Annotated in this window: 46 protein-coding genes, 6 rRNA genes and 1 pseudogene (2 of these 53 cut by a window edge); 15 read left to right on the top strand and 38 right to left on the bottom strand. The window is 63.2% G+C overall.

The window, feature by feature from the left end; translation table 11 throughout:
• On the bottom strand, window positions 1-1,112 hold the 5' portion of the coding sequence (gene lysS, locus ACNAOU_RS00810) for a lysine--tRNA ligase (RefSeq protein WP_039239172.1). The gene continues 418 nt to the left of window position 1, outside the view; 1,112 of the gene's 1,530 nt are visible here — the first part of the coding sequence; the start codon lies at window positions 1,110-1,112; its stop codon lies off the left edge, out of view.
• 76 nt (window positions 1,113-1,188) lie between these two features.
• On the opposite strand from lysS, the gene ACNAOU_RS00805 reads away from it, so the two are divergent.
• The 3 genes from ACNAOU_RS00805 (at window position 1,189) to ACNAOU_RS00795 (ending at window position 3,847) form a co-directional block, all read left to right on the top strand.
• Entirely contained in the window at window positions 1,189-2,085 is an 897-nt protein-coding gene (locus ACNAOU_RS00805; protein ID WP_422757809.1) for an alpha/beta fold hydrolase, read from the top strand.
• 9 nt (window positions 2,086-2,094) lie between these two features.
• Window positions 2,095-2,949 carry an alpha/beta fold hydrolase gene (locus ACNAOU_RS00800; RefSeq protein WP_039239168.1) on the top strand — a complete coding sequence of 285 codons (855 nt, stop codon included), beginning with the start codon at window positions 2,095-2,097 and terminating at the stop codon, window positions 2,947-2,949.
• A 64-nt stretch (window positions 2,950-3,013) separates the two neighbouring features.
• Complete coding sequence (locus ACNAOU_RS00795) at window positions 3,014-3,847, top strand: alpha/beta fold hydrolase (protein WP_018780095.1); 834 nt, start codon at window positions 3,014-3,016, stop codon at window positions 3,845-3,847.
• A gap of 95 nt (window positions 3,848-3,942) precedes the next feature.
• Here the strand turns inward: ACNAOU_RS00795 and rrf (ACNAOU_RS00790) are convergent.
• The 3 genes from rrf (ACNAOU_RS00790) to ACNAOU_RS00780 form a co-directional block, all read right to left on the bottom strand.
• Window positions 3,943-4,058: ribosomal RNA gene (rrf, locus tag ACNAOU_RS00790) — 5S ribosomal RNA — on the bottom strand.
• Between the two features lie 143 nt (window positions 4,059-4,201).
• Window positions 4,202-7,328 (bottom strand): 23S ribosomal RNA (locus ACNAOU_RS00785).
• A 541-nt stretch (window positions 7,329-7,869) separates the two neighbouring features.
• A 16S ribosomal RNA gene (locus ACNAOU_RS00780) occupies window positions 7,870-9,377 on the bottom strand.
• Between the two features lie 463 nt (window positions 9,378-9,840).
• Between ACNAOU_RS00780 and ACNAOU_RS00775 the strand changes: the two are divergent.
• Window positions 9,841-10,433, top strand: a pseudogene (locus tag ACNAOU_RS00775) (HhH-GPD-type base excision DNA repair protein).
• A 203-nt stretch (window positions 10,434-10,636) separates the two neighbouring features.
• Here the strand turns inward: ACNAOU_RS00775 and rrf (ACNAOU_RS00770) are convergent.
• The 19 genes from rrf (ACNAOU_RS00770) to dacB all read right to left on the bottom strand — a co-directional run bounded on the left by rrf (ACNAOU_RS00770) (window position 10,637) and on the right by dacB (window position 32,922).
• Window positions 10,637-10,752, bottom strand: a 5S ribosomal RNA gene (gene rrf, locus ACNAOU_RS00770).
• Window positions 10,753-10,909: 157 nt separating this feature from the next.
• A 23S ribosomal RNA gene (locus ACNAOU_RS00765) occupies window positions 10,910-14,039 on the bottom strand.
• Between the two features lie 542 nt (window positions 14,040-14,581).
• Window positions 14,582-16,094: ribosomal RNA gene (locus ACNAOU_RS00760) — 16S ribosomal RNA — on the bottom strand.
• Together the 16S, 23S and 5S rRNA genes form the textbook arrangement of a ribosomal RNA operon.
• Window positions 16,095-16,825: 731 nt before the next feature.
• On the bottom strand, window positions 16,826-18,313 hold the full coding sequence (locus ACNAOU_RS00755) for a DHA2 family efflux MFS transporter permease subunit (RefSeq protein WP_018778333.1): 1,488 nt from the start codon (window positions 18,311-18,313) through the stop codon (window positions 16,826-16,828).
• Window positions 18,314-18,418: 105 nt separating this feature from the next.
• Window positions 18,419-19,321 carry a pantoate--beta-alanine ligase gene (gene panC, locus ACNAOU_RS00750; protein ID WP_422757808.1) on the bottom strand — a complete coding sequence of 301 codons (903 nt, stop codon included), beginning with the start codon at window positions 19,319-19,321 and terminating at the stop codon, window positions 18,419-18,421.
• Between the two features lie 6 nt (window positions 19,322-19,327).
• On the bottom strand, window positions 19,328-20,236 hold the full coding sequence (locus ACNAOU_RS00745) for a Rossmann-like and DUF2520 domain-containing protein (protein ID WP_422757807.1): 909 nt from the start codon (window positions 20,234-20,236) through the stop codon (window positions 19,328-19,330).
• Entirely contained in the window at window positions 20,229-21,773 is a 1,545-nt protein-coding gene (locus ACNAOU_RS00740; RefSeq protein WP_227453627.1) for a PH domain-containing protein, read from the bottom strand. The genes ACNAOU_RS00745 and ACNAOU_RS00740 overlap by 8 nt, the downstream gene beginning before the upstream one ends.
• Window positions 21,770-22,282, bottom strand: coding sequence for a PH domain-containing protein (locus ACNAOU_RS00735; protein WP_413304442.1), 513 nt, complete (start codon window positions 22,280-22,282; stop codon window positions 21,770-21,772). Before ACNAOU_RS00735 ends, ACNAOU_RS00740 begins: the two co-directional genes overlap by 4 nt.
• Window positions 22,263-22,784 carry a DUF3180 domain-containing protein gene (locus tag ACNAOU_RS00730; RefSeq protein WP_018778338.1) on the bottom strand — a complete coding sequence of 174 codons (522 nt, stop codon included), beginning with the start codon at window positions 22,782-22,784 and terminating at the stop codon, window positions 22,263-22,265. The genes ACNAOU_RS00735 and ACNAOU_RS00730 overlap by 20 nt, the downstream gene beginning before the upstream one ends.
• Complete coding sequence (gene folK / locus ACNAOU_RS00725) at window positions 22,781-23,326, bottom strand: 2-amino-4-hydroxy-6-hydroxymethyldihydropteridine diphosphokinase (RefSeq protein WP_422757806.1); 546 nt, start codon at window positions 23,324-23,326, stop codon at window positions 22,781-22,783. Before folK ends, ACNAOU_RS00730 begins: the two co-directional genes overlap by 4 nt.
• A complete protein-coding gene (gene folB, locus ACNAOU_RS00720; protein WP_018778340.1) occupies window positions 23,323-23,682 on the bottom strand; it encodes a dihydroneopterin aldolase in 360 nt (119 codons plus the stop codon). Before folB ends, folK begins: the two co-directional genes overlap by 4 nt.
• A 12-nt stretch (window positions 23,683-23,694) precedes the next feature.
• Window positions 23,695-24,600, bottom strand: coding sequence for a dihydropteroate synthase (gene folP / locus ACNAOU_RS00715; RefSeq protein ID WP_018778341.1), 906 nt, complete (start codon window positions 24,598-24,600; stop codon window positions 23,695-23,697).
• 6 nt (window positions 24,601-24,606) lie between these two features.
• Window positions 24,607-25,239 carry a GTP cyclohydrolase I FolE gene (gene folE / locus ACNAOU_RS00710; protein WP_018778342.1) on the bottom strand — a complete coding sequence of 211 codons (633 nt, stop codon included), beginning with the start codon at window positions 25,237-25,239 and terminating at the stop codon, window positions 24,607-24,609.
• Window positions 25,240-25,249: 10 nt separating this feature from the next.
• Complete coding sequence (gene ftsH, locus ACNAOU_RS00705; RefSeq protein ID WP_018778343.1) at window positions 25,250-27,319, bottom strand: ATP-dependent zinc metalloprotease FtsH; 2,070 nt, start codon at window positions 27,317-27,319, stop codon at window positions 25,250-25,252.
• Window positions 27,320-27,512: 193 nt separating this feature from the next.
• Window positions 27,513-28,358, bottom strand: a complete 846-nt coding sequence (locus ACNAOU_RS00700) for a hypothetical protein (protein ID WP_422757805.1) — start codon at window positions 28,356-28,358, stop codon at window positions 27,513-27,515.
• A 171-nt stretch (window positions 28,359-28,529) separates the two neighbouring features.
• The gene (gene hpt / locus ACNAOU_RS00695) at window positions 28,530-29,081 is read right to left on the bottom strand and encodes a hypoxanthine phosphoribosyltransferase (protein WP_011772910.1); all 552 of its coding nucleotides are present in this window, start codon (window positions 29,079-29,081) and stop codon (window positions 28,530-28,532) included.
• A gap of 31 nt (window positions 29,082-29,112) precedes the next feature.
• A complete protein-coding gene (tilS, locus tag ACNAOU_RS00690) occupies window positions 29,113-30,183 on the bottom strand; it encodes a tRNA lysidine(34) synthetase TilS (protein WP_422758708.1) in 1,071 nt (356 codons plus the stop codon).
• Window positions 30,184-30,293: 110 nt separating this feature from the next.
• Entirely contained in the window at window positions 30,294-31,415 is a 1,122-nt protein-coding gene (locus ACNAOU_RS00685) for a zinc-dependent metalloprotease (protein WP_018778346.1), read from the bottom strand.
• A gap of 61 nt (window positions 31,416-31,476) precedes the next feature.
• Entirely contained in the window at window positions 31,477-32,922 is a 1,446-nt protein-coding gene (dacB, locus tag ACNAOU_RS00680; RefSeq protein WP_422758707.1) for a D-alanyl-D-alanine carboxypeptidase/D-alanyl-D-alanine endopeptidase, read from the bottom strand.
• A 212-nt stretch (window positions 32,923-33,134) separates the two neighbouring features.
• On the opposite strand from dacB, the gene ACNAOU_RS00675 reads away from it, so the two are divergent.
• From ACNAOU_RS00675 to ACNAOU_RS00650, 6 genes are all read left to right on the top strand, one after another.
• A complete protein-coding gene (locus ACNAOU_RS00675) occupies window positions 33,135-33,626 on the top strand; it encodes an inorganic diphosphatase (protein ID WP_039239147.1) in 492 nt (163 codons plus the stop codon).
• Between the two features lie 220 nt (window positions 33,627-33,846).
• Complete coding sequence (locus ACNAOU_RS00670) at window positions 33,847-34,860, top strand: hypothetical protein (RefSeq protein ID WP_110504882.1); 1,014 nt, start codon at window positions 33,847-33,849, stop codon at window positions 34,858-34,860.
• The gene (locus ACNAOU_RS00665; protein WP_018778350.1) at window positions 34,857-35,663 is read left to right on the top strand and encodes a hypothetical protein; all 807 of its coding nucleotides are present in this window, start codon (window positions 34,857-34,859) and stop codon (window positions 35,661-35,663) included. The genes ACNAOU_RS00670 and ACNAOU_RS00665 overlap by 4 nt, the downstream gene beginning before the upstream one ends.
• A gap of 46 nt (window positions 35,664-35,709) precedes the next feature.
• Window positions 35,710-36,345, top strand: a complete 636-nt coding sequence (locus ACNAOU_RS00660; protein ID WP_422757803.1) for a hypothetical protein — start codon at window positions 35,710-35,712, stop codon at window positions 36,343-36,345.
• Window positions 36,317-36,967, top strand: a complete 651-nt coding sequence (locus ACNAOU_RS00655) for a hypothetical protein (protein ID WP_422757802.1) — start codon at window positions 36,317-36,319, stop codon at window positions 36,965-36,967. The genes ACNAOU_RS00660 and ACNAOU_RS00655 overlap by 29 nt, the downstream gene beginning before the upstream one ends.
• A 93-nt stretch (window positions 36,968-37,060) precedes the next feature.
• A complete protein-coding gene (locus tag ACNAOU_RS00650) occupies window positions 37,061-37,660 on the top strand; it encodes a hypothetical protein (protein WP_018778353.1) in 600 nt (199 codons plus the stop codon).
• Between the two features lie 81 nt (window positions 37,661-37,741).
• Here ACNAOU_RS00650 and ACNAOU_RS00645 read toward each other — a convergent pair whose 3' ends face one another.
• Genes ACNAOU_RS00645 through ACNAOU_RS00635 form a run of 3 tightly spaced genes read right to left on the bottom strand, consistent with a single transcriptional unit; the run spans window position 37,742 to window position 39,677 of the window.
• Entirely contained in the window at window positions 37,742-38,317 is a 576-nt protein-coding gene (locus tag ACNAOU_RS00645; RefSeq protein ID WP_422757801.1) for a DUF3618 domain-containing protein, read from the bottom strand.
• Window positions 38,314-38,745, bottom strand: coding sequence for a phage holin family protein (locus tag ACNAOU_RS00640; protein WP_018778355.1), 432 nt, complete (start codon window positions 38,743-38,745; stop codon window positions 38,314-38,316). Before ACNAOU_RS00640 ends, ACNAOU_RS00645 begins: the two co-directional genes overlap by 4 nt.
• Window positions 38,742-39,677 (bottom strand): hypothetical protein, encoded by a 936-nt coding sequence (locus ACNAOU_RS00635; protein ID WP_179128415.1) that lies wholly within the window; start codon window positions 39,675-39,677, stop codon window positions 38,742-38,744. Before ACNAOU_RS00635 ends, ACNAOU_RS00640 begins: the two co-directional genes overlap by 4 nt.
• A gap of 183 nt (window positions 39,678-39,860) precedes the next feature.
• Between ACNAOU_RS00635 and ACNAOU_RS00630 the strand changes: the two genes are divergently transcribed.
• Window positions 39,861-40,943, top strand: a complete 1,083-nt coding sequence (locus tag ACNAOU_RS00630) for an FUSC family protein (protein ID WP_227453624.1) — start codon at window positions 39,861-39,863, stop codon at window positions 40,941-40,943.
• 13 nt (window positions 40,944-40,956) lie between these two features.
• Here ACNAOU_RS00630 and ACNAOU_RS00625 read toward each other — a convergent pair whose 3' ends face one another.
• Window positions 40,957-41,991, bottom strand: a complete 1,035-nt coding sequence (locus tag ACNAOU_RS00625) for an NAD-dependent epimerase/dehydratase family protein (protein WP_422757800.1) — start codon at window positions 41,989-41,991, stop codon at window positions 40,957-40,959.
• A 10-nt stretch (window positions 41,992-42,001) separates the two neighbouring features.
• Window positions 42,002-43,543, bottom strand: coding sequence for a D-glycero-beta-D-manno-heptose 1-phosphate adenylyltransferase (rfaE2, locus tag ACNAOU_RS00620; RefSeq protein ID WP_018778359.1), 1,542 nt, complete (start codon window positions 43,541-43,543; stop codon window positions 42,002-42,004).
• Between the two features lie 110 nt (window positions 43,544-43,653).
• Between rfaE2 and ACNAOU_RS00615 the strand changes: the two genes are divergently transcribed.
• Window positions 43,654-44,820, top strand: coding sequence for a glycosyltransferase family 9 protein (locus ACNAOU_RS00615; protein WP_026267257.1), 1,167 nt, complete (start codon window positions 43,654-43,656; stop codon window positions 44,818-44,820).
• Here the strand turns inward: ACNAOU_RS00615 and ACNAOU_RS00610 are convergent.
• The 7 genes from ACNAOU_RS00610 to ACNAOU_RS00580 are packed head-to-tail and all read right to left on the bottom strand — an operon-like array spanning window position 44,786 to window position 51,565.
• Complete coding sequence (locus ACNAOU_RS00610; protein WP_018778361.1) at window positions 44,786-45,481, bottom strand: SDR family oxidoreductase; 696 nt, start codon at window positions 45,479-45,481, stop codon at window positions 44,786-44,788. The two genes, ACNAOU_RS00615 and ACNAOU_RS00610, sit on opposite strands and share 35 nt — an antisense overlap.
• A 29-nt stretch (window positions 45,482-45,510) precedes the next feature.
• Window positions 45,511-46,938: a PfkB family carbohydrate kinase gene (locus ACNAOU_RS00605; RefSeq protein ID WP_422757798.1), complete on the bottom strand. Its 1,428-nt coding sequence runs from the start codon at window positions 46,936-46,938 to the stop codon at window positions 45,511-45,513.
• A complete protein-coding gene (locus tag ACNAOU_RS00600; RefSeq protein WP_422758706.1) occupies window positions 46,935-47,567 on the bottom strand; it encodes a D-sedoheptulose-7-phosphate isomerase in 633 nt (210 codons plus the stop codon). The genes ACNAOU_RS00605 and ACNAOU_RS00600 overlap by 4 nt, the downstream gene beginning before the upstream one ends.
• Before the next feature lie 56 nt (window positions 47,568-47,623).
• Window positions 47,624-48,892 carry a glycosyltransferase gene (locus ACNAOU_RS00595; RefSeq protein ID WP_079581986.1) on the bottom strand — a complete coding sequence of 423 codons (1,269 nt, stop codon included), beginning with the start codon at window positions 48,890-48,892 and terminating at the stop codon, window positions 47,624-47,626.
• Complete coding sequence (locus tag ACNAOU_RS00590) at window positions 48,889-49,929, bottom strand: glycosyltransferase (protein WP_416428116.1); 1,041 nt, start codon at window positions 49,927-49,929, stop codon at window positions 48,889-48,891. The genes ACNAOU_RS00595 and ACNAOU_RS00590 overlap by 4 nt, the downstream gene beginning before the upstream one ends.
• On the bottom strand, window positions 49,926-51,014 hold the full coding sequence (locus tag ACNAOU_RS00585) for a glycosyltransferase family 9 protein (RefSeq protein WP_275777258.1): 1,089 nt from the start codon (window positions 51,012-51,014) through the stop codon (window positions 49,926-49,928). The genes ACNAOU_RS00590 and ACNAOU_RS00585 overlap by 4 nt, the downstream gene beginning before the upstream one ends.
• Window positions 51,011-51,565 carry a D-glycero-alpha-D-manno-heptose-1,7-bisphosphate 7-phosphatase gene (locus ACNAOU_RS00580; protein ID WP_018778367.1) on the bottom strand — a complete coding sequence of 185 codons (555 nt, stop codon included), beginning with the start codon at window positions 51,563-51,565 and terminating at the stop codon, window positions 51,011-51,013. The genes ACNAOU_RS00585 and ACNAOU_RS00580 overlap by 4 nt, the downstream gene beginning before the upstream one ends.
• An 86-nt stretch (window positions 51,566-51,651) precedes the next feature.
• Between ACNAOU_RS00580 and ACNAOU_RS00575 the strand changes: the two genes are divergently transcribed.
• The gene (locus ACNAOU_RS00575) at window positions 51,652-52,614 is read left to right on the top strand and encodes a glycosyltransferase family 9 protein (protein WP_193590369.1); all 963 of its coding nucleotides are present in this window, start codon (window positions 51,652-51,654) and stop codon (window positions 52,612-52,614) included.
• Window positions 52,615-52,627: 13 nt separating this feature from the next.
• Here the strand turns inward: ACNAOU_RS00575 and ACNAOU_RS00570 are convergent, their stop codons facing one another.
• Window positions 52,628-53,404, bottom strand: a complete 777-nt coding sequence (locus tag ACNAOU_RS00570; protein WP_018778369.1) for a sigma-70 family RNA polymerase sigma factor — start codon at window positions 53,402-53,404, stop codon at window positions 52,628-52,630.
• Window positions 53,405-53,538: 134 nt separating this feature from the next.
• Between ACNAOU_RS00570 and ACNAOU_RS00565 the strand changes: the two genes are divergently transcribed.
• Complete coding sequence (locus tag ACNAOU_RS00565) at window positions 53,539-54,279, top strand: GAF and ANTAR domain-containing protein (protein ID WP_079581991.1); 741 nt, start codon at window positions 53,539-53,541, stop codon at window positions 54,277-54,279.
• Between the two features lie 10 nt (window positions 54,280-54,289).
• Here ACNAOU_RS00565 and ACNAOU_RS00560 read toward each other — a convergent pair whose 3' ends face one another.
• The gene (locus tag ACNAOU_RS00560) at window positions 54,290-55,135 is read right to left on the bottom strand and encodes an HAD family hydrolase (RefSeq protein WP_275777252.1); all 846 of its coding nucleotides are present in this window, start codon (window positions 55,133-55,135) and stop codon (window positions 54,290-54,292) included.
• Between the two features lie 81 nt (window positions 55,136-55,216).
• Window positions 55,217-57,400 (bottom strand): RNA polymerase recycling motor ATPase HelR, encoded by a 2,184-nt coding sequence (gene helR / locus ACNAOU_RS00555; protein ID WP_422757797.1) that lies wholly within the window; start codon window positions 57,398-57,400, stop codon window positions 55,217-55,219.
• Window positions 57,401-57,586: 186 nt separating this feature from the next.
• On the opposite strand from helR, the gene ACNAOU_RS00550 reads away from it, so the two are divergent.
• Window positions 57,587-57,671, top strand: partial view of a class I SAM-dependent methyltransferase gene (locus ACNAOU_RS00550; protein ID WP_422757796.1) — the 5' portion only. 656 nt of this gene lie beyond the right edge of the window; 85 of the gene's 741 nt are visible here — the first part of the coding sequence; its start codon is at window positions 57,587-57,589; the stop codon falls past the right edge of the window.

Below are 57,671 nucleotides of genomic sequence, written 5' to 3'. Positions count from 1 at the left end.
TCCCATTTCGGGTCCACCTTGACGTCGTGCTTGGCGGCAATCGCCAACAACTCCTCCACAGTGGTATCCGGCGTAATTTCCACGCCCACTGCTTCGGAAATACCGGGGTATACCGCAAGCCAGGCCCACTCGCCGTCGAGGTTTATTTCCCCGGCTTCGGTCTGGATGGTGCGGGTACCCACAACATCTGCCACATTCAGGATGATTTCCTTCATGCGATCTGCCATGACGAACTGGTCAGCCCATGCCTCGTAGCATTCAAGCGTGGTGAATTCCGGACTGTGGGTGGAGTCCACGCCCTCGTTGCGGAAGACCCTGCCCATGTCGTAAACACGATCAATTCCGCCCACCACTGCGCGCTTAAGGAAAAGCTCCGTGGCAATGCGGAGGGTCATTTTCTGGTCGAATGCATTCATGTGCGTTTCGAACGGACGGGCCGTGGCGCCGCCGTGGACCAGCTGCAGGATGGGGGTTTCCACCTCCACGTATCCGTGGCGGTCAAGGGTGTCGCGGACCGAACGGGTGATGGCGGCACGCTTGTAAACCATCTCGCGGGCTTCGTCACGGACCATGAGGTCCACGTAGCGCTGGCGGACGCGGGTTTCTTCGTTCAACTCTGCGTGCAGCACGGGAAGCGGGCGCAGGGCCTTGGAAGCCATGGACCAGGAATCTGCCATCACGGACAGCTCGCCGCGACGGGAGGAGATGACCTCTCCCTTGATGAATACGTGGTCGCCGAGGTCGACCAGGGCCTTCCAATCGGCCAGTGCTTCTTCGCCTACGTTCGCGAGGCTCAGCATGGCCTGCACGCGCACGCCCTTGCCGTCCACGCCGCCTTCCTGGAGGGTGGCGAAGCAGAGCTTGCCGGTGTTGCGCACAAAGACCACGCGGCCGGTGATGCCTACGACGTCTCCGGTGGTCTCGTCGGCCTGGAGGTGCCCGTATTTCTCGCGGATTTCGCCGAGGGAATGGGTCCGTTCGACACCCACCGGATAAGCCTCTGTGCCCCGCTCGATCAGCTTGGCGCGCTTCTCCATGCGGATGCGCATTTGCTCGCTGGCGTCGACGGGCTCTGCGGAGGTGTTCAGGGCTGGGGTGTTTGCGGAAGTCACAGTCCTTAAGTTTACCGGTGATTGCGGACCTTCATTTCCGGACTTCGCCCGACGGTGAAAAGCATAGACTCGGACGGTGGAGACATGGACAGTTGAAACGAACGACGGCGGCGGGCGCCTTGAGGTGCACAGCTTCAGGCCCGCGTCGGCTGCCACAATCCCCGGTTCCAAAGCGCCCGCGGAAACGGCCGGCGTCGTGCTTGTCCACGGCACCCTGGTGACTGATGCCCTGTACTGGCCGTTCGCGCGTACCCTCAGCGTGATGCTGGGCCGCCCGGTCCACAGCTACAACCGCCGCGGCCGTGGCCATTCGGCACCGCAGCCCCCGGGCTATTCCGTCGACACTGAGATCGCGGACCTCCAGTCAGTCATGGAAAAGAGCGGATCCACCGACGTCGTAGCGCACAGCTACGGTGGGTTCGTGGCGCTCCAGGCCGCACGGCGGACCACCATCAACCGGCTGGTCACCTACGACGCCGCGGTGTCGTTGTCCGGCAACCTGAGCAGCCGGTGGCGGCCGGAGCTGGAGGAAGCAGTCACCGCGGGCCAGTTGGACCAGGCCTGGGCGCACCTTGTACAGGGGTTGGGAACGGCTGGCCCGATTTCCTATCTTCCGATGCGGGCCCTGCGGACTTTGAGCGTGCTGTCCGCCCAAACCAGGCTGGGACTGGAGATGCGTTCCCTGCTGCCCACCGCCGTCGTGGAAATGCGGGCGGTCCTTGACGCTGACGCGCACATTGGGGACTTCACAAAAATCTCCACTCCAACCCTCATGCTCAGCGGCGGCTGGAGTCCGTCATACTTCGCCGAAACGGCCCGGGCGCTGGCCGGCGCGGTGCCCGCGATCGCGTTCGCGCAGGTACCGCTGCAATTCCACGAAGGCCCGCTGCGCCCGGGACGGCGGCTTGCCGCACGGGTGGCCCGGTTCCTCTCGGGGAACCACCTCCCCGTAGGACAGGCAGAAGCCACCTAAGATGTTCCGGTGAAGGAACGCGGGATCAGGACACACGACGGCGGCAGGCTCGCCTTGTACAGCTACGGCGCCGAAGAGGCGCCCGGGGAGCGCAGGGTGGTGCTGATCGGGGGTGCGTTTCTGACGGCCCTCATCTACCGGCCGTTCTCCATCGCTTTGGCCAAGGGCCTGGGTGACGGCTGGGCCGTGGACGTCTACGACCGTCGTGGCCGGGGAAAGTCCACAGGGCAGCCGGACAACTACTCCATGGCGACGGAAGTAGAGGATGTCCGCACCGTTATGGACGCCACCGGTGCACGGAACATCCTTGGCCACAGCCTGGGCGGATCCGTCGCGCTGAATGCCGCACAGGACTTCGCCGGGACCGGCCACGAACCCGGCAAACTCGCTGTCTACGATGCCGCCGTCAACATCGACGGAAGCATGGACCTGGATTGGCTGCCCGGCTTCGCGGACGCTGTGGACAAGGGCGACATCAACCGCGCGATGGCACGGATGCGGCGTGGAATGGAGCCCGGAACAGCCTTGGCCCGAGTACCCGAGCCCATCCTGGCAGGACTCATGGCAGTGGTTTCACGTACCAAGGTGAACAAGGTCTTCCGGGAACTCCTGCCCTCGGGTGTCGGCGAGCTGAAGGCCGCCTTCGAGGACGCCGACACGCCCCGGGACTTCGCTGTGCTGCCGTCGAACACCCATTTCATGGTGGGCAAGAAAAGCCCGCAGTTCTACAAAGTCGCCGCAGCCAGGTTGAACAGGGCCGTCCCCGGGAGCACGTTGGAAGTCTCCCCCAAAGGCTTCCATGGCTCAGTCCCCGCGGCAGTGAATGAACTGGTTTCGGATATCTCGGAGTACTTCAAGAGCTGATTCGGTATCCACATACGGGGTTGCCATGCGGCCGGCTGTCGGGTGGCTCGGCTAGGCTCAAGACATGACGCGCGACATCATCATGACCCACGACGGCGGACACCTCGAACTCCTCACCACAGGTGGTGACCTGGCAGCGGCAGGCTCCGGCGTAGTCGTCGTTCCTGCCTCCATGGTGACCGCCTCCGATTACACGCGTTTCGCCCAGAAGCTCAGTGAGGCGCTCGGCCGGCCGGTCCACACGTTCAATCGGCGAGGCAGGGGCGACTCATCGCCCCAAGCCGAGGACTACACGTTGGAAGCCGATATCCGGGACCTTCAAACGGTTATGGAGCACACGTCCAGCACCGACGTGTTCGGCCATAGCTTCGGCGGTGCGGTGGCGCTGCATGCAGCACGCACGCTCCCGGTGGAGCGGCTGGCCGTCTATGATCCCGCCGTGTCGGTCAACCACAGCGTCAAAGCCGACTGGACGCCCGATTATGAACGCGCGACGGCGGCAGGAGACTACGACCGCGCCCTCGCCGTCCTCATCAAGGGAGTTGAGACAGGCGGCGCTTTCGCGCGAATGCCGCTCTCGATGCTGACGCTGGCCAACAAGCTGGCCGCCGGCACACCTGTCGGCAAGCAGATGCGGGAGCTCATGACCTGTGGCGTCCGCGAAATCAAGGCCGTCATTGCGGCCGACATGCCCGCCGAGCCGTTCCTGGCACTGCCGCTGGAGACCTTGATCGTGGTAGGTGAAAAGAGCCCCGCCTACTTCGGTGTTGCCTGCGGACAGATCCACGATGTCCTGTCCGGGTCCAGCTACACCATCCTTCCCGGCTTCGGGCACGACGGCCCCAACAAAGCCCCGGACAAGCTGATCTCAGAATTGTCCGAGTTCTTCTCCGGCTAGTTTCAGCGGGCGATCCGGCTGCAGCCCCGTTGGGGCCTGGCTGGTGTGTTAAATGGAAGAGCCCCAACCGTGGTTGGGGCTCTTCGTTAATGGTTGTCCGGCGGTGTCCTACTCTCCCACACCCTCCCGGGTGCAGTACCATCGGCGCTGTGGGTCTTAGCTTCCGGGTTCGGAATGGGACCGGGCGTTTCCCCACGCTATGACCGCCGTAACTCTGTTACCCGTCCCAACCCCTGGTGTGGGGGTGGGTGGGAAGCTTTGTGGTTACAACTGTGGTGTTATGTAGTTGTTGTTGGTTCCTGGAACGGTTGTTGTTCGGGAACCACATAGTGAACGCGATGCAGTGTTTTGTGTGTGGTGTAAGTTGTTGGCCTATTAGTACCGGTCAGCTTCACGAGTCTTTAGTCCTCGCTTCCACATCCGGCCTATCAACCCAGTGGTCTGGCTGGGGGCCTCTCACACATAATGTGTATGGAAATCTCATCTTGAAGCGAGCTTCCCGCTTAGATGCTTTCAGCGGTTATCCCATCCGAACGTAGCTAATCAGCGATGCACTTGGCAGTACAACTGACACACCAGAGGTTCGTCCGTCCCGGTCCTCTCGTACTAAGGACAGCCCTTCTCAAATTTCCTGCGCGCGCAGCAGTAGGGACCGAACTGTCTCACGACGTTCTAAACCCAGCTCGCGTACCGCTTTAATGGGCGAACAGCCCAACCCTTGGGACCTACTCCAGCCCCAGGATGCGACGAGCCGACATCGAGGTGCCAAACCATGCCGTCGATATGGACTCTTGGGCAAGATCAGCCTGTTATCCCCGAGGTACCTTTTATCCGTTGAGCGACGGCCATTCCACAATGTACCGCCGGATCACTAGTCCCGACTTTCGTCCCTGCTCGAGATGTCTCTCTCACAGTCAAGCTCCCTTGTGCACTTACACTCGACACCTGATTGCCAACCAGGCTGAGGGAACCTTTGGGCGCCTCCGTTACTTTTAGGAGGCAACCGCCCCGGTTAAACTACCCATCAGGCACTGTCCCTGACCCGGATCACGGGCCGAAGTTAGATGTCCAAAGTGACCAGAGTGGTATTTCAACGATGACTCCACCCGAACTGGCGTCCGGGTTTCAACGTCTCCCACCTATCCTACACAAGCCACTCCGAACACCAATACCAAACTATAGTAAAGGTCTCGGGGTCTTTCCGTCCTGCTGCGCGTAACGAGCATCTTTACTCGTACTGCAATTTCGCCGAGTTTATGGTTGAGACAGCGGGAAGTCGTTACTCCATTCGTGCAGGTCGGAACTTACCCGACAAGGAATTTCGCTACCTTAGGATGGTTATAGTTACCACCGCCGTTTACTGGGGCTTAAATTCTCAGCTTCGCCACAAGTGGCTAACCGGTCCTCTTAACCTTCCAGCACCGGGCAGGAGTCAGTCCGTATACATCGTCTTGCGACTTCGCACGGACCTGTGTTTTTAGTAAACAGTCGCTTCCCCCTGGTCTCTGCGGCCCACACCCGCTCACGGAGAGCAAGTCTCCATCACGGGGCAGGCCCCCTTCTCCCGAAGTTACGGGGGCATTTTGCCGAGTTCCTTAACTCATAATTCTCTCGATCGCCTTGGTATTCTCTACCTGATCACCTGTGTCGGTTTGGGGTACGGGCGGCTAAAACCTCGCGTCGATGCTTTTCTTGGCAGCATAGGATCACCGGATCCCCCTTGCAGGAGTCCCATCAGATCTCAGGAACGTGCTCGAAGCACACAGGAACGGATTTGCCTATCCCTGACCCTACATCCTTAGACCGGGGCAACCATCGCCCGGCCCGGCTACCTTCCTGCGTCACACCTGTTAATACGCTTACCTCCGGGATCAGGTCCCGCGCTCGGCCAAACCCACAACACCACAAGGGTGAGCGGGCAGGCTCCGGGCGGTTAGTATCCCCGCTTGGCATGGGCGGTTTTCGCCGGTACGGGAATATCAACCCGTTGTCCATCGACTACGCCTGTCGGCCTCGCCTTAGGTCCCGACTTACCCAGGGCAGATTAGCTTGACCCTGGAACCCTTGATCATTCGGCGGACGGGTTTCTCACCCGTCTTTCGCTACTCATGCCTGCATTCTCACTCGTGTAGGCTCCACCGCTGGTTTCCACCGCGACTTCACTGCCCACGACGCTCCCCTACCACTCCACACCCCTGAACCACGAAGGCTAGGGTACTGTGTGAAATCCACAACTTCGGCGGTGTACTTGAGCCCCGCTACATTGTCGGCGCGGAATCACTTGACCAGTGAGCTATTACGCACTCTTTCAAGGATGGCTGCTTCTAAGCCAACCTCCTGGTTGTCTTCGCAACTCCACATCCTTTCCCACTTAGCACACGCTTAGGGGCCTTAGTTGGTGGTCTGGGCTGTTTCCTCTCGACTATGAAGCTTATCCCCCACAGTCTCACTGCTGCGCTCTGACTTACCGGCATTCGGAGTTTGGCTGACGTCAGTAACCTTGTAGGGCCCATCGGCCATCCAGTAGCTCTACCTCCGGCAAGAAACACGCAACGCTGCACCTAAATGCATTTCGGGGAGAACCAGCTATCACGGGTTTGATTGGCCTTTCACCCCTACCCACAGCTCATCCCCTCCATTTTCAACTGAAGTGGGTTCGGTCCTCCACGACGTCTTACCGTCGCTTCAACCTGGCCATGGGTAGATCACTCCGCTTCGGGTCTAGATCACGCCACTACACTCGCCCTATTCAGACTCGCTTTCGCTACGGCTACCCCACACGGGTTAACCTCGCGACGTAACACTAACTCGCAGGCTCATTCTTCAAAGGCACGCCGTCACAGTAACAAGACTGCTCCGACGGATTGTAAGCACACGGTTTCAGGTACTGTTTCACTCCCCTCCCGGGGTACTTTTCACCTTTCCCTCACGGTACTGGTCCGCTATCGGTCATTAGGAAGTATTTAGGCTTATCAGGTGGTCCTGACAGATTCGCACGGGATTTCTCGGGCCCCGTGCTCGAGGATACTCTCCAGGCGGCACACAACATTACGGTTACGGGGCTCACACCCTCTCTGGCCGGCCTTTCAAGACCGTTCACCTATGCACGCACTCTCACCTCACTGGCCCGGCAGAACCAGAACGGAAAGTCCCACAACCCCGCCCATGCAACGCCCGCCGGCTATCACACATGGAAACGGTTTAGCCTGATCCGCGTTCGCTCGCCACTACTAACGGAATCACTCTTGTTTTCTCTTCCTGCGGGTACTGAGATGTTTCACTTCCCCGCGTTCCCCCACGCACCCTATGTGTTCAGATGCGGGTCACACAATCACCATGACAGCGTTGTGCGGGGTTTCCCCATTCGGACATCCTGGGATCAACGCTCGGTTATCAACTCCCCAGGCTTATCGCAGATTCCTACGTCCTTCTTCGGCTCCTAATGCCAAGGCATCCACCGTGTGCCCTTAAAAACTTGACCACACAAACATGATCAAAAACTTACTCGAGAGAACCACGAGCCACTACGGCCCAAGGTTCATTCATAAGAAATTGCTGTATGGAACACACACACCAAAGCGTGTATGTCCCAGATGCTCGCGTCCACTATGTAGTTCTCAAACAACAACCCCATCAACCAACCCCCAACCCGCCACAACCCACACACGCAGGCCGCAACACAAAGACCGGAGGAACCGGCTGCAGGAACAAAAGAAACACCAGAAGTGCCCCCTGCATTGCTGCAAAAAGGTCCTGTTGCCTCAGGACCCAACAGTGCGCCAAACACAACCCCCACCAGCAACACCCCGGACACGTTCCCAACAACCCACACCCCCACACAAAGCAGGAGCACGAACCGCCGTACTAGCACCAGGACACAACCACGAAAGCCATGCCAAAAATGATTCGTTGATATTCCACCCATGAGCACCCACCGCAGAACAAACGCCTGCGCAATGGGCAACACTGACAACAACCAGACACCCCATGCAGGGCACCAATCATTGCAAGCAGCTCCTTAGAAAGGAGGTGATCCAGCCGCACCTTCCGGTACGGCTACCTTGTTACGACTTAGTCCCAATCGCCGGTCCCACCTTCGACGGCTCCCCCACAAGGGTTAGGCCACCGGCTTCGGGTGTTACCAACTTTCGTGACTTGACGGGCGGTGTGTACAAGGCCCGGGAACGTATTCACCGCAGCGTTGCTGATCTGCGATTACTAGCGACTCCGACTTCATGGGGTCGAGTTGCAGACCCCAATCCGAACTGAGACCGGCTTTTTGGGATTAGCTCCACCTCACAGTATCGCAACCCTTTGTACCGGCCATTGTAGCATGCGTGAAGCCCAAGACATAAGGGGCATGATGATTTGACGTCGTCCCCACCTTCCTCCGAGTTGACCCCGGCAGTCTCCTATGAGTCCCCGGCCGAACCGCTGGCAACATAGAACGAGGGTTGCGCTCGTTGCGGGACTTAACCAACATCTCACGACACGAGCTGACGACAACCATGCACCACCTGTAAACCGACCGCAAGCGGGGCACCTGTTTCCAGGTCTTTCCGGTTCATGTCAAGCCTTGGTAAGGTTCTTCGCGTTGCATCGAATTAATCCGCATGCTCCGCCGCTTGTGCGGGCCCCGTCAATTCCTTTGAGTTTTAGCCTTGCGGCCGTACTCCCCAGGCGGGGCACTAATGCGTTAGCTACGGCGCGGAAAACGTGGAATGTCCCCACACCTAGTGCCCAACGTTTACGGCATGGACTACCAGGGTATCTAATCCTGTTCGCTCCCCATGCTTTCGCTCCTCAGCGTCAGTTACAGCCCAGAGACCTGCCTTCGCCATCGGTGTTCCTCCTGATATCTGCGCATTTCACCGCTACACCAGGAATTCCAGTCTCCCCTACTGCACTCTAGTCTGCCCGTACCCACTGCAGAACCGGGTTGAGCCCCGGTCTTTCACAGCAGACGCGACAAACCGCCTACGAGCTCTTTACGCCCAATAATTCCGGATAACGCTTGCGCCCTACGTATTACCGCGGCTGCTGGCGTAGTTAGCCGGCGCTTCTTCTGCAGGTACCGTCACTTACGCTTCTTCCCTACTGAAAGAGGTTTACAACCCGAAGGCCGTCATCCCTCACGCGGCGTCGCTGCATCAGGCTTGCGCCCATTGTGCAATATTCCCCACTGCTGCCTCCGTAGGAGTCTGGGCCGTGTCTCAGTCCCAGTGTGGCCGGTCACCCTCTCAGGCCGGCTACCCGTCGTCGCCTTGGTAGGCCATTACCCCACCAACAAGCTGATAGGCCGCGAGTCCATCCAAAACCACAAAAGCTTTCCACCCCCACCATGCGATGAGGAGTCATATCCGGTATTAGACCCAGTTTCCCAGGCTTATCCCAGAGTCAAGGGCAGGTTACTCACGTGTTACTCACCCGTTCGCCACTAATCCCCAGCAAGCTGGGATCATCGTTCGACTTGCATGTGTTAAGCACGCCGCCAGCGTTCATCCTGAGCCAGGATCAAACTCTCCGTTGAAGTAAAACAAAATCAAACAGACACAACCACACCCACCGGAAATAACGGCAAACACGGCTGCACAAAATTCGAAACCAGCTGAAAACCAGACCACCACACACGGGGTGCGCAGCAACCTGGCAAAATTTCAACCAATCAATAAAACAATCGGTATCAACAAACTTGGCACACTATTGAGTTCTCAAACAACAGACCCCCAAAACATCACCCCACCGGAACACCACACAAAGCAGCGCACCACAACAGGGCCATTGGAAAGAAGAGTTATTTTTGGCCGCCTACCGAACCGTACACACCTTCCAGCTTTCCGTTTCGCACCCGGCGACTCAGAAAACAATACACGCCCCACAACCCCAACGCAAATCCACCACCCAACACCCCACCCCAACCCCCAAACCCCACCAAACCGCCGTCGAACACCACCTACAACACGGCCGTGACGACACCGCCGGTGGGTGGGAGGATGGGACCCATGGAACTCCACATCACAGGCGAAGACGCCGCCGACCAGCTGCTCAGTCAAGACGCCTTTGCATTGTTGACGGGCATGCTGCTCGATCAACAGGTCACCATGGAATCGGCCTTTGCCGGCCCGGAGAAGATCCGTACGCGTCTGGGCACCCTCGATCCGGGCGTCATCGCTGGCCAGGATCCGGCCGGCTTCGTGGAGCTCTTCAAGGAGAGGCCGGCCGTCCACCGCTTTCCGGGCTCCATGGCAGGCAGGGTCCAGGCCCTCGCTGCCACGGTGCACAGTGACTGGGACGGAGATGCAGCAGCGATCTGGACGAAGGGTAACCCTGACGGCCCCGAAGTGCTCCGCAGGCTCAAGGCACTGCCCGGTTACGGAGAGCAAAGGCGAAGATCTTCCTGGCGCTTTTGGGCAAGCAATGCGGTCTCAAAGCCGCCGGATGGCGTGAGGCCGCCGGCCACTACGGAGAAGACGGCTCCTACTTATCCGTGGCCGACATCGTGGACCCTGCATCCCTGGCCAAGGTCCGCGCCAGCAAACAAGCAGCGAAAGCCGCAGCAAAGGCTGCAAAGACAAGCGGCTCCTGAACCCGCCGCCCGCCCGGCATATTCAATGTCGGGTGGGTTGTGTGAGTGGCCGTCTACGGCATTGCCGTAGACTACGTTGACGCACGCCCGGCAATGCCCTAACGCGCATACTTCCACGAGAGGGCAGGGCCGGTGCTTGTGTGGGGGTTGTGTGTGTTAAATGGAAGAGCCCCAACCGTGGTTGGGGCTCTTCGTTAATGGTTGTCCGGCGGTGTCCTACTCTCCCACACCCTCCCGGGTGCAGTACCATCGGCGCTGTGGGTCTTAGCTTCCGGGTTCGGAATGGGACCGGGCGTTTCCCCACGCTATGACCGCCGTAACTCTGTTACCCGTCCCGACCCCGTGTTGGTGTGGGGGTGGGTGGGAAGCTTTGTGGTTACAACTGTGGTGTTATGTAGTTGTTGTTGTTGTTGTTGTTGGTTCCTGGAACGGTTGTTGTTCGGGAACCACATAGTGGACGCGTGCAGTGTTTTGTGTGTGGTGTAAGTTGTTGGCCTATTAGTACCGGTCAGCTTCACGAGTCTTTAGTCCTCGCTTCCACATCCGGCCTATCAACCCAGTGGTCTGGCTGGGGGCCTCTCACACATAATGTGTATGGAAATCTCATCTTGAAGCGAGCTTCCCGCTTAGATGCTTTCAGCGGTTATCCCATCCGAACGTAGCTAATCAGCGATGCACTTGGCAGTACAACTGACACACCAGAGGTTCGTCCGTCCCGGTCCTCTCGTACTAAGGACAGCCCTTCTCAAATTTCCTGCGCGCGCAGCGTAGGGACCGAACTGTCTCACGACGTTCTAAGCCCAGCTCGCGTACCGCTTTAATGGGCGAACAGCCCAACCCTTGGGACCTACTCCAGCCCCAGGATGCGACGAGCCGACATCGAGGTGCCAAACCATGCCGTCGATATGGACTCTTGGGCAAGATCAGCCTGTTATCCCCGAGGTACCTTTTATCCGTTGAGCGACGGCCATTCCACAATGTACCGCCGGATCACTAGTCCCGACTTTCGTCCCTGCTCGAGATGTCTCTCTCACAGTCAAGCTCCCTTGTGCACTTACACTCGACACCTGATTGCCAACCAGGCTGAGGGAACCTTTGGGCGCCTCCGTTACTTTTTAGGAGGCAACCGCCCCAGTTCAACTACCCATCAGGCACTGTCCCTGACCCGGATCACGGGCCGAAGTTAGATGTCCAAAGTGACCAGAGTGGTATTTCAACGATGACTCCACCCGAACTGGCGTCCGGGTTTCAACGTCTCCCACCTATCCTACACAAGCCACTCCGAACACCAATACCAAACTATAGTAAAGGTCTCGGGTCTTTCCGTCCTGCTGCGCGTAACGAGCATCTTTACTCGTACTGCAATTTCGCCGAGTTTATGGTTGAGACAGCGGGGAAGTCGTTACTCCATTCGTGCAGGTCGGAACTTACCCGACAAGGAATTTCGCTACCTTAGGATGGTTATAGTTACCACCGCCGTTTACTGGGGCTTAAATTCTCAGCTTCGCCACAAGTGGCTAACCGGTCCTCTTAACCTTCCAGCACCGGGCAGGAGTCAGTCCGTATACATCGTCTTGCGACTTCGCACGGACCTGTGTTTTTAGTAAACAGTCGCTTCCCCTGGTCTCTGCGGCCCACACCCGCTCACGGAGAGCAAGTCTCCATCACGGGGCAGGCCCCCTTCTCCCGAAGTTACGGGGGCATTTTGCCGAGTTCATAACCATAATTCTCTCGATCGCCTTGGTATTCTCTACCTGATCACCTGTGTCGGTTTGGGGTACGGGCGGCTAAAACCTCGCGTCGATGCTTTTCTTGGCAGCATAGGATCACCGGATCCCCCTTACGGGAGTCCCATCAGATCTCAGGAACGTGCTCGAAGCACACAGGAACGGATTTGCCTATCCCTGACCCTACATCCTTAGACCGGGGCAACCATCGCCCGGCCCGGCTACCTTCCTGCGTCACACCTGTTAATACGCTTACCTCCGGGATCAGGTCCCGCGCTCGGCCAAAACCCACAACACCACAAGGGTGAGCGGGCAGGCTCCGGGCGGTTAGTATCCCCGCTTGGCATGGGCGGTTTTTCGCCGGTACGGGAATATCAACCCGTTGTCCATCGACTACGCCTGTCGGCCTCGCCTTAGGTCCCGACTTACCCAGGGCAGATTAGCTTGACCCTGGAACCCTTGATCATTCGGCGGACGGGTTTCTCACCCGTCTTTCGCTACTCATGCCTGCATTCTCACTCGTGTAGGCTCCACCGCTGGTTTCCACCGCGACTTCACTGCCCACACGACGCTCCCCTACCACTCCACACCCCTGAACCACGAAGGCTAGGGTACTGTGTGAAATCCACAACTTCGGCGGTGTACTTGAGCCCCGCTACATTGTCGGCGCGGAATCACTTGACCAGTGAGCTATTACGCACTCTTTCAAGGATGGCTGCTTCTAAGCCAACCTCCTGGTTGTCTTCGCAACTCCACATCCTTTCCCACTTAGCACACGCTTAGGGGCCTTAGTTAGTGGTCTGGGCTGTTTCCCTCTCGACTATGAAGCTTATCCCCACAGTCTCACTGCTGCGCTCTGACTTACCGGCATTCGGAGTTTGGCTGACGTCAGTAACCTTGTAGGGCCCATCGGCCATCCAGTAGCTCTACCTCCGGCAAGAAACACGCAACGCTGCACCTAAATGCATTTCGGGGAGAACCAGCTATCACGGAGTTTGATTGGCCTTTCACCCCTACCCACAGCTCATCCCCTCCATTTTCAACTGAAGTGGGTTCGGTCCTCCACGACGTCTTACCGTCGCTTCAACCTGGCCATGGGTAGATCACTCCGCTTCGGGTCTAGATCACGCCACTACACTCGCCCTATTCAGACTCGCTTTCGCTACGGCTACCCCACACGGGTTAACCTCGCGACGTAACACTAACTCGCAGGCTCATTCTTCAAAGGCACGCCGTCACAGTAACAAGACTGCTCCGACGGATTGTAAGCACACGGTTTCAGGTACTGTTTCACTCCCTCCCGGGGTACTTTTCACCTTTCCCTCACGGTACTGGTCCGCTATCGGTCATTAGGAAGTATTTAGGCTTATCAGGTGGTCCTGACAGATTCGCACGGGATTTCTCGGGCCCCGTGCTACTGGGATACTCTCCAGGCGGCACACAACATTACGGTTACAGGGCTCACACCCTCTCTGGCCGGCCTTTCAAGACCGTTCACCTATGCACGCACTCTCACCTCACTGGCCCGGCAGAACCAGAACGGAAAGTCCCACAACCCCGCCCATGCAACGCCCGCCGGCTATCACACATGGAAACGGTTTAGCCTGATCCGCGTTCGCTCGCCACTACTAACGGAATCACTCTTGTTTTCTCTTCCTGCGGGTACTGAGATGTTTCACTTCCCCGCGTTCCCCCACGCACCCTATGTGTTCAGATGCGGGTCACACAATCACCATGACAGCGTTGTGCGGGGTTTCCCCATTCGGACATCCTGGGATCAACGCTCGGTTATCAACTCCCCAGGCTTATCGCAGATTCCTACGTCCTTCTTCGGCTCCTAATGCCAAGGCATCCACCGTGTGCCCTTAAAACTTGACCACACAAACATGATCAAAAACTTACTCGAGAGAACCACGAGCCACTACGGCCCAAGGTTCATTCATAAGAAATTGCTGTATGGAACACACACACCAAAGCGTGTATGTCCCAGATGCTCGCGTCCACTATGTAGTTCTCAAACAACAACCCCATCAACCAACCCCCAACCCGCCACAACCCACACACGCAGGCCGCAACACAAAGACCGGAGGAACCGGCTGCAGGAACAAAAGAAACACCAGAAGTGCCCCCTGCATTGCTGCAAAAAGGTCCTGTTGCCTCAGGACCCAACAGTGCGCCAAACACAACCCCCACCAGCCACACCCCGGACACGTTCCCAACAACCCACACCCCCACACAAAGCAGGAGCACGAACCGCCGTACTAGCACCAGGACACAACCACGAAAGCCATGCCAAAAAAATGATTCGTTGATATTCCACCCATGAGCACCCACCGCAGAACAAACGCCTGCGCAATGGGCAACACTGACAACAACCAGACACCCCATGCAGGGCACCAATCATTGCAAGCAGCTCCTTAGAAAGGAGGTGATCCAGCCGCACCTTCCGGTACGGCTACCTTGTTACGACTTAGTCCCAATCGCCGGTCCCACCTTCGACGGCTCCCCCACAAGGGTTAGGCCACCGGCTTCGGGTGTTACCAACTTTCGTGACTTGACGGGCGGTGTGTACAAGGCCCGGGAACGTATTCACCGCAGCGTTGCTGATCTGCGATTACTAGCGACTCCGACTTCATGGGGTCGAGTTGCAGACCCCAATCCGAACTGAGACCGGCTTTTTGGGATTAGCTCCACCTCACAGTATCGCAACCCTTTGTACCGGCCATTGTAGCATGCGTGAAGCCCAAGACATAAGGGGCATGATGATTTGACGTCGTCCCCACCTTCCTCCGAGTTGACCCCGGCAGTCTCCTATGAGTCCCCGGCCGAACCGCTGGCAACATAGAACGAGGTTGCGCTCGTTGCGGGACTTAACCAACATCTCACGACACGAGCTGACGACAACCATGCACCACCTGTAAACCGACCGCAAGCGGGGCACCTGTTTCCAGGTCTTTCCGGTTCATGTCAAGCCTTGGTAAGGTTCTTCGCGTTGCATCGAATTAATCCGCATGCTCCGCCGCTTGTGCGGGCCCCGTCAATTCCTTTGAGTTTTAGCCTTGCGGCCGTACTCCCCAGGCGGGGCACTTAATGCGTTAGCTACGGCGCGGAAAACGTGGAATGTCCCCCACACCTAGTGCCCAACGTTTACGGCATGGACTACCAGGGTATCTAATCCTGTTCGCTCCCCATGCTTTCGCTCCTCAGCGTCAGTTACAGCCCAGAGACCTGCCTTCGCCATCGGTGTTCCTCCTGATATCTGCGCATTTCACCGCTACACCAGGAATTCCAGTCTCCCCTACTGCACTCTAGTCTGCCCGTACCCACTGCAGAACCGGAGTTGAGCCCCGGTCTTTCACAGCAGACGCGACAAACCGCCTACGAGCTCTTTACGCCCAATAATTCCGGATAACGCTTGCGCCCTACGTATTACCGCGGCTGCTGGCACGTAGTTAGCCGGCGCTTCTTCTGCAGGTACCGTCACTTACGCTTCTTCCCTACTGAAAGAGGTTTACAACCCGAAGGCCGTCATCCCTCACGCGGCGTCGCTGCATCAGGCTTGCGCCCATTGTGCAATATTCCCCACTGCTGCCTCCCGTAGGAGTCTGGGCCGTGTCTCAGTCCCAGTGTGGCCGGTCACCCTCTCAGGCCGGCTACCCGTCGTCGCCTTGGTAGGCCATTACCCCACCAACAAGCTGATAGGCCGCGAGTCCATCCAAAACCACAAAAGCTTTCCACCCCCACCATGCGATGAGGAGTCATATCCGGTATTAGACCCAGTTTCCCAGGCTTATCCCAGAGTCAAGGGCAGGTTACTCACGTGTTACTCACCCGTTCGCCACTAATCCCCAGCAAGCTGGGATCATCGTTCGACTTGCATGTGTTAAACACGCCGCCAGCGTTCATCCTGAGCCAGGATCAAACTCTCCGTTGAAGTAAAACAAAATCAAACAGACACAACCACACCCACCGGAAATAACGGCAAACACGGCTGCACAAAATTCGAAACCAGCTGAAAACCAGACCACCACACACGGGGTGCGCAGCAACCTGGCAAAATTTCAACCAATCAATAAAACAATCGGTATCAACAAACTTGGCACACTATTGAGTTCTCAAACAACAGACACAACCGGCACCACCCACACCCCACAGGGTCCAGGATCGCTCCGGAGCAACTTTCCAAACTTACCCGAACCGGCCGCACAAAGCAAACCAAACCCCAGGCCTCCCCCACCCACCAGAAGCACACAAAAGCACAACCGGAACCGGTGATTTGAAAGGGAGTCGGTCGCTATCTTTCCGCATCAGCGGCGGCGACTCGAATAACTTTACACGCGCCCCACCCCCACACCAAATCCACCCCAACACCACCCAAAAACCCCGCAAACACAACCCAAACAACCCCACCAACCCAACAAACCACCCCCAAACCCACCAAAACAACCACCGTGAACCCCATCACAACCCACCCACACCCCCCCCGACACCCACACACCCAACCCAACAACCGCCGTCGAACCCCCAAAGACGACACCCGACACCAAAACAACAACGCTCCCCCACCAAAGTGAGAGAGCGTCGAAGAAAATGAGCAAGCGTCCGATTCAAACCCGCGGGATATGAGCAAGCGTCCGGTCCAAACCCGCGGGATGTGAGCGAGGGTCAGTGGCCGCCGTGGCCTCCCGCGCCTTCGGTCTTCCGCATCATGGCGCTGAGCACCACGGCGGCGAGGGCAATGACGGTCGCGGCCAGGAAGGCCGCCTGCATGCCGGCCACCAGACCAGACGAAGCAGAAACCACAGCGTAAATGGACACGAGCAGCGCGGTACCGGCTGCACCTGAAACCTGCTGGGCCGTGCTGATGATCGCCGAACCGTGCGAGTAGAGGTGCGGCGGCAGCGGGTTCAGGCCCGTGGTGAATGCCGGAGTAAACAGCAGCGCAAGGCCGAAGCTCAGGGCCACGTGAAGGGCAATCACCCAACCAAGCGAACTGGCCTCATCCAGCCGCGAGAACTGCCACAAGGTCAGCACCATCAGGACCGAACCGGACAGGGTCAGGGGCAGAGGGCCCACCTTGTCGAAGATCCTGCCGATGACGGGGCCCAGCAGGCCCATGGCCAAACCGCCGGGCAGCAAGGCCAGCCCGGTCTCCAGGGGCTGCAAGTGCAAGGTGTTCTGCAGGTACAGCGGAAGCAAGATGACTCCGCCAAACAGCGCCATCATTGCCACCACCATCAACAGCGTGGACACCGTGAACATGCGGAACTTGAAGGCGCGCAGGTCCAGCAGCGGAGCATCGGACTTCTGCAGCTTGAGCTGCCGGACGACAAACAGCGCCAGGCATAGAAGGCCAACCACCAGGGCGATCACCGGAACAACCCCCGCGTTGGAACCACCGATCTGGCTAAGGCCATAGACCAGTCCACCGAAGGCCGGAACCGTCAGGATCACGGACGTGACGTCGAGGGTCGTCTTCTCGCGCTCCCCCACATTGGTGAGGTACTTGGCACCAATCGCGAAAGCAGCCAAGGCGACCGGCAGCACGAATACGAACATGAAACGCCACGAGAAATGGTCAAGGATGATGCCGGAAACGGTGGGCCCCATCGCAGGCGCCACGGAAATGGCAATGCTCACGTTGCCCATGACGGCGCCGCGCTTGGACATGGGAACCAGCGTGAGGATGGTGGTCATCAGCAGCGGCAGCATGATGGCCGTTCCGCCGGCCTGGACGATGCGGGCCAGCAGCAGCACCAGGAATCCGGGTGCCAACGCCGCCAGCAAAGTGCCGCCGCTGAAGAGTCCCATGGCAAGCATGAACGCGCCCCGGGTACTCATGCGTTGCAGGATGAAGCCCGTGGTGGGGATGACCACTGCCATGGTGAGCATGAACCCGGTGGCAAGCCACTGAACCGTGGAAGCACTCACCTGAAGATCCGTCATGAGGCGCTGCAAGGCAACGTTCATGATGGTCTCGTTGAGGATCACCACGAAGGTCGCCACCAGCAGCGTGACGATGACCGTCACGGACTCACGCGACATCTTTCCGGAGGCCGGAGCCTGCGTGGACGTTGTCCCTGCCGAGGCGGCGGCTCCGGAAGTGCCGGATTCGGGTTTGCCGTTAGCGTCGGACGTGACGTCGGTAGACATGAGGATTCCCCAAGGTTTGGATTTGGTGTCCGGCGAGCGGTGCCGGTGAAGACTTGAACAGTCTAAACGCCCAGCGAATTCCCGTCACGGGGGAAAAACCAAACCTTAGGAAAACAATGGGGCGTTATCGATGAGCCGGACCGGACCGACTTTGGCCGCGATAATCGCCAGCCCTTCGCCGCGGAACGGCGTTTCCTTGCAGTTTTCGGCGAGGGGTTCCAAGGTGGCGGGGTCGACGACGTCGAAGTAGTCCAGTTCCACCAACGGCTGGGATTCAACAAGCGCGACGGCGGAATCCAGGTCAAGCGGTTCGTGCGCGTTTGCGCGCGACTCAATAAGGCGCAAAGCCCGCGACAACACCAGGGCGGCCTCGTGCTCTTCGTCCGAGAGGAACCGGTTGCGGCTGGACAGCGCCAATCCGTCGTCGCTTCGGACAATCGGCACGGGAACAATCTCCACGGGGAAGTTCAGGTCCGAGACCATCCGCTTCACCAAGGCCAGCTGCTGCGCGTCCTTCTGCCCAAAGTAGGCACGGTAGGCCGCCGTCGTGCGGTCCGCTGCCGCACCGCCGGGGAGTCCATAGTGCAGCAGCTTGGCAACCACGGTCAGGGCGCCGTCGAAATGCCCGGGACGCGAGGCGCCTTCCCACTTTTCGCCCAGCGGACCGGCGGTCACCCGCACCAACGGTTGCCCGCCCGGGTAGACCTCCTCCACGGACGGCGCGAAAACAAGGTCCACGCCTTCGGCATCGAGGAGGTCCATGTCGGCCTCAAGCGTGCGTGGATAACGGTCCAGATCCACGGCATCACCGAACTGCAGCGGGTTGACGAAAATCGTGGCCACCACAACATCGTTATCAGCCACCGCAGTGCGGGCCAACGCTGCGTGGCCCTGGTGCAGTGCGCCCATGGTGGGGACCAGGCCCTGAGAACTCCCGCGTTTTTCAGCGAGAAGCCGGGCACTTTCCGCACGCAATTCCGATGCTGTGGTGACGAGTTTGATGGCCATTGTTGTTCAGTTTCCTTCCGGCGCCTTGGGATCTGCGTCCAAAGCCTCGTCGATACCAGTCAATTGTTCCGGGCGCAGCAGTCCCCTGTTGCCTGCCCTGCGTGCGGTGGCCCGGGCCATGGCCTGGTAGGCGGCGAGGACATCGCCGCCCGCGCCGGCGTCGTACTCCTTCAACGCCTGGGCGTGCGCCGTTACCGTACCCACATCTCCGCGGGCCACCGGGCCGGTCAGTGCGGATTCGCCCGACGCGAGGGCATTTTCCAGCGTGGCGCGCAGCAGCGGACCGAGCATGGATTCCGGTGTCTCAACGCCGATTTCCCGCAGCATCTGTGAGGCCTGGGCCACCAAGGTGACCATGTGGTTCGAGCTGTGTGCAAGGGCTGCGTGATAGAGGGTGCGGTCGGCTTCGGCGATCGCCACGGGCTCGGCTCCCATCTCCACTACGAGCGCCTGGGCAATCGGCAGCATGGCAGCGTCCGCGGTGACGCCGAAAGTGCAGTCCATGAGGCGGGTCAGGTCCAGGCTCATGCCCGTGAAGGTCATGGCCGGGTGAAGGGCCAGTGGAATCGCGCCGGCGGACCGCACAGGGTTGAGGATTCCGACACCGAACCGGCCCGAGGTGTGGGCCACCAACTGGCCGGGCTGCCAGGCTCCCAGCTTTGCCAGGCCCGCCACCAATTCGCCCAGCGAATCATCCGGCACGGCCAACAGCACCAGCTCGGAACGCTCCACGACATCCTGGATTTCAAGGATCGGGACGCCGGGCAGCAGATTTTCGGCCCGCTCGCGGCTCGCCTCGGACACAGCGGAAACCCCGACGACGGCGTGCTCGGCCGCGCGCAAAGCCGCGCCCAGGACGGCGCCCACTTTGCCTGCACCTACGATCCCGACTCCGAGTCGTCCTGGCTTAGCCATCGTGGCGGTCCTCCTGGTTAGGTGTTTGGGGTTCTTCTGGCTGTGCTGCCGCTGCGGCAACTTCCGGGGCTTGCGGCGCCACCTGCGCCAGCCATTGTTCGCTGGTCTGCCGCTTCCGTGCCTCCCGGGCACGGGCGGCCTGCTGGTCGAAAAGCTCAACTGCCTGGGACACCCCGGCCTGGAACACGCGGGGAAGCACCGGGCCCGCTGTGGTGTGGAGGACAAGATCAGCCACACCAAAGCGCCGTGCCAGCGGCCCTTGGTGCAACGCCATGGACTGTGTGCGTTGATGCGGCACCATTACCAGGGTGCGCCACCATCGGCCGGACCGGATCAGCAGGGCGGTCCCGGTGGCCAAAAAGCCGTTCCGACGCCAGCCCAACGGAGCCAGCAACCGTGCACGGCGGGGTGTCGTAACGAATCCATCAGTGCCGGCCGGGACGCGGCCCGACGGCGCCAGTCCCTCCAAACCGGCATCAAAGACGGCCGCGGGTTCGTCCACCCCGGGATCCGGCAACACCAAGGACATCATCCGCAGGACGTCCGGCTTCAACCCCACGGGGAGCAGCATGGTGCGGGCAGCGCCGTCGGAATTCCCCGCGGCGCCGTAGCCGGCCACATTGACGTGCATCCGGTACCAACCGAAGAGCCTCCAGATGGGGGGCTGCCTGACCATCACGGCCTGGATACGGCCCGGGGGGAGGGTCTGGGCCTGCGTATCCAGGAGTCCGTAGCGGAGCCGGATGCCGTCCGGCGATATGGCCGCGGTGAAGTTGTAGCCCTTGTTGAATGAACTCCAATACGAAGCGCCGATACCTAGGATGGCGGGGATGAGGGCCAGGAAGATTGCTGTGTTGTCCAGAAGGACCGAGGTTGAGACCACCGCGGCGGCCCCGAGGAGGATGCCCACGGTCTGTTCACTCAGCAGCAGCGAACCGAGGAGGCGCGCCGGAGGCACGGACAGGACAACATGCTCCGGGGCTTCCGGGATCTCCTGCTCCGACCCGGCCCCGCTGACCACACCCGCCGCCCGCGCAAGGATCGTGGCGCGCAGCTGCTTGGCCTGGTCGATGGGAAGGTACGCCAGCCGCACGGCCGACTCGCCGGCGTCGGCCACCTCAAACTTGAGTTCAGCGAGACCGAAAATCCGTGCCAGAAGCGGCTGCACAATGTCGATGGCCTGAACGCGGTCCAGGCGCGCCTGCCGCTGCTGCTTGAACAGGAAACCCGTGTTCACCCGGACAAAGCCTTCGGCCACCTGGTAGCGGGTGAAGTACCAGCTGAGAATGAAACCGCCGACTGTCAGGAGCAGCACCACAGCGCCACCGGCCAGGAGCCATGGCACCCGGCCGCTCAGGTGCGGATCCACAAAATCCCGGCCCTGCAGCATCCGCTCGAAAGCGTCCCTGCTGAAGAAGAACCCGACGGCGGCCAACGCCACCCAGCCGCGGACGAAAGGCGAGGCAGGATGGACCCGCTTCCAGTCGCCGTCGACGGCTTTGTCCGGTAACACCACCGCAGAGTCTCCCGGGCTCACAGCCCGGCCAGCCTGGCTTCTCCGCGGGCCGAAAGCTGTTCGCGCAAGCGGGCGCCTTCCTGGGCAGGAAGGCCGGGGAGCTGGGCATTCGTACCGGTGGAAGCGGTGTGGAGTTTCAGCGTGCACAGCCCCAGGCTGCGCTCAACCGGCCCGACGGCGACATCAACGTACTGCATGCGGCCGTACGGAACCACCATGGTGCGCTGGAAGAAGATGCCCCGGCGAATGAGCAGGTCATCGTCGCGTTCGGCGTATCCAATGGCACGCACCTGGCGCGGAATGAGGGCCAGACGCCAGAGTGCAAGCACCAGCATCACGGCAGGAACGGCAATGGCCAGCCACAACGGGGGCCACCGCCACCATCCCAGAAGCACGAAGACAAGCGGCAGGCTGAGGAAGGCAACCATCAGCACATTTCCGATGGCCCACTCCACCAAGCGGACAGTGACGTACTTGGGGGAAACCCGGAGCCACTGGACGCCGGGAGGATCAATCGCCTCGGTAGGCATATTCGCCTTCGCCTTTGGTTTCGCCCCGGCGGGTTTCAGGACCGGCGGAGCCGCCTTCGATGTCCTCCGGCGGTATCCGGCAAAAACGCTCCACTACCAGGCCGACGACCACCATCACCACACCGCCGCCACCCATCAGCAGTGCATTCCACAGGATGCCTTCACCGCTGCGCAGCGTGCCGATCCGCAGGAGGTCCACGCCGATACCCGCATGCCAGCCAAGGAGGAGCGTTCCAGCGTAAGCGCAGGCCTGGGCAAGGATCAGGGTCCTGGCGGCAAGAATCGGATTCAGCATGTTCTTCTTCTTGCCGTTTCGCCACCGCAGGACCCGCACGCCCATGACGAGCGTGAGTCCGGCGATGACACCCATGGTGATCAACGCGGACGTTGGCAGGACAGGGGTGGGCATGCTGAAACGGTTGGTAGAGACAGTGGCCAGCCAGCCTACGACGGCAGCGATGACGGCGATGAGCACCAAAACAACCGGGCGCATGGCTTTCACTGCGGCTCCACCGCCCCTGTGGCCGGTACGCCGGCGACGTCGCCAAAGCCGTCGAACCTGCGGATGTCCTGCATGTCGGCTGCGACGGCGGCCAGTTCAGCCACGCTGTGGCCATTCAGCCGGGCGTGTGGCTCAAGCAGCGACCAGGGGTAGAGCACGAAAGCCCGCTCGGCTGCCCTGGGATGCGGGATGGTGAGGACGGGGTCGTCGCTTGCAAGGTCCCCGAAAACGATGATGTCCACATCCAGGGTCCTGGGACCCCAACGCACTTCACGGGTTCGGTGATGCTTCTGTTCGATCTCGTGGCAATGCTTGAGCAGCTCCAAGGGAGTGAGCGTGGTCTCCACCGCCATGACCATATTCAGGAAATCAGGCTGGCCTTCCGGCCCCCCGACGGCCTTGGTCTGCACCACCGGAGAAACCCCCAGGAGGCGGACCTCCGGCGGATCAACGAGGTCGGCAACGGCCGTGGAAAGAGTGTCGTTGCGCTCCCCCAGGTTGCTGCCCAAAGCCAGAATGACCTTGGTATAGCCAGGGCTCATGATCGCTCCCGGTGGACGCTGACGGTCACATCGCCAAACGGAACCTCAATGGGCGCCTTGGGTTTGTGGACGGTAACGTCGACGGCGGTCACGCTGTAGTTCGCGAGGATGGCCTCGGCGATCCTGACCGCGAGACCCTCGATCAGGTTCAAGGGCTCGCCCTCGATGTGCTTCGTGATCAACTCGGCGACTTCGCCGTAGTGCGCTGTGTACTGCAGGTCGTCGGTCTCGGCAGCCTTGGTGAAATCCGTGTGCAGCACGGCATCCACGACGAAGGGCTGGCCGTCACGGCGCTCGAAATCGAACACCCCGTGATAACCGACGGCGGTGACGCCGGTCAGCGTAATCCTGTCCACAGCGATATCCAATCAGCGGGCGATACGGGCGGCAACCTTGACGGCGTCAAGGCTGGGGCCGACGTCGTGGACGCGGACAGCCCAAGCGCCTTGGGCAGCACTCAGAGCGGTGATGGCGGCGGTGGCGGAGTCGCGCTCCAACGGCGCTGCCGACTTGCCGGCCACTGTGAGGAGCGAGCCAAGGAAGCGCTTGCGTGAAGCGGCCACCATCACCTTGTGTCCCAGGACGAACAACTGGTCCAGGTTCTTCAGGAGTTCCCAGTTCTGGTTCTCGTTCTTGGAGAACCCGATACCGGGATCGACGATGATCTGCTCCGGGGCAACACCGGCGGCATACAGCTTGTCGCGGACGCCGCTGAGTTCAGCCACCACGTCCTCGGTGACGTTGTTGTAGTCCGTCAGACTGTCCATGGTCAGGGCGTCGCCCCGGCGGTGCGTCAGTATGTACGGGACCTTGGTGCGGGCCACGAGCTCGGGCATATCGGGCTCGATGGTCAGGCCGGAGACATCGTTGATGATGGCAGCTCCGGCCTCAACAGCGGCGGCCGCCGTGGAGGTGTGCATGGTGTCGATGCTGACCAGCGCACCGGCCTTCACCAGGGCCTGGATCACCGGCAGCACGCGGCGCTGTTCTTCCTCGGGGGAAACAGGTTCCGCGCCCGAACGGGTGGACTCGCCGCCGACATCGATGATGTCAGCGCCGGCGTAGAACATCCGCAGGCCCAGCGCAATGGCTGTGTCCGGTGTGCGGTGCGTGCCGCCGTCGCTGAAGGAATCCGGGGTGACGTTGAGGATTCCCATGACGAGCGTGCGGTCCGTGGGCAGGTCCTCGAACCTGGCCGCGGGCCGCGGCTTGCGGAGAACCGGCAGCGGGCTTGTGGCCGGGCCGGTTCCGGGTGCTGCAGCGAGGGAGTCCATAAATGCTTACCTTCCGATGATGAGGCTCATGGCCTCGGCGCGGGTGGCCGGGTCATGGAGTTGACCGCGCACCGCGCTGGTGACGGTCTTCGCGCCGGGCTTGCGGATGCCGCGCATGGACATACACATGTGTTCGCATTCGACGACGACAATCGCCCCGCGCGGGTTGAGGTGCTTCACCAGGGCCTCCACGATCTGCGTGGTGAGGCGCTCCTGCACCTGCGGCCGACGGGCGTAGATATCCACCAGCCGTGCCAGCTTGCTGAGGCCGGTCACCTTGCCGTCATGTGACGGAATGTAACCGACATGCGCTACTCCGTGGAACGGCACCAGGTGGTGTTCGCACGTGGAGTAGAAGGGAATGTCCTTCACCAGGACAAGCTCTTCGTGGTCGAGGTCGAAGGTGGTGGACAGGACGTCCGCGGGGTGCTGGTGCAGGCCCGCGAACACCTCGGCATAGGCTTTGGCCACGCGCTTTGGCGTGTCCTGCAGCCCGCCACGGTCAGGGTCTTCACCAATTGCCAGCAGGATCTCGCGGACAGCCGCTTCAATGCGCGGACGGTCCACCTTGGAGTGGGCTTTGGAGCCCGTGGCGGAACCGTGGGCGGCGGCGAGGTCGTCGTCGTCGAAATGAGTCACAGCAGAAAGCTTAGCCGTGATGCGGGTGGTCGTTGCCGCCGTCGGGCTGCGGCGCCTGGAAGGAGTCCTGGCTACTGACGCCCTGTGCGTGCGGAGCTACGGTGTCCAACGGTTCGTCCAGGCGAGCCTTCTTGGCCTCCTCCTGGGCTTCCCGCTCGGCCTTTTCTGCACGGCTTTCCACCGGCGGAATGGACTGGACCGGACGGGATTCCTTGGACAACCAGATCTCGCGGAAATCGCGCTTCCGGATGTCGTGGAAGATCTCGGCGATCTCAGCCTGATTCAGGGTTTCCCGTTCCAGGAGTTCCAGTGCCAGGCGGTCCAGGACGTCCCGGTTTTCGGTAAGGATGGCGTAGGCCTCGTCGTGTGCCTGGTCGATCAGGCGACGAACTTCCTCGTCCACGACGTACGCGATCTGGTCCGAGAAGTTGCGCTCCTGTGCGGCATCGCGGCCGAGGAACGGCTCGCCGCCACCCTGGCCCAGCTTCACGGCACCGACGCGTTCGCTCATGCCGTACTGCGTCACCATCTTGCGGGCAGTGGAGGTGGCCTTCTCGATGTCGTTGGAGGCACCGGTGGAGGGGTCGTGGAACACGATCTCCTCTGCGACGCGGCCGCCCATGGCGTAGGCCATCTGATCGAGCAGCTCGTTGCGGGTGACCGAGTACTTGTCATCCTCGGGGATCACCATGGTGTAGCCGAGTGCACGGCCGCGGGGAAGGATGGTGATCTTGGTGACCGGGGCGGAATTCCGCAGTGCTGCCGCCACCAAGGCGTGGCCGCCTTCGTGGTAGGCGGTGATCTTGCGCTCGAGTTCCTTCATGACGCGGCTGCGCTTCTGCGGGCCGGCCATGACGCGGTCGATTGCCTCGTCCAACGCACGATCATCAATGAGGTTCGCATTTGAACGGGCGGTCAGCAGCGCGGCCTCGTTCAAGACGTTGGCCAGGTCGGCACCTGTGTAGCCGGGGGTCTTCTTGGCAACAGCCCTGAGGTCGATGCCGGGAGCCATGGGCTTGCCCTTGGCGTGGACATTGAGGATCTGTTCGCGACCGATCATGTCCGGAGCTTCCACGGTGATCTGGCGGTCAAAACGGCCCGGGCGCAACAGTGCGGGGTCCAGGACGTCGGGACGGTTCGTCGCCGCGATGAGAATGACGTTGGTTTTGACGTCGAAGCCATCCATCTCCACAAGGAGCTGGTTCAGGGTTTGCTCACGCTCGTCGTTTCCGCCGCCGATGCCGGCACCGCGGTGACGGCCGACGGCGTCGATCTCATCCACGAAGATGATTGCCGGGGAACTGGCCTTGGCCTGCTCGAAGAGGTCGCGGACGCGGGAGGCACCCACACCGACGAACATCTCCACGAAGTCCGAGCCGGAGATGGAGAAGAACGGAACACCGGCTTCGCCTGCGACAGCACGGGCGAGCAGGGTCTTACCGGTACCCGGAGGGCCGTAGAGCAGCACACCCTTGGGGATCTTGGCGCCGACCGCCTGGAACTTCGCCGGTTCCTGGAGGAATTCCTTGATTTCCTGGAGCTCTTCCACGGCCTCGTCAGCACCGGCGACGTCGGAGAACGTCACCTGGGGCATGTCCTTGTTGACCAGCTTGGCTTTGGACTTGCCGAACTGCATGACCTTGGAGCCGCCGCCCTGCATGCGGGACAGCAGGAACCAGAACAGGACACCGAGCAACAGCACCGGGATAAGGAGCGAGAACAGGCCGGAGAACCAGTTGTTCTCGACGGGCTGGTCAGTAAAGCCCTTGTCCGGGTTGGCGTTGGTAACAGCCTTCACGACATCCGGACCACGATCCGTGACGTAGAAGAACTGGACGTTCTTGCCCTTGTCCTGTCCATCTAGGTTCAGGTTGTCCTTCAGCACCAAGTCGACGCGGTTCTCGGCGTCGAAGATCTTGGCCTGCTCGACCTTGCCGCTTTGCGACAGCAGATCCAGGCCTTCCTTGGTGTCAATGCGTGTGGAACCGCCCGGAGCCAGTGTTGCGAATGCCACCAGGAGCAAGCCAACGACGACAACAATCCAGATGCCCGGGCCCTTGAAGAAACTCTTAGCTTTCATCTGATCGGGGTTTTGCCCCGTCCCTCCTGGTAGTGCTGCAAGGCGCAACTTCTGCGCGCGAGTGGTGCTGCTTCGGTTTCAAGCTATACACCGTTCCCAGTAATTCACGCACTGGAAAGTCCAAAAGTTCCCTCTGGGCGTACACAGGATACTCGCGGTGGGCTCGAGTGGACAGGGTTTGTTGCTGGTTCGTTCAGGCCGCAGCGACGGGGAGGACCAGCAAGTAGCCGGTCGGGAGTCCGCTGCTCCAGCGTCGGGGCTCCCGGACCACGAACTGCGTGGCCAGCTGCTCCGGACTGAGCAGGCTGTTGGGCTCGGGCGATGGCCCCCACTGCCCGCTGCCGTATGGGTACAGCGGATCCATGACGTGAATCCCCGTTACCTTGAAGTCCGGGAACTGGGCGGGATCGCCCATCGATTCGAATCCGCTCATGACCCACGCGTGGCGGCCGCTCCACATGACCAGGCCAACCGGTCGCCCGGTACCCGCCATGGCGCGCGCAGCCGTTTGCAGGGCGCCGCCATAATCCGCGACGCTCACCACCGTGTACGGCCCCATGCCTGATTCGGTCAGCACCTGCGCCCAACCGAACGGGTTGGCACCGTTGAACGAATCGGATGATCTGGCCCTTGCCATCTCCCACAGATGACCCTGCTGCGCAGAGTCGGTCCAGGAAGCCCCGCCGGTGTCGTCAATGAGGTTGTGGGCCATCTGGACGCTCGCCGCAACGCACCAATCGAAGGTGTACTGCGGAACGAAGTCACCCGCCTGGTACAGGTTGAACGCGAACGGCTGGGGAATCGCCGGAGGCGCCGCCGGGACGGGAGGCGCAGCTGGGATTGGAGCCACAGCAGGAGCGGGAGGTTGGGTATTCGTAGACGGGGCCGCGGCGGTTTCGCTCGCAGTCGGCAAGGCGGAAGAGGTCGCGACCGGCTGGCCGGTATCGGTCCCGGGGAGGTCGACGGCGGGAGTGCAGGCCGTGAGGAGCGTCGCCATGACGGCAAGCCACGTCAGAAGACGGGCAGAAGCACCGGTCATGGTTCAGTTTAGCCCCGGCAAGCGGAGAGGCGGCAGGTCCGGCCAAGCCAAAGATCAACCGCCCAGGCCATTCGCACCCTTTAAGCAGCACCGCCGCGCCCCTTCCGCCAAAGGCACCAGGTTGCAGGTGCGGTCGGCGGAAAGTGGCGCGGCGAAGCGGGAACCGGGTACTTACTCGTAAACGTGCGGGGCCAGGGTGCCCACGAAGTCGAGGTTGCGGTACTTCTCGGCGTAGTCCAGGCCGTAGCCGACAACGAACTCGTTGGGAATGTCGTAGCCGACGTACTTGACGTCGATTTCCACCTTGGCGGCGGTCGGCTTCCGGAAAGCGGTGCAGATCTCGACGCTGGCGGTACCGCGGGATTCGAGGTTCGACTTCAGCCAGGAAAGAGTGAGGCCGGAATCGATGATGTCCTCAACAATGAGCACGTCTTTGCCCATGAGGTCGGTGTCGAGGTCCTTGAGGATCCGGACGACGCCGGAGGACTGGGTGCCGGAGCCATAGGACGAGACAGCCATCCAGTCCATGCTGACGTGGCTGTGCAGTGCGCGGGCAAGGTCAGCCATGACCATGACCGCACCCTTGAGGACCCCGACAATGAGGATGTCGCGGCCTTCGTAGTCCTTGTCGATCTGCGCTGCGAGTTCCGCGATACGCGTTTGGATCTGCTCTTTGGTGTAAAGAACGTGCTTGAGATCTGCCTGGACGTCGTTTGAATCCACCAATGGCTCCTGTTTTGATGCTCGGGTGCGGCTACTGCTGGGACGGTTTCTGATGCCGGAATACTAGCTTCCCACAGCGCGCGGCTTCGCGGGGACCGGCGTTGGCCGAATCACCGGTCGCATCCGCCGGCGGAGCGCCCGCGGAAACGGTCCTTTCCTGCGCCAGATCGCTGAGGGACAGACGTGAAACGCTGACGTGGCCGGGAAGCTGCACGGGCCCGGCCGACCCCTGCCTGCGCAGCAGGGCTTCCGCGGCTTGAAGCCGACCGTACCCGGGTTGTTGACCCCCGACGTCGGCTGCAGCCTTGGCGATGACCCGGAACCTTAACGCCGGTGCAAGTCCGCGGACGGTGTCCTCCGGCAGCCAGACGCCCCCATCCTCACGATGGACGAGTGAGAGATAGGTCTCGTTGGCCAAATCCTCGAGGAAGTCCGCATCCTGCTGAAGGATCGCCGCAGTCCGGGCCAGGGATTCAGCCACCCCGGGCCCAAGCTTTTCTTCGAGGACCGGCATGACTTCCACGCGTGCCCTGGAGCGGGCGAAGGCGGGATCGGCGTTGCTCGGATCGTGCCAGGGGTCCAGTTCCTCGATGTCGCAGATCTCCACTGTTTCCTGGCGGCGGAGACCGAGGAATGGGCGGAGAAGCCGGCCGCGGGCTGGGCGCATGCCCGCCAGGGAGCGTGTCCCGGAACCCCGGGCCAGGCCCAGGAGCACCTGTTCAGCCTGGTCATCCAAGGTATGGCCGAGCAGGATCGCATCACACCCCAGGTCATCGGCGGCGGATTCAAGGGCCGCGTGCCGGGCGTCCCGCGCTGCGGCCTCGGGGCCATACCCGGTTGCTGCGACGTCCACTGTCCGCACTTCCACGGGAGAAAGCCCCAGCTCGCGCAAAACAGATGCGGTCCTGGCAGCTACTTCCGCCGATCCGTCCTGCAGTTGATGGTCAACCACGACGGCGGCAACGGACACCGGATGCCCATCCACGTGGCCGCGCCTGCCGAAATAGGCTGCAATGGCTGCGAGCGCCAGGGAATCCGGACCTCCGCTGCAGGCCACGAGCACCCGCGCGGGGTACCCGGCAGCGGCGAGGGCGTTCTGCAACTGTTTCCGTGCTTTGCCGACGACTGGCGCCAGTCGTCCGGGCCGGCGTCGTCCTTTGCCTGCTGAACCCACACCGGAACCTGAACCAGCACCGGAACCGGCCGGAAGGCTCAAAGGCCCATCCGCTCTAGCCACAGCCGGGAGTTATGGATTTCTTCTTCGGTGGGCAGGTACTCGGCGGATTCCCAGACCTTGTTGAAGCCTTCCATCCCGGCCACGGCAACAACTTCGCGGACGAATTTGGCGCCGTCGGTGTACTGGCGCATCTTGGCATCCAGGCCGAGGAGGTTGCGGATGAACTTCTCCACAACGCCCCGGTCCTTGCCGCGGTCGTTGAAGCGCTGGCGGATGGTCTTCACGGAGGGGACGATGCTGGAATCGACGGCATCCATCACGACGTTGGCGTGGCCTTCGAGGAGGCTCATGACAGCGGTGATGTGGGAGAGGGACGCTTTTTCTTCGGGATTCTGCAGGAGGTCCAGAATGGCGCCACGGCCCGGTGTCTTCTCTGTGGGGTTGCGGTCCCGGAGGGACTTGGCCACTGCGCCGGCCCGTTCAACGAGGGAGTCCATGTTGCCCAGGAGGTTGCCGCTGAGTTTCTCGATTTCGTCGAGCATGTGGTGCCTGAGCCAGGGTGCGGCCGCGAACTGGACGCGGTGCGTTTGCTCGTGGAGGCACACCCAGAGGCGGAAGTCGTCCGGGTGGACGTTGAGTTCGCGTTCCACGGAGATGATGTTCGGCGCCACAAGCAGGAGGCGGCCGCCCGGGGGCACAGTGGAATCGGGTGCCAGGGCAGCGAAGGGATCATACTGGCCGAGCACTTTGCTGGAGAGGAAGGCCAGTACGGCGCCGAGCTGGGTTCCGGTGATGGCCCCGCTGGTTGCAGCTGCCGCCGGTGTCATGGCAACCCCGCTGCGGCTTTCCAGCATCTTCTTCAGCGCAGGCTGGAGCATCACCGAAAAACTCTGGGTATTGGCCTTGGACCACGAGGCCCGGTCCACCACCAGGACATGGGAATCGCGCAGGTCCCGCGCGGCGTCCAGGCCTGTGATGTCGTGCACGTGGGGCACGGAGATATCCGCATTGAAGCGCAGGTTCTCTACCGCCTTGCCGATTTCCCCGGCGCTGAGCTCAGGGCCGGAGGGGGCAAGCCGGGCAGCCGTAGCGGCGGCCAGATCCCAATTGATCAGGGACTGGGCCCCTGCTGACGATTCGCGGGCAGATGACACCATACGGTCCATCACACCACACGTGGCTGACAGTGAACCCTTAAGTTCGCTGGACGCGGAGCTTTCAGCCCCGGCAGCCGCAGGAGGCCAGTACGGACGCGGATCGGTCCATGGCCACTTTGTTGCCGGCCGCACCGGGGTCCAGCCCGTTGCCGATGAAGGAGAACACCAGGAGCCGTCCGTCCGCGTCCACCACATAACCGCTCAGGGCGATGACGGTGTTGAGGGTTCCGGTCTTGGCGCGGACCAGTCCCGCTCCCCCGGCGGTGCTGGCGTCGCCGTACCTGTCGTTGAGGGTGCCGGTGAGTCCCGCAACGGGAAAACCGTCCAGGGCTGAACGAAGCGCAGGATCCGGACCACTGGTGATGGCCCGGACGACCTCGGCGAACTGCCGGGCACTGACCTGGTTCTCCAACGCCAGTCCCGAAACGTCGGCCAGCTGCATTGAGTCCGTGGCGATGCCCAACTCCCCCAGCCTTTGCCGCACGGCTGCAGTGGCGGCGTCGTACGTGGTTTCCTTGCCGCTGGCGGCAGCGGTCATCCGCCCCAGGGCCTCGGCCAGGAAGTTATCGGAGGTCTCCAGCATCAGGTCCACTTGCTCGCTGACCGTGGCGGATTCAGCGGTGGCCAGGACTTTGGTGGGGAGGCCTTTGGCGCGTTCGACGCCGGGACTCACCACGACGCCGGCCGCCGCCAACTGCTCCGCGAAAGCCTGGGCGGTGGTCATGGCAGAGTCCTGGGGCCTGGGACCTGTTTGAACGCCGGGTGAATAGCGTCCTGAGTTCAGCGCGAGGGAATACAAGGGAGCAGTTTCGCCGGCCGCCACGTCGTCGAGGCTCCAGGCCGGGTTCAGGGCCGGTCCGGTGAAGAGGGAGTCGTCCACCTTCACCGTGATGGGGCCCTGCACACCCGCTGCGGCCAGGGCTGCCGCAGTGTCCGCGGCCAGGGAAGCCAGGCCGGCACGTCCAAGAATGGCGGAAGGGTCGGAAGCGGACGCACCCAGCAGCACGTCCCCGCCGCCGGTCAGGACCACTGTGGAGGGATTGTCGGATCCGAGAACCTTGGTGGTGAACCGCGCGTCGGGCCCGAGTGCCTTCAGGGCGGCCACGGCGGTCAACAATTTCATGTTGGACGCCGGGATCCTGTTGGCGTTGGCGTCGCGGTCGAACAGGACCTTCCCCGTGATGGCGTCGATGACCATGCCGCTGATGTTGCCCGCGCCATCTGGTTTCAGGGTCCCGTCCAGGAGCCGGGACACTTCGGACGGCAGGGGGACGGGCGCTTTGTCATCCAGGGGCAGCAGCGCGCTGGAGCCGGACAGTTGCGTGGGTTGCTGCTGCCACGCGGGGATCGACGGCGAAGGCCGGGGAACACTGAACAACCCGGGCGCCATTCCGGACACCACGACGGCGCCGACACAGAGCAGGACAACTGCCAACAGCACCGGCCACATCAAGCGCCCCCACACCGTGGGCACCCTCTTCCGGGAACCCCCGTTTTTAACGCCCATCATGGAAGTTGCTTGGTCCTGTCAGTCCTGAAATGTCACCGCCGGTTCAAGAAACCCGGGCCTCTCGCTATATCCTCAATAGTAGTCGGCGGCACCGGCTGTACTTTTGCCTGCCGCCAGCCCCGGGCTAAGCAGCCTGCCTGAGGCACCGTCACCCGTGGCGGCCGCTTCGGCGGAGCAACGCCCCACCCTCACCCGTCAAGGAGCATTCCATGAAGCACGACGTGACCATCGAGATCCCCAAGGGATCGCGCGTCAAGTACGAAGTTGACCACGAAACCGGCCGTGTCCGCCTGGACCGCGTCCTGTTCACCTCCATGCAGTACCCCACGCACTACGGTTTCTTCGAGAACACTCTGGGCGAAGACGGCGACCCGCTGGACGCACTGGTGCTCCTGCAGGACTTCGACCTCCACCCGGGCGTCATCGTTGAATCCCGCCCCATCGGCGTCTTCAACATGACCGACGACGGCGGCGGAGATGCCAAGGTCCTTTGCGTTCCCGTTGACGCACGCTTCGACCACATCCAGGAAGTCAGCGACGTCAGCGAATTCCTGATCAAGGAAATCGAGCACTTCTTCACCCGTTACAAGGACCTGGAGCCCGGCAAGTGGGTCAAGGCCGAGGGTTGGGGCGACCGCGCCGCCGCCGAAGCCGAGCTGGAAGCCTCCATCAAGCGCTACGTTCCGGCCGCAGGCCACTAACGCAGACCACGACGGCGGTTGGCGGGGTTCCCTGGAACCCCACCAACCGCCGTCGTGCTTTTAAAGCAACGCGGGGTCACTTATGGCCCATTCGGGAGTCGAACATGGGCCATAAGTGACCCCGCGTTGCTTTGATGGGCATGACTACCCATCGCGGGAGCTTGGCCGGCCCCCTAGGCTGGGACGAGACTTTTCGATGCTTGCACACAGGGGGTTCCATATGGCTGGGTTTTACGGCGCCGATATCGCGCAACTTCGCAGTCTGGCGGGTGTGATGGGCAAAGCCGCCGACGCCATCAGCCTGCAAAACACACAGCTGTCCAACGCGATTAATTCCACGACAGCCTGGCAAGGCCGCGACGCCACGGTCTTCAAGGGTGACTGGAACAGCCAGCACCGGCAGAGCCTGGTCAAGGCCGCCAACATGCTCCGGGAAAACGCGAGCCAGCTGAAGAAGCACGCCAACCAGCAGGAATTCGCCAGCCACAATGATGGCTCGGGCACGTCGGTGGGCGTCCTCAAGGATGTCTACGACACCGCCATGGGCGCCAAAGGTGTGGCTGCTCCGCTGTGGACGGCCTTCAAGTACCTCCTTCCGGTCAAGCCGGACGCCGCCGGAAACGTCATCCCCCGGCACCTGCGGTACGGGCAGACCAAAGAGATCCTGACCAACTGGCGCGCCGGTGGCAGCGTGCTGCGGGACGGCATCACCGCGCTGCGCAACGGCGAAAAGGTCACGGACGTCATCACCGACCTCAAAGCCAACATCCCGTACAGCACGGCATTCCAGGAGGCGAGCAAGTTCTCCAAGGGGCTCCGGATCGCCGGGGCTGTCGCTGCACCACTGAACATCGTGGGCGGCATCAGCGACATGATCAGCCCCCAGCACGACGGTTGGCGCGGAACCGGCGACAGGGTTGCCGGCGGGCTGTCCGTGGTGGGCGGCGTGGGCAGCATCATGCTCATGACGGCCGGCGGCGCGGCCCTTCTGGGTCCCATCGGTGCGCCGATCGTCATTGGTGCCGGGCTGGTTGCCGGAGCGTGGGCGCTGGGCAACCTGGTGGCTGACAATTGGGATTCCATCTCCAACTTTGCCCGCAACCCCGGCAGTTACATTGCCGACGGCGCCAAGGAAGTGGGCAATTTCGCCAAGGATGTAGGCAGTAAGGTGGCAGACGGAGTCAGTAATGCCGCCAAGTCGGTCGGAAACTTTGTCGGAGGGATATTCGGATGACAACGAGCACCATGAATTGGACCGAACGGGATGTCCAGGCCGCAGCCAAGGTCCTGGCATCAGCCAGCGCCATCGGAGCGCCCCTGCCCACGCTGACCGATGAGGAAGTCGTGGCACTGGACGGCGTCCAGCACGAGCAACTGGTGGCATTGCCGTGGCTTTCAGCCCAGGACGCCAACAAGGACATCATGTGCGCCGTGGCCTTGCGCGGGCTGCTCGCCAAGGAACTCGTCTACCCGGTGATCTTTGAAGGCGAAACGGAACCCTCCCGTTTGCACGCCACGGAGGAAATCACCGGCGCCCTGACCCTTCGCCGCAGCGGCAGCAACGTTGTTTCCGTTGAACGGACCGTCTCCACCGGCAAGCGCTGGCTGTACGGCTACGTCCACGACGAGGGCGTCCTGCTGGAGGAAGTGGACGAAGGCGGCCTTCACGGCTTCACCGTTGTCACCCGGGATCAACTGGTACCGCGCCTCGCCGAATTCGTGGATCCCGAGCACGCGGCCGCCCGCGACTCGGATCCTGCGGTGTACACGGAAGCCCAGTTCGAAGCCCATGCCGCCACGGCCCTGGCCGATACGCAGGCCGCAAGCAACGTTGTTGCGTTCAACTCCGACACCAATGAATTTCCTACCGTCACCGTTTACACCGGCCCGTCCGGCGTCCACGTCCTGACGCCTCGCGTGGAGGGCTCGCAGGAGCCCGGCCTTCCGGAGCAGGGCGAGGGCGTTTCCTTCGAACTGAAGGAAACGTCGGCCCCGTCCCTGGCCCGCGTCCTGGGCGGACTTGCCGGGCTGGCCTGATCTCCCGCAACCAAGCCGCAACCCGCCGTCGAACCGAAAGCCCCTCATGAGCGCTACGAAGCCCACAACCGCAACCGGCATGGTGGACCCCCTCACCGGACGTGCCGTACGCCGCCACCCCGACACGGGCGCGTACTTCGTCAAGGCATCCGGAGCAGCCCACTTTTGGGGCCGCGTGCTGGATGCGGTCGTGTTCCTGGTGGGCTACGTCATCCTGGCAGCCATCGCCGCAGTGGTCCGTGAGTCCATGATGAACAACGGATCGACGCTCGGGTTCAATGACGGCTTCTGGCTGACCCTGTACGTCGTACTGTGGTTCGTGGGTCTGTTCATCTACGGCATGATCTGGGGAACTGTGGGCAGCGTCGGTGACGCCGCTGCAGGCATGCGCTCGGTGCGGATCAAGAACGGCACGACGGCGGGTGCCTGGTTGGGCGGATGGCGCGCCATCTGCTGGTCGTTCTTCCCGTTCTTCGTGGTGATGGTTATCGCTGCTGCACTGAGCGGCGGCGGAGATGACACCTGGGATCCCAAGTTTGCTGCCATGGACCGGCGCTCCGGCATCGCCAAAGGCCAGCAGCCGGTCCCGGATCCCAAAGCCGTTGCCGCGGAGCAAGCGACCTCGGCACAACAGCAAAACCTGCCCAACCTCTATGGCCAGCGCCCGGATGCGCGGCCGTAACTGGCTGGAACGACGTGTTGAGCGCCGGCTTGGACCCGGGCTGGGGCGACTCCGGTATGTCGCTTCTTCGCGGCGCATCTACTGGAAGGCGCTGATTCCCTGCCTGCTGGTTGGCTTCCTCTTTGGAACCATCGCCGAGTTCGTCAGCCCGCTCCGCTCCACCCGGGAGGCCGGACATTTCGGTGATCCCCTGCTCTTCATTGCCGCCAGCGCCCTCACCGGTTTGGTGCTGTGGTCCATGACCCTGCTGGGCAGTTTCCGGAAACTCCTGGTCTTTGACGGGGGAATCGTGGCCAAGTACTCGCAAAAGAGCACCCTGCTGGTGTTTCCTTGGAACGCGATCGCGCCCGGGACGCTCAAGGCCGTGACTACCGCCGACAACACTGATCCGGACAGGCGCCTGGTGGCAAGGAACAAAGTCTCGCTGGGTGCGGGCGGCAGGAACGCAGTAGTGTTCCAGGCCCGCGATACGTTCTGGGTCTTCGCCGCGAACGAGGATCCGGCCCCGCTGGTGAAGGCCATACAAGGAACCATGAGGGACTCCGGCACACCCGGCGCCGGCCGTCCAGCGGCAGGTGCGCTGCCCGCCGTCGTACTGACTGGACCCACCGCCTTGGACTGAGCCGCCTGACGTTCGCGGAGCCCGTCACGAAGCAAGTAACAGGGGAATTGTGCCCTTGCAGAGCTGCTACCAGCCGGTAGCATGTGATCCACTATGTTCACTCTCACCATCAACCAGCGCGACAGCCGCCGCGACGGCGATCTTGTGCCGCAGTTGCTCAAGGACCTGCGGCACATTCCTGCCCGCCTGGATTTCGACCGCTCGGTTGAGGATGAGGTACAGGGCATCGTGGAATCCAGCCACCAGGCCGTAGAGACCGCCTTGATCGCGCTCCGGACCGGCCAGTGGTATGTGGGAATTGGTGTTGGCCCCATCAATGAGCCGCTGCCCAACCTGGTGAAAGACGCCTCAGGCCACGGGCTGGTATATGCCAGGCGGGCCGTGGACAGGCTGCGGTCCAGCAAGGAGCGGATACCCGTCGCGGTGGACGGCCCTCTGGCCGCCCTGGCTTCCGAAGCAGAAGCCGTACTGCGGCTTCTTGGCCATATTGTTCAACACCGCAGCGCTGCGGAGTGGCGGGTGCTGGACCTGCTGACGCCCGGAGTCCGGGGCCAGCAAAAAGCCGTTGCCCAGGAACTGGGTATCACTACGCAGGCTGTGAGCAAGGCACTGGCCCGCGCGCAATGGGCCGAAGAGCACGCAGCACGCCCGGCTGCTGCGCGGCTGCTGCAAATGATCCTCGAAGTGCGCTGACACCCGGAAAGGGGACAACTTACGTCGCAATGAGGATGCACTGCGGCGTTTGCTGTCCCCTTCCCGGGTTGGCAGGCCGGCTTACTGGTTGCTGACGATGTCCTTGGCTGTCTCTGCCCGGTCCTGGACGTCGGCGGCCGCAGCCTGGCCTTCATCCTTGACGTTGGCAGCAGCTTCCGTGGCGCTGTCCTTGACGTTCTGCATGGCGTCCTGGGCGGGCTCGCGAAGGTGCTCCGCGACTTCCTGTGCCGCGTGGCTCAGCTCATCGGTCAGCGGCTGGGCTGCTTCCTTGACTGCCTGCGCTGCTTCGCGCTCCTTTTCAGAGGCGGGGAACAGCGAGGAGACCAGAAGGCCGGCGCCGAAAGCAATCAGCCCTGCGGCGACAGGGCTGCCCTGGGCTTTGCGGGTGATGGCCTGCGGGGCATCGCCGATATCCGAAACCACTCCGGACACAGTGTCCTGTGCTTGGTGGGCGGCGGTGCTTGCCCGGTCCTGGACGTCGTCGCGGGCGCCGAAAACAGCTGTCTTGATCTTGTCCACCCGGCGGTTGACGATGTGTGACGGCGTGACTTTGTCAGCCACAGCATCAACGTTGGTGCTGAGCCGGCGGCGCGTTTCTTCAATGTCCGCGCGCAGGGCGTCGGGGTTCTGCGTCATCGTGTCTCCTCAGTGTTGGGTTTCAAAGCGGGTGGTATTTCCTTGACCGTCTCAGCGGTCCGGGGCATGCCTTTGATGGTGTTCAGTTCCTTGCGGCCCTTGACCGCCAGGACCGCAGCGACGATTCCCCAGATGACCGCGACGATGACGGCGGACCACCCGAGTCCAACGAGCTGGCCCAAGGCCCACCAGAGGGCTATGGACAGGAACAGCACCGTGATGTGGCCGGCGTAGGCAGCTCCGCCCAGCAGTCCGGCGCCCTTCCCTGCCTTGGTGGCGGACTCCTTGAGTTCCACCTTGGCCAGCTCCACTTCCTGGCGCATCAACGTCGAAACGTCACGCGTCAGGTCGCCCAGCAGCTCGCCGAGTGGCAGGTTTTCCGCCTTCTCGTGGGCCGCGGTGGGGGGCAAGTCGGTGGGACTGCTCATCGGTTACCTCCGTACTGGGGGTTGTCCGGATCAAGCGGGCCCGCGAGCGGATCGCCCTGGGCCTTGATCCCACCGGCTTCGGTCTCCGGGTACGGGAGCGTGGAGCCTTCGAAGCCTCCGGTGGTTCCGGCGTCGTACCCAGGCGTTCCGGGAGTTCCCACGGTGGTTGCCGAGCCGTATCCTGCAGTGGTTGCCTGCGGTCCGGGCAGATCCACGGCCGGAGGCGTTACCGCTCCGCCGGAAGAGGGGTAGTACTCCGCGCGGGGGGTGGTTGCCGGCGTCGTGCTTTGCGCCGAGGCGGCGTCGGAGGCGTTACCGGCCATGCCGCGGCCCAGTCGACCTGCAAGGACACCGGCTCCGGCGGCCAACAGGAGGAACGTCCCTGGCTTGCGGCGGGCGAAGCCCTTGACCTCGTCGAGCAGCGAACCGGGATCGCGGCCTTCCAGCCACTGCGCAACGGATGAAGACCGCTGGGCAGCCTGTTGGACGAGATCCGTGGCAACGCCGCCGTCCTGGGTGGAATTTGCCATGGTCGACAGTTCGTCAGAGATGGAGCGCAGCCCTTCGGCAACGCGCTGCTGCTGGACCTGGGCCTGGTCGGCAAGCTCACCCTTGGTCTGGGTGAGCAGCTGGCGGGCGTTCACCTTGACCTCACGGGCTACGTGGCCGGCCTCGGTTTTGGCGGTGTCCACCACTCCGCTGGCCGCGTCACCGACGGCTCCGGCCACACCCGCGGCCTCTTGCTTGGCAGTTTCAACGGTGCCGGAATCCGCAGATCCGGTACCGGAACCTGCGGAACCAGTTGTTAACGTGGCATCGGTTTCAACGTCCGGCGAGTCCAGGTAGCTTCCGGAAAAAGGCTCGGTCCCTGCGTGGGCTCCGCCTCTCGGCGCCGCGAAGCTTCCGTCCTGCGGCGATTGGCGCTCAGTCATTGTTGCTCTCTTTCCACAGTTGGCAGGCTGCGGACAGCAGCCGGAATAGTAAGCATCGTTACTATCAATGGGTTTGTACCCGGATGCCGTGGTTCTAATCACATGAATCCAGTAATCATGGTTCCGCTCACGTTCAGCGCTTTCCGCTCGACACCAGGGCACATACCTGCGACCGTTGGATTGATGAGCCCCATGCCCTCCAGGCGACGGCTGATTCCCGCGCTGCGTAAAACCGTCACACGCCATCGACTCCTGTTCGCCGCCAAAACAGCCATCGCTGCTGGATTGGCCTGGTACATCGCCCCCTTCATGCCCGGCCCCGCCGCTGAATACCCGTACTACGCGCCCCTGGGTGCCTTGGTCAGCATGCACCCCACCGTGGCGGACTCCGCCAAGCACGGACTCCAGAGCCTGGCCGGCCTGGTGCTGGGTATCGGCATGGCCTTCGCCATCACAACGGTCACCGCACCAACAGCCTTCGCCGTCGCCCTGGTCGTGGGACTTGGCGTGCTGATCGGCGGCCTGCCCCGGCTGGGAAGTGCCTCTGAATGGATTCCCATGGCTGCGTTGTTCGTCCTGGTGTTGGGCGACTCGAACACGGAGGGGTTCTCCTTCGCGTACGTCCTGCAGATGGCATTGGGCGTCGCCGTGGGGTTCGCCGTCAACTGGCTGGTGGTTCCGCCCCTGCACCTGGACGACATCGACCCCGCGATCGCCGGCCACCAGGAAGCACTTTCACGGCAGCTCAAAGACATGGCGAAGGCCATGGAGGAGTCCTGGCCCCCCAACCACGAAGCATGGGCGAGCCGCAGCGACGAACTGTCCCTCACTGCGGCCGCGGTGCGGACAGCGGTGCACCAAGCGGAGCTGAGCGCCAAAGCGAATCCCAGGTCCCGGCGTCGTGCGACCCGCCTGCCGGCCGACCTCTCAGGTTTGCGGACCCTCGAACGGCTCACTTTCCACGTCCAGGACATCACCGACGTCCTGGCAAGTGCCATCTGGGAAGAAGGCGCCGGTACAGTCATCCCGGATGCTGTGGTGGGCTACCTTTCGGAGTCTTTGGAAGCCGTGGCCTCTGTTGTGGACCACTGGCGGGACGGGGAATCCGGCGAGCTGACCAGACGCATGGCTGATGCGAAGGACAGCATCACCGCCCTGAGCAACGCCGTGGCCGAGGCTGCGGCGGGCCAGGCACCCGTGAACGCACCGGCTTCCGTGGCCATGAGCCTGCGCCGGATCCTGACCGTGGTGCTGTCGTCGGAATAGGGCTGGATCTACCTCAGCGCGGCCTCAGTGGCGGCGAACCCGACCGGCCCTTGCCCGCTCCGATTCCCTTTAGCATCTCTGCCAGGGACTCCAGCGAAGAATGCTTCGGCGACCAGCCCAGCAGGCTGTGCGCACGGGAACAATCCATGATGGGCGCGTTGGCCGCCATGTCCACCCAGCCGCCGTCGGTCACCTGCAGGCGCAAACGCCACGTGGCCTCGACGACGGCGCGAAGCACCGCGAGCGGGAACGGCAGCAAACGCCTGGCCTTGAAGATCCATGCGAGCGCGTTGGGGTCTATCACCGGTTCGGCGGCAATGTTGTAGGCGCCCTCGGCCTTGTGCTCCAACACCCGCCAGTACGCATCCGCGGCGTCCGCCGTGTGTACGGCCTGGAACACCAACTCTTTGGGTAGGGCCAGCACCGGGAGCCATGGCTTACGCGGAACCAACCGGGGCAGGAGCCGGCCGAGGAAGTAGCGGCCCACTTCGCTTCCGCCTCCGGAGCTGAACATCAAAGCCGGGCGGAGGCGGGCCACCACAATGTCCGGGTTCTCTTTGGCGAACTCGTCCAGGAGGCGTTCCTGCTCCGCTTTGTCCGCGCTGTAGTGCGAGCTGCGGATACCGCCAGTGGGCCAGCCTTCCTTGGTGCGTTGGTCCTTCGGCGCCGGCGAGTAGGCTCCCACGGAGGAAGCGCAGACAAAGTGCCCCACCCCGGCTTTGCGCGCGGCGGCCAGGACGTTGGCCGTGCCCTCCACGTTGGTGCGTCGCAGCAGTTCCCTGTCGTGGTTGGGCTGGATGAGCCAGGCCAGATGAACCACGGCGTCGGCCCCGGCGAGGGCAGTTTCGAGTGCCGGTTGGTCCGTGGGCGAGCCGATGTCCAGGGTGTGCCACTCCACCCCGTGGTAGGGGGCGGCATCCGGATCCGGTTCCCGGCGTACCACGCCCACAAGTTCCAGGTCCGCGCCCTCTTCGGAACGCGCCTTCTGCAGCCGTTTGAGCAGTTCCGTTCCGCCGTGTCCGGTGGCTCCGATGATCGCAATGCGCATGCGTGGTTCCTCAGCCTTCCTGGTTCTCGCCGCTTGAGCGGATGCGTTCGAGCACCGCTGTGGTGGAATGCTCGGGCACGTAGTCCAGGATGGTCACCGTGCCGCCGTAGCTTTCCACGGCTTCCGTCTCCTGGAGCATTTCCGGGGTGTAGTCCCCGCCTTTCGCGTAGACATCGGGCTGCAGGAGTTCGATGAGCGGGATCGGCGTGGGGGTATCGAAAATGGTCACATGGTCGACGCAGCTCAGGGCGGCGATGACGGCGGCCCGGTCGGCTTCGTGGTTGACCGGGCGGTCTGGACCTTTGAGTTGCCGTACTGAGGAGTCGCTGTTCAGTGCCACCACCAGCACGTCGCCCAGCTGCTTGGCCTGGTTCAGGTAGCGGGTATGGCCGCGGTGGAGGACATCGAAGCAGCCGTTGGTGAGCACTATCCTGCGTCCTTCCCTGCGGTGCTCCTGGATGTGTGCAGCCAGCTCTGTGTCCGTCAACGCCGTGTCCGCGAAGCCGCTGAGGTGTTTGGTGAGTTCGCTGGTGGTGCAGACAGAGGTTCCCGGCCTGTGGACCACGACGTCGGCGGCCGCTTGTGCCAGATCCACACTGGTGGTCAGGGGCAAGCCTGCCGCCCGGGCCAGGGTCAGGGCCGCGACGAACGTGTCGCCGGCTCCGGAGGCCTGCTTCTCCGCCTGCGGCCGGGCCCAGGTGCGGTGCGCCGCCGGTTCCGTTGGCGTGCTGTCAGGACGGATGGTCAGCGTCCCCTCCCGGTCCAGGGTCACGACGACGGCGGCCGCACCTGAGGCGCGAAGGAGCTGGTCCGTGTGCGCCTCCACGAAGGGGCACCGGGCGGCACCGCCCGGGAATTCCGCACCGATCAGCCTTGCCGCTTCCTGGGCGTTGGGGGTAGCCAGGTCCGGTCTGAGTCCGGCCCAGTCGGCTGGGTTGTGGGCATCCACCACAACAAGCGTGTCCTGCCGGGGCTCCGGTACACCGCCGTCAACGCCGGGGGCCAAGTGATCCAGGATCGCACTGCGCACCGGGCCTTCCAGTGCCCCTGCGCCGTAGTCGCACAGCACCACGGCAGCGGAGCCACGAAGGGCCTCCGGCACTGCGGCGGCCATTTCCCCACGGCCCGCGTCGGGAATTTCCGTGGCGGCATCGTCCAGCCGCAACATCACTTGGCCGGCGCTGCTCACCCGGAACTTGGTAGTGGTGGTCATGGCAGGGTGCCGGACCATGTGGGAAACGTCGACTCCTGCTGCTTCGAGGGCGGCGGCCAGTGTTGCCCCGGCAGCGTCCTCGCCGATCAACGACACGAAGCGCACCTCGGCGCCCAAGGCTGCGAGGTTCATCGCGGTGTTGGCAGCACCGCCGGGAGCGAAGTCGCGGCGCTGGACCTGGACTACGGGAGCGGGGGCTTCGCGGCAGAACCTTTCGATGGTTCCCTCCCACCAACCGTCAAGGATGGAGTCGCCGATGACCGTCACGACAGGGCGTTCCTCGGCCAAACGGCCCGGCAACCAGTCAGCCAGGCCTTCTTGATTGGATAGGCGTGCCATGGGTACCTTCCGGTAGAACGGCATGTTCCTGTTCCCGACAGGTACCCCGCGGCACGCGCTTCACACGCCGGACCCGGGAGTTTTCGCTACCTTGAAGAAAGAAACCGCTCATGGATGTTCGTTTGTGTCCCGGAATGGGGCCCGTGCTGGAAAAGTTCCGTGGAGTCCAGCGGATCGCGGTGCTCAGGGGCGGCGGACTGGGCGATTTGATCTACACCTACCCAGCCCTGAATGCACTGAAAAGCGCCTATCCGCAGGCCACTGTCACGCTGCTGGGCACGCCCGTGCACGCAGCCCTGGCCGCCGCTACGGACGGTCCGGTAGACGACGTCGAATTGCTTCCGGTGGCGCGCGGCGTCCACGACGGTCCCCGCAACGGCGAGCACTTCGAGGACGATGCTGAGGACACGGCCGCCCAGGAAGCCTTCTTTGAGGCGATGCGGGCCAGGGAGTTCGACCTTGCGCTCCAGATGCACGGTGGTGGCCGGTTTTCCAACCCCTTCCTGCTCCGGCTGGGGGCGCGGCACACGGCCGGAACGCGCACCAAGGACGCCGAACATCTGGAGCGGAACCTGGACTACGTCTACTACCAGAACGAACCGGAGCGCTGGCTGGAAGTAGCCGGCCTGGCCGGGGCACCCGGCGGTGTCCCCGCTGTCCTGCTCCCCAAGCACGGGCACCGGCAGAACATTGCCGGGTCAAGGGACCCTCTGCGGTCATCGCTGGTGGTGGTCCACCCGGGTGCCACCGATCCGCGAAGGCGGTGGCCGGCGTCGAACTTTGCCGAAGCTGCGGCGGGCATCGCGGCGGAAGGGGCGCAGGTGCTGGTCGTCGGCGACAGCTCGGAAAAGGCGTTGGCCCAGGAAGTTGCCGGGCTGGCCCGGCGGCAGCTCACGGAGTCCCATCGGCAGGCCGTGACGTCCGTGGCCGGCGAGCTCGACGTCGGAGATCTGGCGGCCCTGCTGGCAGAGGCGTCGGTAATGCTGGCCAGCGACAGCGGCCCACGGCACCTGGCACAAGCACTTGGCACTCCCACTGTGGGGGTCTTCTGGCTGGGCAACGCCATCAATGCCGGCCCGCGCGGGCGGGCCATGCACCGCGTCCACATGTCCTGGGTGACTCGCTGCCCTCGTTGCGGGGCGGACATCACCCAGGTCGGCTGGACGGCTCCGCACTGCGGCCACGACGACACCCTCATCAGGGGCATCGCCGTGGCCGACGTTGTTCAGGACGTGCTGGACCTTACGGCCACGAGCCTTCTTCTGCGGGGCAAATAAGGAGTTCGCGGACCTCGCTGCCGAACGGCTGCGAGAGGGCGAACACCACGGCCTGCGCCACATTGGCGGGGTCGTTGAGCTTGGAGTCGTCCTGCGGCTTGTACTGTTCGTCGCGGTCATCGAAGAAGTGGGTCTTCATGCCACCCGGGATGATGGTGGTGACCCCGATGACTCCCCCGGTTTCGGCCGCGAGTGCGCGGCTGAAACCGATCACGCCGAACTTTGACGCGCAGTACGCGGTGGCGTCCGGCAGTGCCCGAAGGCCAAGGGTGGAGGCGATGGTGATGACCCGGCCGCGGGATCCCTTGAGGTACGGCAGGGCTGCCCGGACCACGGAGACCGTTCCCAGGAGGTTGACTCCGATGACCTTTTCCCATTCCTCGGCCGGAACGTCGCCCAGCTTTCCGCAGCGGTCGATCCCTGCGGCAGTGACCACTCCGTCCAGGCCGCCCAGGCTTTCGGCGACTTCCTTGACGGCCGATTCCACGGCCTGCCGGTCGGAGACGTCCACTTCCAGGGCTTTGGCCCCCGAGACGTTGCTGACGTCCCGGTCAAAGACGAACGGCGTGCCGCCGGCGTCGCGGATGGCCTCAACGATCGCAGCGCCAAGGCCGGAGCCGCCTCCGGTGACGATGACGCGTCCAGGTGTTTGCGTGTTCATGCGGTTCCTTTCGTTGATCCTGCTGATGGTCAGCTGACCTTGGCAAGGGCTGCAGCCAGGCCGCTGGTGGAGCGTGCCGGATGGAAGGGCACTGTGACACAGCGCCCTCCCCACGCCTCAAGGACGCGGGCTTCCGGCAATTCTTCGGGAGTGTAGTCGCCACCTTTGACCCAGATATCGGGCCGGATTCCGCGGAGGCAGGCTTCGGGGGTGTCTTCGTCAAAGACCACCACCGCGTCAACGCATCCGAGCGCCAGCAGCAACTCGGCACGGTCTTCCACACTGACAATGGGCCGATGCGCGCCTTTGAGCCGCCGGACGGATTCGTCCGAGTTCAGGCACACGATCAGGCAGTCGCCCATGCTTCGCGCCGCTGCCAGCGTCCGGGCGTGGCCTGCGTGGAGGAGGTCGAAGCATCCACCCGTGGCCACTACGGTGCCTCCGGCTTCGCGGGTGGATCGGGCCAGGCGGACTCCGTCCTGGCGGAGGTCGGCGCTATCCACCAGTTCCAGACCCTTGGGTTCGACGACGGGTCCCGCCCCGGGCGCCACCTGGACCGCTGTTTCGTCCCCCACCATTGCGAGCGCCGCCGCACCGCCGGCGGCCAGGAATGCTGAAGCGTCCCCCACGGCCCGCGCGGCAGCTTCCGCCGGGCCCAGTCCTTTGCCCAGGTAAACAGCGAGGCTCCCGGCAAGACGGTCGCCGGCACCACAGGGATCGCTGACGTGGGTCTTCGGGGCCGGAATGCCCTGCGGCTGAGCGCCCGCCGCGAGCAGGACGGCGCCGTCCTCGCCCTTCGTCACCAGCACGGACGCGCTTCCCCACGCGTCCAGCAGGAACCGCCCGGCAACTTCGGCCCCAAGGTGGTTCCCCTCCAGGCCTGCGGCCTTGGCAAAGGCGAGTGCTTCGGCGAAGTTGGGTGTCACCACGGACACTCCCGCCACGGGGACCGAACCGGCGGGGTGCGGATCCCACACCACCGGAACATGCCGGGCAGCTTCCGCGAGCGACGCCCGGATAGCCGGGTTCGCGGTGATTCCCCGCCCGTAGTCTGCCACCACCACGGCGTCCGCCGACACGATGGCTCCGAGCATCTCCCCGGTGCTGGACGGGACGGGGGCCGGTGAACATCCTTGATCGAACCGGACCATCGGATGCGTTCCGATCCGCACCCGGGTCTTGGTGGGCGTGGGAGCCAGCGGGGCTCCGGCGAGCACGGATACACCAGCCAGTGCGCGCCTGAGGTGGCTTGCACCGTCGTCGTCCGCCAGCGCGGTGACCAGCGTGACGTCGTGGCCGTCGCGCGCCAGCACGGTGGCGACCAGCCCTGCGCCACCCGCCCGACGCCGGACGTCCGCGACGTCGACCACCGGCACCGGCGCGTCGGGGCTCAGCCGGGTGGCGGCACCGTTGATGTCGACATCCAGGAGCAGATCGCCAACAACCGTGATCTTCATGGTCGGCCACCCACCTGAGTGCCGGCACGCCGTGCGATCTCCGCGTCAAAGGCCCGGCACACGGCGTGGACCGCGATGAGGTGGCCTTCCTGCGCGTTGGCTGCGATGGCGTCCACTGTGACGGCTTGGTCGCAGGCGTCGGCGAGCGGGTTGGGGCCAGGGCCGGTGAGGGCCCAGGTAACGATGCCGCGGTCACGCGCCGCACGGACAGCCTTGAGCATGTTGGGACTCCGTCCGCTGGTGGACAGAAGCATCAGTACGTCACCTGCCCGGCCGTGGGCCCTGACCTGGCGCGCGAACACTTCCTCATAGCCGTAGTCGTTGGACAGCGCGGTGACCGCGGATGACTCGGCGTGGAGGGAGATCGCGGAGAAGGGCGCCCGTTCGTCGTCGAACCTGCCCACCAATTCGGCCGTGAAGTGCTGGGCTTCCGCCGCTGATCCGCCGTTGCCCGCCGCCAGAAGGCGCTGCCCGGACAGCAGCCTGGCTGCCAGCTCCGTTCCCCACCCGGACAGCCGGTGCGATTGCGAGCGCAAAGACTCCAACGCGGGGAGGACGTTGTCCAAGTGCCGGGTGACTTCGGTGTTGTGGGTGGGATCGCCGGGATCGGTGGCCCAACGCGCCGGCATGGCGCCGGGTACGCGGCCCGGGAGCACGGACTCGGTAGTCACACGGCTTTCAAAGGTCACAGCGCCGTTCCTTCCAGTGGTTCCAGGACTTCGTCGGCCTGCCGCGACAACCCGGCAGCCAGAACAGATCTGTAAGCTTTCTCGGTGTCCGCGGCGATGCGTTCCCAGGAGTACCGGGAACGTGCCCGGCGGGCACCGGCGCGGCCCATGTCAGCACGAAGCTCCGGGTTTCCCAGCAACCTGGCCAGTGCTTCGGCAAGGGCTTCGGGATCCTTGGGCGGGACATGCAGTCCTGTCTTCTGGTCCACGACCGTTTCCCGGAGTCCGCCCACCGCTGCAGCCACCACGGGCACGCCGCAAGCCATTGCCTCGAGGGGAACGATGCCGAACGGCTCGTACCAAGGCGCGCAGACTACGGCATCCGCGCTGCGGAAAATCGCGGGCATGGAACCACGGGGCACTTGGCCGCGCATGGTCATCTTGTCTTCAACGCCGAGCTCTTTGGCCAAGGACCTGAGCCGTTGGGCTTCGGGATCCTCTTCGAGATTGAGGGCGTCCCCGGAACCACCAACAATCAGCAGCTCCACGTCGTTGAAGCCGGCCTCGGCCAGCAGGGGCAGGGCCTGGATGATCAGGTCCACTCCCTTGCGTTGCACCAGGCGCCCCACGCTCAGGATCCGGTGCGTGCGGGACTTGGGCTCGGCGTCGGACGTTCCTGTGAAGAGGTTGAGGTCCACGCCGCAGGGCGCGATGGAGATTTTTGACCGGCTGATGCCCAGGGCTTTGAGTTCGAAGACCTCGTCCGGGCACGTGGCGATCACCCAGTCAGCGGTGCGGCCCACCCAGGGTTCCAGCCACTGCCGGGCGGGCGGGCTGGTGTCTGCGGCCCCCTGGTGCCTTCGTTTGACCGAGCCCAGCGCGTGGAAGGTCTGGACCACGGGCACGGGATCGGCAGCTCCCGCCCGACGCGATGCTTGAATTGCCGCGAGGCCGGACATCCAGAAGTGGGCATGGACCACGTCCGGCAGTTGGCCCGCCCAATCGGCGCAGATACCGTCCGCCAACTCGCCCATGAAAGGCAGCAGTTCGTCCTTGGGAACCCTTTTGGCCGGACCCGCGTCAACGTTGACCACGGTGAGTCCTGGACCAACCTGCACCTTTGCGGGCAGTCCGGGATCGTCACGCCTGGTGTACACCGTGACCTGATTGCCACGGTCGGCCAAGGCCGAGGAGAGTGCCGCAACGTGGACGTTCTGTCCTCCGGCATCAACGCCTCCCAGGGCAGCCAGCGGACTGGCGTGTTCGGAAACCATGGAGATTTTCATGGGTGCGTCCTCTCTGTGTCATGGCTGGCGCTGGTGTCATGGCTGGCGGCTGTGTAGCGGCCGACGGGCAGCCCGGCCAGGAGTTCGTCCCAGGCCCGGTGGAATTTGCCCAGACCGTACCGTTCCAAGGCAGCCTCCCTCGCGACGATCCCCATCGCGTACGCGTCCTCGGGGTCATCCAGCAACCGCTTTGCGAACCTTTGGAGTTCGCCGACGTCGTTGGAGACCAGGCCTGCTCCGCGCGGTATCGCCCGGGCCGCTTCGGTGGTGGCCAGGGACAGTACGGGCATGCCCAGGTGCATGGCTTCCAGCAACGCCAGGCCCAGCGAGGTCCACCGCAGGGGATGCAGGTAGAGGCGGCAGCGGGCAAGCTGCCCGTGGAGTTGCCGGGCGGGCAGGTCTCCGGAGATCCGGAGTCTGTCGTTGCCGAACCCAAGGCTCTCCAGGTCCAGTTCCCGGGGCAGTGCTTCGGCGCCCATTCCGAAGACCCTCAAAGGCCCCACGCCCGCGAATCCCGGGAGCAGGTCCGTTCCGGTGACGCGGCCGCGCCGGACGGGTTCGTTGACCACCACACCCATTTCTTCCAGCTCGCCGGTGTAGAGATGGCCAGGATCCGGGATGCCGTGTTCAATGACCGTGGTGCTTGCCGAGCCCGTGTCCCAGAAAAGCTGGTTGAAGTAGGTCACGTGGACCACCGGTATGCTGCTCTGGTCCGCCAACGGATGCAGCGTGAACGGAACGTCGCCTTTGGGGGTGTTGTGTTCCAGGTACACCGCTGGAAGATCGACACCCGGCCGGCGTCCCAGAGTCCGCGCCACTGCCGCGATTTCCTCGGGGCGTTGCAGGACCACTGCGTCCACACTGTCCGGGTCGAGTCCGGCCAGGTCCACTTCCTGAGCCGCGGCTGGCCAGTCACGGCCACCGCGCCCCAACCCCCAGGCGCCGCCGTCGGACGTTTTCGGAAGCAGGTATTCATGCCGGCCGCGGACGAAAGCCTCCATCCACCCGCCGTGGACGTGCCACACCAGGATCCTCATGGTTTCCACACCTTTCGCCGGCTAGTCAGGGAGGAGATGCCTCCCAGGAGCCTTTCCACCGCTTCGACCACCTGTTCCGGGGTTACGGAGCTCAGGCATGGGTGGCCGGGGACGGGACAAATGCGGGCACGGGAGTTCTTGCAGGCCGCGTCCTGGTCACCCAGCAGCTCCAAGGGGACGCCGTAAGGAGCCCAACGGATGGCCGGGACCACAGGCGCGAACAAGCACACCACCGGGGTTCCAACCGCTGCCGCCAGATGGGCGGGCCCGGTATTTCCGGTCACTACGACGGCGGCCCCGGCCAGTACCGCCGCCAGCGTCCGGAGGTTGGTTCCGCCGCCGAGGTTCCTGGCAGAAGGGCCGGCCACCGTTGCCGTGAGAGACGCTTCGCTGGGGCCGCCCGTGACCACCACCCGGTGACCGTAGGCTTCGAGCAATTCCACGGTTGCCGCATGGTGCAGTGCAGGCCAGGCCCTGGCCGGTGCCGCAGCGCCCGGGTGGACCACGATGTAGGGTCCCGCTTCAGCCAGTTCATCCGCCAATCCCTCATGGTCCGGGCCAGGGGTGATGCGCAGTTTGCCGTCGTCACCGTTGGGCAGGACGTAGCCGCCGGCTTCGGCGATGGTGAGGGCACGCACGGTTTCCGGCTGGTCTTCGGGGAAGTCCTCGCCAGGTTTCAGGCGGACGTCCAGGAGGGAGCCGGCGTAGTCCGTGGATGCGCCGGTGATTTTCGTGACCCCGGCGAGCCGCAGGAGCAACGCCAGCGGGAGCGGAGATTGGTGGAAGGACGTGAGGATCACGGCCTCCTGGATGCGGGAGCTGCGGACGAAATCAATGAGTCCGTTGGTCATTTCCCCGGTTACGGGTGGGGCCGGATTCACTATCCAGGGCGACGCCCACGTGTGCACCTGGGTCACCCCTGGCAGCATCCCTGCGGCGGCTGCCCCGTCCGGGCCGCAGAGGAGGACGACGTCGTTGGGCCGGCTGCCGTCGGAACGGTTTCCGTTCGCCACAGCACGCAGGGCGGGCCCTGAGAGAAGGACGTCACCCATGCTGTCCAAACGGGCTACCAGGACGCGGCTCATGCAGGGGCGCCCTGTTCTTCCGGCGTCCCTGCGAGAAGCAGTTCCACGGCGTGGCCCAGGTCCATGGCCACCAGCCCTGCAGCGTCGATCTCCTCTTGCCGGGTCACAGGCGTGGGCACCAGCACTCCACGGGAGCCGGCAGCCGTGGCAGCCTCGATGTCGGAGCCGATATCGCCAATGAAGGCAATCTCTTCCGGCGCGATGTCCAAAGTGGTGCACGCGGCCAGGATCATTCCGGGAGCGGGCTTGCGGCATGCGCAGCCGTCTTCCGGTCCATGGGGGCAGATTTCCCACACGTCGAACGGGCCCAGCAGCTGCTCCACCTGGCGGTTCACCGATGCCACCTGGTCCAGGGTCAGCAGCCCGCGGGCCACGCCTGACTGGTTGCTTAACACTCCGGTGGCCAGGCCCGCCGCGCGGACTCTGTCCAGTGCTTCCAGGGCGCCGGCCATGGGCCGCACCAGCTGCGGATCGCCGTTGTACGGCACATCGACAACGAGTGTTCCATCGCGGTCAAACAGGACCGCCTTCAACGTTCCGGTTCCTCCCATACCCGCAACGTTCCCCAGTTCTCCTGACGCTAAACAACGCGGCAGTGAGAAGTTTCGTACCGCTAGACTCACAGCGGGAGGCCTCTATGGACATAGCTTTGGACAGTGACGGGAACCGGAACCAACCCCTGCTGCTTGCCCTGCGCGCCCTGAAACTCGGCGACCTCCTGGTGGCGGTTCCGGCCCTGCGGGGCTTGCGGCGGGCGTTTCCGGAGCACCGGATTTTGTACGCCGGGCCGGCCTGGATCGCGGGGGCCTTGGAGTTGGTGGGCGGTGTTGAACACCTGCCAACACCAGGGTTGGACGAGCCTCTCACCCTTCCGCACGGTTCGGTGGATGTGGCCGTCAACCTGCACGGAAACGGCGCGGAGAGCCGGCTCCGCATTCAGGAACTGGGCGCCAACCGCGTTGTTGCACACGCATCCGACGGAATCGCCGGACCTTCATGGATCACCGGCATTCCGGAACGTGAACGCTGGACCCGCCTGCTCACCTGGCATGGGATCGACGCCGATCCCCTCGACTACCGCCTCAACCGCCCCACCGTCTCCTCGCCACGCCCCGGCGCCACCGTGATCCATGTGGGTGCCGCGTACGGGAGCAGGTTGTGGCCCGTGGAACGGTTCGCCGACGTCGCTGTCGACCTCGCCGCTGCAGGGCACCGCATCGTCCTCACAGGGGGCGCTTCGGAGCGTGCCCGGGCGGAGGAGGTGGCCGCTTTGGCAAGGCTCAAGGGAGCAAACCTCGACGACGGCGTGCTTGCCGGGCAGCAGGGCCTCGCCGAATTCGCGGCGACCATCGCAGAAGCCCGCCTGGTGGTTTCCGCCGACACCGGCGCAGCCCACCTGGCATCCGCCTACGAGCGCCCTTCCGTGGTCCTCTTCGGGCCGGCGCCAGCGGAGGAGTGGGGACCGCCGCCGGGACCGCACGTGGTGCTGACCGCCGTCGAACTCCGCCGCGGTGATGTCTTCTCGGCCGAACCCGACCCCGCACTGTTGGCCGTCAGCGTCCGCGACGTCCTGGACGCCGTGGAGCGTCTTGGCTGCTAGGCAACAGCGGCGGTCAGGGGGCCGTCCCGTTCCGGAGCTGGGCTTCGTCGTCCAACAGTTGCTTCTGGAGGGCAACCAGAACCCTTGAGAGTTTCCGTGACACCTGCATCTGCGAGATTCCCAGGGCTTCGGCGATGGTGGACTGCGTTTCCTCCCGGTAATAGCGCCGGTAGAGCAGGTGCCGGTCTTCCGCACTCAATCCGCGGATGGCGTTCCGCAGCGCAAGAACGTCTTCGAGCCTGTCTGTCGGGCAACCGAAGGCGGACAAGGATCCGTGAAGTCCGTCGCGGCCTTCCGCGGCGGGGGCATCCAGCGAATCGGGCCGCTTGCTGGTTCCAGCCGTCAGGGCTTCCTGCACCAGGCCCGGCTCAAGCTTCAGGTCCGTTGCCACATCTTGCGGTGACGGCGTCCGCTGCAGGGTTTGGGTCATCTCTTCCGTGCGGGCCAACACTTGGCGCCGCACGTCCTGGATGGGACGCGGTGGCCGCACTACCCAGCAATGGTCGCGAAGGTACCTTTTCACCTCGCCGGCAATTGTTGGGGCTGCGTAGGCCGGGAAGCTGACGCCCTTGGCTTTGTCGTAGCCACGTGCCGCCTTGATCAGGCCCATGTAGGCAACCTGGCGGACGTCATCCAGGTCATGGGTGTGGGCGGAGTATCGGGCGGCAATGGACTTGGCCAGATTGAGATGGTCCAGGACCAGGCTGTCCTGGAAGCTTTGCCGGATGCTCCCTTCGGGTGCATTGGCGGGGGGACGTGTCAGGACGTCGGACGGTGGGATTTGTCGCATGGGGCTTCAATCCTCAAACCTGCTGGGGTGGTGAGCCCACGGCAAGACTCCTTAAAAAGAGAAGCACACTTACTATTAGCTTTCAACGGGTTTAGGCTCAAAAGGTAGCCGCGTCCACCGAATCGGAGATTTACATGGAAGAACCACAGCTCGCAGCGCCGAGCACGGTCCTGGCCGATATCCAGGACATGCTGCTCAACACCCCGGATGTGGAAGTGTTCCTCGAGGAGTTGGCACGGCACTCGGCCGGCATGTTCAGCAACTCCGATTCAGAGGTCTACTGCGGAATTACTCTGATGCGTCAGAGGACCGCGGGCACGGTGGCCAGCAGCAGCGAACGTGCGCGGCGACTCGACGAGGTTCAATACGCGTTCGCCGATGGACCTTGCCTCCACGCCTGCCGCGAGGGCACCCAGGTCCACATACCCGACTTTGAAAAAGACAACACCTGGCCGGAATACAACGAGGCCATCACAGGCCACGGCGTACGTTCAGTGTTGGCCGTTCCCTTCCCGCTCCCTGACGACACGTCCACGGCGGGCCTGAACCTGTATTCCGACCGCCCCAACGCCTTCGACGCAGCGGCCGTGCAGCGCGCCAACGACTACGTGGTGCAGGCTTCCAAGGGACTTCAGCTGGCCATACTGCTGGCACACCACAGCCAAACAGCGGCAAACCTGCGTGCCGCGATGGAATCCCGCACCGTGATCGACGTGGCGACCGGCATCATCATCGCCCAGAACCGCTGCACCCAGGAAGAAGCGATCGAACTGATCAAGAAGGCTTCGAGCAACCGGAACGTCAAACTTCGGGTGGTGGCACAGGCAATCGTCGAGTCAGCCGGGGGCGGGCAGGTTCAGACGTACTTCCAGTGAGTACGGATCCTTACAGCAGGCCGCGCAAAACCAGCGCCGCGCCGTCGTCGAGCACTGACGCGGTGACCTCGTCCGCGACGGCGAGCACCTCATCGGGAGCCTGGCCCATGGCGATGCCGCGGCCGGCCCAGGTGAGCATCTCGATGTCGTTGCGGCCATCGCCTACGGCCACTGTGTTGGCCTGGTCCGTGCCGAGCCGGCGACGGAGGGCCTCCAAGGCGCTGGCCTTGGTGACGCCCTCAGCGGCAATATCCAGCCAGGCAGTCCACCCCACCGAGTAGGTCACACCGGATAGCCCGATGTGCCGGATGGCCTCGTTGAACTCCTCGGAAGTGTTCTCGCTGCTGAACACCACTACGCGGACGGCTGTGGCATCGAGCATCGTCTGGAAATCGACACCGATGGACTCCACGCCGAAGCTGGCATCCTGGAAACGCTCCGTGGAAAGGAAGTTGCCGTCCTCGTCCTCCAGGGCGTACTTGGCGTTGGGCAGCCGTTCCCGCAGTGCCTTCAGGGCGGGGGCGGGGTCGAACGTTGCTTTGTGGATGATCTCGTAACCGGATTCCAAGGCGGGATCCAGTCGGAGGGTCACGCCGCCGTTGCAGCACACTGCATAGCCCCGCTCCATGCCGATCTGCTGAATGATCGGCAGCGTCGCGTTGAGGGACCGGCCGGTGGCGATCATGACGTCGTGCCCCTTGGCCACCACTGCCTGGGCAGCGGAGCGAACCTCGTGAGTCATGTGGCCGTCATGGTCGACCAGGGTGCCATCGACGTCCAGGGCGATCATGAGCTTGGTGTTTTCGTTGGGCTGGTCATCGATGCCAGCAACTGGAGTATCAGTCAAAATAGTCATGCTTCCAGTAGACCAGACACCGCCGACACTCAACTAGGACCGGCGCCACAGCGGGCGGTTAACGGAGCGTGAACAGTGTCATCACAGTGCGCTCCGGAGGACGGCGAGTTGCTGCGTCGCCCGGGTCATCGCCACGTACCGGTCCACGGCGCCTTCGATCCCGGCACCGAAATCGTCCGGGTCGATGAGGACCACGAGGTCGAATTCAAGGCCCTTGGACAACTCCGGGGTGAGCCGGCTGACCCGCTCCCACTGCGGGTTTTCGCCCAGGACCGGTTGGCTGATGACGCAGGCGGTGCCCTCACTGTTCGCATCGAGCCACGCATCCACTATCGTTTCCAGGTCCTCTCTCACGCCATGGAGCACCGGAATCCCGCTTCTCCGCACCGACGTTGGCACATTCGCGTCCGGGAGGGCGGCACGGATGACGGGTTCGGCCTCCACCATGACTTCTTCGGGAGTGCGGTAGTTGATGCTGAGGCCGGCCAGGGCAACATTTTCCATGCCCACCCGGTGAAGGCGTTCCTCCCACGATTCCGTAAACCCGTGCCGGGCTTGGGCGCGGTCCCCCACCACCGTGAAGCTACGGGACGGGCAGCGCTGCAGCAGCATCCGCCACTCTGCGTCCGTCAGCTCCTGGGCTTCGTCCACCACGATGTGCGCGAAGGGTCCGGTGAGGACATCCGGATCGGGTATTTCCACAGCGTCCTGGCCTGCCAGCTTCTCCCTCATGTCGTCGCCGCGCAGCATGTACATTTCCAGGTTCTCGGAATCATCGGCGGCAATGAGGTCGTCCACCACCCGGTCCATGAGTTCGCGCTCCGCCGCCAGGACCGCCGCCTGCCGCCGGCGTCGCGTGGATGCCTCCGGGTCGCCGAGGCGCAACCGAGCCGAATCCAGCAACGGGAGGTCGGCCGTAGTCCACGCCTCCGGGTTTTCGCGATGAAGCATCTCCCGCTCGCCAGGCTGCAGGTGCGGAGCGCACAACCGGAGGTAGGCCGGCACGCGCCACAGGTCCGCCACCAGGGCTGCGTAATCGAGAAGCGGCCACGCCCTGTTGAAGGCCGACTGCAGCTCCGCGCTCTGGCTCAAAGCCCTGCGCCGCATGGCCTCCGGCACATCGTGCTCGCCCAGCTTGTCCGCCAGGATATCGAGCAACGCATCCCAGACATCGTCCCGGGCTTCATTGTGCGGCGTACCGGGCTCGGCCGCGTCAAAAGCCTCCGCCCAATCGTCGCTGCCCAGCCAAATATCGGCATAGGGGGTCTCCACTTCCATGCCCTCGGTTGGCGGCTCTTCGTAAAACCTCACACCGCGTTCAATTGCCTTGATCATCTCCACGGAAGATTTGAGCCGGGCCACCTCAGCATCGCGTTCGACGACGGCACCGGCACCTTCGGGGACAAGGTCCCGCAACGTGCAAGTTTGCACGCCCTCCTCCCCCAGGCTTGGGAGGACATCGGCCACGTACGCCAAATAGCGCTGATGCGGCCCGACGAACAGTACCTCGCTTCTTCCATGGTTGTTGCGGTGGCTGAGCCGGGGATCGGAGTACAGGAGGTAGGCCGTGCGGTGCAGGGCAACCACCGTCTTACCTGTACCAGGACCGCCGTCGACCACCAGCGCCCCACGCGAGCCGGCACGGATGATCCGGTCCTGGTCGGATTGGATAGTCCCCAGGACATCCCGCATCCGCGGCGAGCGGCTGCTCCCAAGGCTCGCGATAAAGGCGGACTGGTCATCAAGCGCGGCATTTCCTTCCATGCCGGCAGCGGTGAAAACTTCGTCCCAGTAGTCGGTCACCCTGCCACGGGTCCAGCGGTACCGGCGCCGGCTCACCAGGCCCATCGGGTTGGCATGTGTTGCTCCGAAGAACGGTTCGGCAGCGGGTGACCGCCAATCGATCAGGAGCCTCTTCCCCTGGCTGTCGGTGAGGCCCAGCCTGCCGACGTAAACCGGTTCCGGACTACCGGCTGTCACCATGCGGCCAAGACACAGATCCAATCCAAAGCGGCGGAGTCCCCGCAGCCGGGCAGTAAGCCTGTGGATCTCCTGGTCGCGGTCCAAGGCAGCCTGGCCACGGCCGCCGGGCTGCTTGCGGGTGACCTCCAACCGGGCGGACAGTTCAGCGATCGATTCCCCGAGGCTGGTTGCAATGGCGTCGAACTGCCGCTCATCAGCGCCGATCAGTTGCGGATCGGCTTTGCGTGCAAGGTGCCCGGGCAGGGCAAAGGCACTGGTTCCCAGGCGGTTGTTTTCAGGCATCCCACGACTCCCTTTTGCGTTGGTTATGGGGTTCGGGGATCAATTGTTCGGCACCAGGGGGGCCTTGCCGCAAGCCCCCGGGTGGGTTATACATTGAATATGGAAGGGATAATTCCCGTCCTTTTTTGTGCCCGTTTCATGCCCGGGTTGCGTGCCCGCCCCTTGCGCGTTGGGTAGGGTTGCCGGATGCGTTCACGACTGACCGGAACCCAGCTCTCCGCACTCTACGACCTGGAAAACCGCTGGGCAGAGGACGACGATTTCTTCTTCG

Source organism: Paenarthrobacter sp. C1 (genome assembly GCF_049315185.1).
Lineage (GTDB): Bacteria > Actinomycetota > Actinomycetes > Actinomycetales > Micrococcaceae > Arthrobacter > Arthrobacter nicotinovorans.
Note: the sequence above shows the minus strand (reverse complement) of the source record. Positions and strands in the feature narration are given on the sequence as shown.

What these genes read in the sequence shown, in the direction of transcription:
- folP (WP_018778341.1), bottom strand. Translation starts at nt 24,600, where the DNA reads ATGGACTCCCTCGCTGCAGCACCCGGAACCGGCCCGGCCACAAGCCCG.
- ACNAOU_RS00665 (WP_018778350.1), top strand. Translation starts at nt 34,857, where the DNA reads ATGACAACGAGCACCATGAATTGGACCGAACGGGATGTCCAGGCCGCA.
- ACNAOU_RS00615 (WP_026267257.1), top strand. Translation starts at nt 43,654, where the DNA reads ATGGATGTTCGTTTGTGTCCCGGAATGGGGCCCGTGCTGGAAAAGTTC.
- ACNAOU_RS00570 (WP_018778369.1), bottom strand. Translation starts at nt 53,404, where the DNA reads ATGCGACAAATCCCACCGTCCGACGTCCTGACACGTCCCCCCGCCAAT.
- ftsH (WP_018778343.1), bottom strand. Translation starts at nt 27,319, where the DNA reads ATGAAAGCTAAGAGTTTCTTCAAGGGCCCGGGCATCTGGATTGTTGTC.
- ACNAOU_RS00565 (WP_079581991.1), top strand. Translation starts at nt 53,539, where the DNA reads ATGGAAGAACCACAGCTCGCAGCGCCGAGCACGGTCCTGGCCGATATC.
- ACNAOU_RS00700 (WP_422757805.1), bottom strand. Translation starts at nt 28,358, where the DNA reads ATGACCGGTGCTTCTGCCCGTCTTCTGACGTGGCTTGCCGTCATGGCG.
- ACNAOU_RS00630 (WP_227453624.1), top strand. Translation starts at nt 39,861, where the DNA reads ATGAGCCCCATGCCCTCCAGGCGACGGCTGATTCCCGCGCTGCGTAAA.
- ACNAOU_RS00580 (WP_018778367.1), bottom strand. Translation starts at nt 51,565, where the DNA reads ATGGGAGGAACCGGAACGTTGAAGGCGGTCCTGTTTGACCGCGATGGA.
- rfaE2 (WP_018778359.1), bottom strand. Translation starts at nt 43,543, where the DNA reads ATGGCACGCCTATCCAATCAAGAAGGCCTGGCTGACTGGTTGCCGGGC.
- ACNAOU_RS00590 (WP_416428116.1), bottom strand. Translation starts at nt 49,929, where the DNA reads ATGAGGATCCTGGTGTGGCACGTCCACGGCGGGTGGATGGAGGCTTTC.
- ACNAOU_RS00685 (WP_018778346.1), bottom strand. Translation starts at nt 31,415, where the DNA reads ATGGTGTCATCTGCCCGCGAATCGTCAGCAGGGGCCCAGTCCCTGATC.
- ACNAOU_RS00605 (WP_422757798.1), bottom strand. Translation starts at nt 46,938, where the DNA reads ATGAAGATCACGGTTGTTGGCGATCTGCTCCTGGATGTCGACATCAAC.
- folK (WP_422757806.1), bottom strand. Translation starts at nt 23,326, where the DNA reads ATGAGCCCTGGCTATACCAAGGTCATTCTGGCTTTGGGCAGCAACCTG.
- ACNAOU_RS00670 (WP_110504882.1), top strand. Translation starts at nt 33,847, where the DNA reads ATGGCTGGGTTTTACGGCGCCGATATCGCGCAACTTCGCAGTCTGGCG.
- ACNAOU_RS00795 (WP_018780095.1), top strand. Translation starts at nt 3,014, where the DNA reads ATGACGCGCGACATCATCATGACCCACGACGGCGGACACCTCGAACTC.
- ACNAOU_RS00735 (WP_413304442.1), bottom strand. Translation starts at nt 22,282, where the DNA reads ATGCCTACCGAGGCGATTGATCCTCCCGGCGTCCAGTGGCTCCGGGTT.
- ACNAOU_RS00560 (WP_275777252.1), bottom strand. Translation starts at nt 55,135, where the DNA reads ATGACTATTTTGACTGATACTCCAGTTGCTGGCATCGATGACCAGCCC.
- ACNAOU_RS00585 (WP_275777258.1), bottom strand. Translation starts at nt 51,014, where the DNA reads ATGAGCCGCGTCCTGGTAGCCCGTTTGGACAGCATGGGTGACGTCCTT.
- ACNAOU_RS00675 (WP_039239147.1), top strand. Translation starts at nt 33,135, where the DNA reads ATGAAGCACGACGTGACCATCGAGATCCCCAAGGGATCGCGCGTCAAG.
- ACNAOU_RS00625 (WP_422757800.1), bottom strand. Translation starts at nt 41,991, where the DNA reads ATGCGCATTGCGATCATCGGAGCCACCGGACACGGCGGAACGGAACTG.
- ACNAOU_RS00575 (WP_193590369.1), top strand. Translation starts at nt 51,652, where the DNA reads ATGGACATAGCTTTGGACAGTGACGGGAACCGGAACCAACCCCTGCTG.
- ACNAOU_RS00745 (WP_422757807.1), bottom strand. Translation starts at nt 20,236, where the DNA reads ATGGCTAAGCCAGGACGACTCGGAGTCGGGATCGTAGGTGCAGGCAAA.
- ACNAOU_RS00655 (WP_422757802.1), top strand. Translation starts at nt 36,317, where the DNA reads ATGGCCAGCGCCCGGATGCGCGGCCGTAACTGGCTGGAACGACGTGTT.
- ACNAOU_RS00595 (WP_079581986.1), bottom strand. Translation starts at nt 48,892, where the DNA reads ATGAAAATCTCCATGGTTTCCGAACACGCCAGTCCGCTGGCTGCCCTG.
- ACNAOU_RS00600 (WP_422758706.1), bottom strand. Translation starts at nt 47,567, where the DNA reads ATGCCGGCGCGTTGGGCCACCGATCCCGGCGATCCCACCCACAACACC.
- panC (WP_422757808.1), bottom strand. Translation starts at nt 19,321, where the DNA reads ATGGCCATCAAACTCGTCACCACAGCATCGGAATTGCGTGCGGAAAGT.
- ACNAOU_RS00660 (WP_422757803.1), top strand. Translation starts at nt 35,710, where the DNA reads ATGAGCGCTACGAAGCCCACAACCGCAACCGGCATGGTGGACCCCCTC.
- ACNAOU_RS00635 (WP_179128415.1), bottom strand. Translation starts at nt 39,677, where the DNA reads ATGACTGAGCGCCAATCGCCGCAGGACGGAAGCTTCGCGGCGCCGAGA.
- ACNAOU_RS00650 (WP_018778353.1), top strand. Translation starts at nt 37,061, where the DNA reads ATGTTCACTCTCACCATCAACCAGCGCGACAGCCGCCGCGACGGCGAT.
- ACNAOU_RS00755 (WP_018778333.1), bottom strand. Translation starts at nt 18,313, where the DNA reads ATGTCTACCGACGTCACGTCCGACGCTAACGGCAAACCCGAATCCGGC.
- dacB (WP_422758707.1), bottom strand. Translation starts at nt 32,922, where the DNA reads ATGGGCGTTAAAAACGGGGGTTCCCGGAAGAGGGTGCCCACGGTGTGG.
- ACNAOU_RS00610 (WP_018778361.1), bottom strand. Translation starts at nt 45,481, where the DNA reads ATGAACACGCAAACACCTGGACGCGTCATCGTCACCGGAGGCGGCTCC.
- ACNAOU_RS00640 (WP_018778355.1), bottom strand. Translation starts at nt 38,745, where the DNA reads ATGAGCAGTCCCACCGACTTGCCCCCCACCGCGGCCCACGAGAAGGCG.
- helR (WP_422757797.1), bottom strand. Translation starts at nt 57,400, where the DNA reads ATGCCTGAAAACAACCGCCTGGGAACCAGTGCCTTTGCCCTGCCCGGG.
- ACNAOU_RS00645 (WP_422757801.1), bottom strand. Translation starts at nt 38,317, where the DNA reads ATGACGCAGAACCCCGACGCCCTGCGCGCGGACATTGAAGAAACGCGC.